The sequence below is a fragment of the Methylobacterium sp. E-045 genome, assembly GCF_022829685.1.
Classification (GTDB): Bacteria; Pseudomonadota; Alphaproteobacteria; order Rhizobiales; family Beijerinckiaceae; genus Methylobacterium.
Genome location: NZ_JAKSYE010000125.1, coordinates 392,873 through 450,543 on the forward strand (window position 1 = coordinate 392,873; position 57,671 = coordinate 450,543).

General features: G+C 66.8%; 46 protein-coding genes and 1 pseudogene (2 of these 47 running past the window's edge). 20 read left to right on the plus strand and 27 right to left on the minus strand.

Annotation, left to right across the window (positions count from 1 at the left end; all coding sequences use genetic code 11):
* The 5 genes from MKK51_RS25175 to tesB all read right to left on the minus strand — a co-directional run.
* Positions 1-2,082, minus strand: the 5' portion of a protein-coding gene (locus tag MKK51_RS25175) for a DNA translocase FtsK (protein WP_243982147.1). Its footprint begins 681 nt before the window's first position; 2,082 of the gene's 2,763 nt are visible here — the first part of the coding sequence; it begins with the start codon at positions 2,080-2,082; its stop codon lies off the left edge, out of view.
* A gap of 214 nt (positions 2,083-2,296) precedes the next feature.
* Complete coding sequence (locus MKK51_RS25180; protein ID WP_243982149.1) at positions 2,297-3,253, minus strand: TorF family putative porin; 957 nt, start codon at positions 3,251-3,253, stop codon at positions 2,297-2,299.
* Positions 3,254-3,560: 307 nt separating this feature from the next.
* Positions 3,561-5,066: an ammonium transporter gene (locus tag MKK51_RS25185; RefSeq protein ID WP_243982151.1), complete on the minus strand. Its 1,506-nt coding sequence runs from the start codon at positions 5,064-5,066 to the stop codon at positions 3,561-3,563.
* Between the two features lie 88 nt (positions 5,067-5,154).
* On the minus strand, positions 5,155-5,493 hold the full coding sequence (locus tag MKK51_RS25190) for a P-II family nitrogen regulator (RefSeq protein WP_243982290.1): 339 nt from the start codon (positions 5,491-5,493) through the stop codon (positions 5,155-5,157).
* Positions 5,494-5,776: 283 nt separating this feature from the next.
* Positions 5,777-6,646, minus strand: a complete 870-nt coding sequence (gene tesB, locus MKK51_RS25195) for an acyl-CoA thioesterase II (RefSeq protein WP_243982153.1) — start codon at positions 6,644-6,646, stop codon at positions 5,777-5,779.
* A gap of 321 nt (positions 6,647-6,967) precedes the next feature.
* Here tesB and MKK51_RS25200 point away from each other — a divergent pair, with 321 nt between their 5' ends.
* Positions 6,968-8,254, plus strand: coding sequence for an FAD-dependent monooxygenase (locus MKK51_RS25200; RefSeq protein ID WP_243982155.1), 1,287 nt, complete (start codon positions 6,968-6,970; stop codon positions 8,252-8,254).
* Positions 8,255-8,267: 13 nt separating this feature from the next.
* On the opposite strand, the gene ppa is transcribed toward MKK51_RS25200, so the two are convergent.
* From ppa to MKK51_RS25215, 3 genes are all read right to left on the minus strand, one after another.
* Positions 8,268-8,804 carry an inorganic diphosphatase gene (gene ppa / locus MKK51_RS25205; protein ID WP_018044679.1) on the minus strand — a complete coding sequence of 179 codons (537 nt, stop codon included), beginning with the start codon at positions 8,802-8,804 and terminating at the stop codon, positions 8,268-8,270.
* A gap of 484 nt (positions 8,805-9,288) precedes the next feature.
* The gene (locus MKK51_RS25210; protein ID WP_243982292.1) at positions 9,289-9,630 is read right to left on the minus strand and encodes a hypothetical protein; all 342 of its coding nucleotides are present in this window, start codon (positions 9,628-9,630) and stop codon (positions 9,289-9,291) included.
* Between the two features lie 125 nt (positions 9,631-9,755).
* The gene (locus tag MKK51_RS25215) at positions 9,756-10,262 is read right to left on the minus strand and encodes a GNAT family N-acetyltransferase (protein ID WP_243982157.1); all 507 of its coding nucleotides are present in this window, start codon (positions 10,260-10,262) and stop codon (positions 9,756-9,758) included.
* Between the two features lie 206 nt (positions 10,263-10,468).
* Here MKK51_RS25215 and MKK51_RS25220 point away from each other — a divergent pair, with 206 nt between their 5' ends.
* Complete coding sequence (locus MKK51_RS25220) at positions 10,469-11,194, plus strand: fused DSP-PTPase phosphatase/NAD kinase-like protein (protein ID WP_243982159.1); 726 nt, start codon at positions 10,469-10,471, stop codon at positions 11,192-11,194.
* A gap of 46 nt (positions 11,195-11,240) precedes the next feature.
* Here the strand turns inward: MKK51_RS25220 and MKK51_RS25225 are convergent, their stop codons facing one another.
* Complete coding sequence (locus MKK51_RS25225) at positions 11,241-12,113, minus strand: prephenate dehydratase (RefSeq protein ID WP_243982168.1); 873 nt, start codon at positions 12,111-12,113, stop codon at positions 11,241-11,243.
* 19 nt (positions 12,114-12,132) lie between these two features.
* Entirely contained in the window at positions 12,133-12,876 is a 744-nt protein-coding gene (locus MKK51_RS25230; RefSeq protein WP_243982169.1) for a 3-deoxy-manno-octulosonate cytidylyltransferase, read from the minus strand.
* A gap of 245 nt (positions 12,877-13,121) precedes the next feature.
* On the opposite strand from MKK51_RS25230, the pseudogene MKK51_RS25235 reads away from it, so the two are divergent.
* The 7 genes and pseudogenes from MKK51_RS25235 to MKK51_RS25265 all read left to right on the plus strand — a co-directional run.
* Positions 13,122-13,727, plus strand: a pseudogene (locus MKK51_RS25235) (c-type cytochrome); the annotation flags it as partial.
* A gap of 423 nt (positions 13,728-14,150) precedes the next feature.
* Positions 14,151-15,416 carry an alpha-hydroxy acid oxidase gene (locus MKK51_RS25240; protein ID WP_243982171.1) on the plus strand — a complete coding sequence of 422 codons (1,266 nt, stop codon included), beginning with the start codon at positions 14,151-14,153 and terminating at the stop codon, positions 15,414-15,416.
* A 269-nt stretch (positions 15,417-15,685) separates the two neighbouring features.
* A complete protein-coding gene (locus tag MKK51_RS25245) occupies positions 15,686-17,554 on the plus strand; it encodes an extracellular solute-binding protein (RefSeq protein WP_243982294.1) in 1,869 nt (622 codons plus the stop codon).
* Positions 17,551-19,413, plus strand: a complete 1,863-nt coding sequence (locus MKK51_RS25250) for an extracellular solute-binding protein (RefSeq protein ID WP_243982172.1) — start codon at positions 17,551-17,553, stop codon at positions 19,411-19,413. Before MKK51_RS25245 ends, MKK51_RS25250 begins: the two co-directional genes overlap by 4 nt.
* Before the next feature lie 9 nt (positions 19,414-19,422).
* Positions 19,423-20,529, plus strand: coding sequence for a microcin C ABC transporter permease YejB (locus MKK51_RS25255; protein ID WP_243982182.1), 1,107 nt, complete (start codon positions 19,423-19,425; stop codon positions 20,527-20,529).
* The gene (locus MKK51_RS25260; RefSeq protein WP_243982184.1) at positions 20,526-21,029 is read left to right on the plus strand and encodes a GNAT family N-acetyltransferase; all 504 of its coding nucleotides are present in this window, start codon (positions 20,526-20,528) and stop codon (positions 21,027-21,029) included. Before MKK51_RS25255 ends, MKK51_RS25260 begins: the two co-directional genes overlap by 4 nt.
* Positions 21,030-21,065: 36 nt before the next feature.
* Positions 21,066-21,962, plus strand: a complete 897-nt coding sequence (locus MKK51_RS25265; RefSeq protein WP_243982185.1) for an alpha/beta fold hydrolase — start codon at positions 21,066-21,068, stop codon at positions 21,960-21,962.
* A gap of 170 nt (positions 21,963-22,132) precedes the next feature.
* On the opposite strand, the gene MKK51_RS25270 is transcribed toward MKK51_RS25265, so the two are convergent.
* From MKK51_RS25270 to MKK51_RS25325, 12 genes are all read right to left on the minus strand, one after another.
* A complete protein-coding gene (locus MKK51_RS25270) occupies positions 22,133-24,217 on the minus strand; it encodes a hypothetical protein (RefSeq protein ID WP_243982187.1) in 2,085 nt (694 codons plus the stop codon).
* Between the two features lie 454 nt (positions 24,218-24,671).
* Positions 24,672-27,497 (minus strand): DUF4159 domain-containing protein, encoded by a 2,826-nt coding sequence (locus tag MKK51_RS25275; protein WP_243982189.1) that lies wholly within the window; start codon positions 27,495-27,497, stop codon positions 24,672-24,674.
* 10 nt (positions 27,498-27,507) lie between these two features.
* A complete protein-coding gene (locus MKK51_RS25280; protein WP_243982191.1) occupies positions 27,508-28,422 on the minus strand; it encodes a DUF58 domain-containing protein in 915 nt (304 codons plus the stop codon).
* Positions 28,423-28,426: 4 nt separating this feature from the next.
* Positions 28,427-29,437 carry an AAA family ATPase gene (locus tag MKK51_RS25285; protein ID WP_243982193.1) on the minus strand — a complete coding sequence of 337 codons (1,011 nt, stop codon included), beginning with the start codon at positions 29,435-29,437 and terminating at the stop codon, positions 28,427-28,429.
* 241 nt (positions 29,438-29,678) lie between these two features.
* Positions 29,679-30,686 (minus strand): thiamine-phosphate kinase, encoded by a 1,008-nt coding sequence (thiL, locus tag MKK51_RS25290; RefSeq protein WP_243982195.1) that lies wholly within the window; start codon positions 30,684-30,686, stop codon positions 29,679-29,681.
* Positions 30,683-31,162, minus strand: a complete 480-nt coding sequence (gene nusB, locus MKK51_RS25295; RefSeq protein ID WP_243982196.1) for a transcription antitermination factor NusB — start codon at positions 31,160-31,162, stop codon at positions 30,683-30,685. The genes thiL and nusB overlap by 4 nt, the downstream gene beginning before the upstream one ends.
* A gap of 6 nt (positions 31,163-31,168) precedes the next feature.
* Positions 31,169-31,678: a 6,7-dimethyl-8-ribityllumazine synthase gene (gene ribH / locus MKK51_RS25300; RefSeq protein ID WP_243982199.1), complete on the minus strand. Its 510-nt coding sequence runs from the start codon at positions 31,676-31,678 to the stop codon at positions 31,169-31,171.
* A gap of 209 nt (positions 31,679-31,887) precedes the next feature.
* Positions 31,888-32,523 carry a riboflavin synthase gene (locus tag MKK51_RS25305; RefSeq protein ID WP_243982201.1) on the minus strand — a complete coding sequence of 212 codons (636 nt, stop codon included), beginning with the start codon at positions 32,521-32,523 and terminating at the stop codon, positions 31,888-31,890.
* Complete coding sequence (gene ribD, locus MKK51_RS25310; protein ID WP_243982202.1) at positions 32,524-33,612, minus strand: bifunctional diaminohydroxyphosphoribosylaminopyrimidine deaminase/5-amino-6-(5-phosphoribosylamino)uracil reductase RibD; 1,089 nt, start codon at positions 33,610-33,612, stop codon at positions 32,524-32,526.
* Between the two features lie 38 nt (positions 33,613-33,650).
* Positions 33,651-34,223 (minus strand): transcriptional regulator NrdR, encoded by a 573-nt coding sequence (gene nrdR, locus MKK51_RS25315; RefSeq protein ID WP_243982296.1) that lies wholly within the window; start codon positions 34,221-34,223, stop codon positions 33,651-33,653.
* 110 nt (positions 34,224-34,333) lie between these two features.
* Entirely contained in the window at positions 34,334-35,638 is a 1,305-nt protein-coding gene (glyA, locus tag MKK51_RS25320; RefSeq protein ID WP_243982203.1) for a serine hydroxymethyltransferase, read from the minus strand.
* An 831-nt stretch (positions 35,639-36,469) separates the two neighbouring features.
* On the minus strand, positions 36,470-37,768 hold the full coding sequence (locus MKK51_RS25325) for a murein L,D-transpeptidase (protein WP_243982204.1): 1,299 nt from the start codon (positions 37,766-37,768) through the stop codon (positions 36,470-36,472).
* A gap of 262 nt (positions 37,769-38,030) precedes the next feature.
* On the opposite strand from MKK51_RS25325, the gene MKK51_RS25330 reads away from it, so the two are divergent.
* The 3 genes from MKK51_RS25330 (at position 38,031) to MKK51_RS25340 (ending at position 41,678) form a co-directional block, all read left to right on the plus strand.
* Entirely contained in the window at positions 38,031-38,405 is a 375-nt protein-coding gene (locus MKK51_RS25330; protein WP_243982205.1) for a hypothetical protein, read from the plus strand.
* A 42-nt stretch (positions 38,406-38,447) separates the two neighbouring features.
* Positions 38,448-39,449, plus strand: a complete 1,002-nt coding sequence (locus MKK51_RS25335) for a DUF1775 domain-containing protein (RefSeq protein WP_243982206.1) — start codon at positions 38,448-38,450, stop codon at positions 39,447-39,449.
* Positions 39,450-39,590: 141 nt separating this feature from the next.
* A complete protein-coding gene (locus MKK51_RS25340; protein ID WP_243982207.1) occupies positions 39,591-41,678 on the plus strand; it encodes a TonB-dependent receptor family protein in 2,088 nt (695 codons plus the stop codon).
* A gap of 185 nt (positions 41,679-41,863) precedes the next feature.
* Here the strand turns inward: MKK51_RS25340 and MKK51_RS25345 are convergent, their stop codons facing one another.
* Both MKK51_RS25345 and MKK51_RS25350 read right to left on the minus strand, forming a co-directional pair.
* Entirely contained in the window at positions 41,864-44,284 is a 2,421-nt protein-coding gene (locus MKK51_RS25345) for a penicillin-binding protein 1A (protein ID WP_243982208.1), read from the minus strand.
* 173 nt (positions 44,285-44,457) lie between these two features.
* The gene (locus MKK51_RS25350) at positions 44,458-45,732 is read right to left on the minus strand and encodes an N-acetylmuramoyl-L-alanine amidase (RefSeq protein WP_243982209.1); all 1,275 of its coding nucleotides are present in this window, start codon (positions 45,730-45,732) and stop codon (positions 44,458-44,460) included.
* Positions 45,733-46,502: 770 nt separating this feature from the next.
* Here MKK51_RS25350 and MKK51_RS25355 point away from each other — a divergent pair.
* Positions 46,503-49,520 (plus strand): ribonuclease E/G, encoded by a 3,018-nt coding sequence (locus tag MKK51_RS25355; protein ID WP_243982210.1) that lies wholly within the window; start codon positions 46,503-46,505, stop codon positions 49,518-49,520.
* A gap of 581 nt (positions 49,521-50,101) precedes the next feature.
* On the opposite strand, the gene MKK51_RS25360 is transcribed toward MKK51_RS25355, so the two are convergent.
* Positions 50,102-51,292 (minus strand): pyridoxal phosphate-dependent aminotransferase, encoded by a 1,191-nt coding sequence (locus tag MKK51_RS25360; protein ID WP_243982211.1) that lies wholly within the window; start codon positions 51,290-51,292, stop codon positions 50,102-50,104.
* A 185-nt stretch (positions 51,293-51,477) separates the two neighbouring features.
* Here MKK51_RS25360 and MKK51_RS25365 point away from each other — a divergent pair, with 185 nt between their 5' ends.
* The 7 genes from MKK51_RS25365 to aat all read left to right on the plus strand — a co-directional run bounded on the left by MKK51_RS25365 (position 51,478) and on the right by aat (position 56,766).
* On the plus strand, positions 51,478-52,281 hold the full coding sequence (locus tag MKK51_RS25365) for a DsbA family protein (RefSeq protein WP_243982298.1): 804 nt from the start codon (positions 51,478-51,480) through the stop codon (positions 52,279-52,281).
* Between the two features lie 112 nt (positions 52,282-52,393).
* Positions 52,394-52,891, plus strand: a complete 498-nt coding sequence (aroQ, locus tag MKK51_RS25370; RefSeq protein ID WP_243982212.1) for a type II 3-dehydroquinate dehydratase — start codon at positions 52,394-52,396, stop codon at positions 52,889-52,891.
* A gap of 20 nt (positions 52,892-52,911) precedes the next feature.
* Positions 52,912-53,397: an acetyl-CoA carboxylase biotin carboxyl carrier protein gene (gene accB, locus MKK51_RS25375; RefSeq protein WP_243982213.1), complete on the plus strand. Its 486-nt coding sequence runs from the start codon at positions 52,912-52,914 to the stop codon at positions 53,395-53,397.
* Positions 53,398-53,407: 10 nt separating this feature from the next.
* Positions 53,408-54,769 (plus strand): acetyl-CoA carboxylase biotin carboxylase subunit, encoded by a 1,362-nt coding sequence (gene accC / locus MKK51_RS25380; RefSeq protein WP_243982214.1) that lies wholly within the window; start codon positions 53,408-53,410, stop codon positions 54,767-54,769.
* A gap of 133 nt (positions 54,770-54,902) precedes the next feature.
* The gene (locus tag MKK51_RS25385) at positions 54,903-55,217 is read left to right on the plus strand and encodes a hypothetical protein (RefSeq protein WP_243982215.1); all 315 of its coding nucleotides are present in this window, start codon (positions 54,903-54,905) and stop codon (positions 55,215-55,217) included.
* 412 nt (positions 55,218-55,629) lie between these two features.
* The gene (locus tag MKK51_RS25390; protein ID WP_243982216.1) at positions 55,630-55,962 is read left to right on the plus strand and encodes a hypothetical protein; all 333 of its coding nucleotides are present in this window, start codon (positions 55,630-55,632) and stop codon (positions 55,960-55,962) included.
* 123 nt (positions 55,963-56,085) lie between these two features.
* Complete coding sequence (gene aat, locus MKK51_RS25395) at positions 56,086-56,766, plus strand: leucyl/phenylalanyl-tRNA--protein transferase (protein WP_243982217.1); 681 nt, start codon at positions 56,086-56,088, stop codon at positions 56,764-56,766.
* Between the two features lie 13 nt (positions 56,767-56,779).
* On the opposite strand, the gene MKK51_RS25400 is transcribed toward aat, so the two are convergent.
* Together MKK51_RS25400 and MKK51_RS25405 are read right to left on the minus strand one after the other, a co-directional pair.
* Positions 56,780-57,412, minus strand: coding sequence for a LysE family translocator (locus MKK51_RS25400; protein ID WP_243982218.1), 633 nt, complete (start codon positions 57,410-57,412; stop codon positions 56,780-56,782).
* 27 nt (positions 57,413-57,439) lie between these two features.
* Positions 57,440-57,671: the final stretch of a DUF2155 domain-containing protein gene (locus tag MKK51_RS25405; RefSeq protein ID WP_243982300.1), read on the minus strand. It continues 362 nt past the right edge of the window; only the last 232 of its 594 coding nucleotides appear in the window; its start codon lies beyond the right edge, outside the window; the stop codon is at positions 57,440-57,442.

Sequence of the window (57,671 nt, forward strand, 5' to 3'; positions counted from 1 at the left end):
CATCAGGTCGGCCATCTCGTCGACCACGATCACGATGTAGGGGAGCGGATTGAGATCCATCTCCTCGGTCTCGTAGACCGCTTCGCCGGTCTCGCGGTCGAATCCGGTCTGGACCGTTCGGGTCAGGATCTCGCCGCGTCCACGAGCCTCGGCGAGGCGCGCGTTGAACCCGTCGATGTTGCGCACACCGACCTTCGACATCTTCTTGTAGCGCTCCTCCATCTCGCGCACCGCCCATTTGAGGGCGATGACCGCCTTCTTCGGGTCGGTGACGACGGGGGAGAGCAGGTGCGGGATGCCGTCATAGACGGAGAGTTCCAGCATCTTCGGGTCGACCATGATCAGGCGGCACTCTTCCGGCTTCATCCGGTAGAGCAGCGACAGGATCATCGTGTTGATGGCCACCGATTTGCCCGAGCCCGTGGTGCCCGCCACCAGCAGGTGGGGCATCTTGGCGAGATCGGCGATGATCGGCTCGCCGCCGATGTTCTTACCTAAGCACAAGGCGAGGCTCTGCTTCGTCTCGGCGAAATCCGCCGAGGCGAGGAGCTCGCGCAGATACACGGTCTCGCGCCTGGCATTCGGCAATTCGATGCCGATGGCGTTGCGGCCGGGGACCACCGCCACGCGGGCCGAGACCGCCGACATGGAGCGGGCGATGTCGTCCGACAGGGAGATCACCCGGCTCGACTTGGTGCCGGGGGCCGGCTCCAGCTCGTAAAGTGTCACCACCGGGCCGGGGCGGACGGCGAGGATGTCGCCGCGCACGCCGAAATCGCTGAGCGTCGCCTCGAGCAGGGTCGCATTCTGCTCCAGGGCTTCCGTCGAGACCTGGCTCGCAGGAGACAGGCCCGGCGCCTCGCCGAGGAGTTCGAGGGGGGGATGGGCATAGCTCTCCGCGCCATAGGCCGGCGCGGGCGATGCGCGCCGGAGCGGTGCCGGAGCCGGGGACGGTGCCACCGGGGCCACGCGGGAGCGCGGGGTCGGCTCCGCCGCCACCGGTTCGGCGGGCGCGTAGAACTCCTCGCCGCCGTCGTCCGGCTCGTCGTCGTGCAGGATCGGCTCAGGGAGGGGGCGGCGTGCGACCGGCCGCGGCTCTGCCACGAGTTGCGGCTCGAAGACCGGCTCGCGACGGGCCGAGGCGGGATCCGCCCCACCCTGCCGCGGTGCCGCCTGACCGGCACCGCCTCTCGGCGAGGTTCCGGTGTCCTGCGGCGCATGGGTCGACCATGGCGCGTCGTCTCCGTCGGAGAATGCGCGACGCGCGGCGAGCGCCGGCGAGGCACCGGCATAGGCGAGATCGGTGGCCGCCGCCGCCCGGTCGGCACGCCACTCGGCGATCCGTCTGGCGATGGCGGTCCGGCCGCCCATCAGAAGATGCGCCAGGGTGCCAAGGGAGACGATGCCGAGGCTCGGCTCGTCCTCCTCGTAACGGCCGTCGTGCCGGGCGGAGGGTTGCGGCCGCTGGTGCGACGCGGAGGACGCGGGCTGATCGTAGGAGTCCTCCTCCGGCTCGGCTCCGGCGCGGCAGGCACCGGTGAGGCAGAGGATCGCCACCGCAGCGAAGGCGAAACCGACGAGGGCCGTGGCCGGGGACGCGATGGCGCCGACGATGAGCCGCGCGGTATGGATGAGGGCATCGCCGGCGACCCCGCCGAGCCCGGTGGGCAAGGGCCAGCGGGCGGTGGGGGGAAGTGCGCTCGCCACCGCGCTCGCGGCGAAGAAGCCGATGATCCAGAGGGTGAGCCGCAGGCCGCCCCGGGGCAGCTCCCGCGACCGCATGAGCTGGACTCCCCAGAAGGCCGGCGGCAGGGCGAAGGCCAGGGAGCCGAGACCGAGGAGCTGCATCGCCAGATCGGACACCACCGCGCCGCCGGTGCCGAGCACGTTGTGTGCGGCACGATCGGTGGCGTGGTTGATGCTCGGATCGTCGATGGACCAGGTCGCCAGGGCGACCGTAAGCGCGGTCGCGCCCGCGAACAGGATGAGACCGCCCATCTCCGTCATTCGCTTCGCCAGGAACGGCCTGAAGCTGTCGACGAAGGTGTCGTAAGGCGATGCGGAACGGCGGAGCGAGCGCATACGGGACCAGACGCAGGGAGAAACGATCCGGTAACGCTATGTCGACCGAGTTAACGGCTGTTTAAGGCTTAGAGATCGTTAGCACGGCCCGCACAGATGTCCGTGAATCCGGCCGCGTGTACGGCCCGCCCGGCCGATTCTCATCCGCACCGCCGACGAAAAAAAGGCCCCGGATCACTCCGGGGCCTTCGTCGTCCATCGCTGAGCTTGGCGCTTAGCGGAAGAGGTTCAGGAGTCCGCCCGGCTCGGCATAGATGCCCGGAGCCGCCGTGGAGGTCTGGAAGGTGATCGAGCCGATGACGGCATCGCCGCACCACTTGGAGGTCCCGCCGTTGTTGAAGCCGCGGTAGTCGCCGGTGAAGTTGAAGCAGTCGGTCTTGCTCAGGTCGGTGTTGTGGTAGCGGACATCGAGGACGATGTTCTTGTAGGTGTAGGACAGGCCGACGTTTCCGTAGAGGTAGCTCGGGAGGTTGAAGGCGATCTGCCCGGTGGCCGAGGTCTTCGCGGCGGTCAGGAAGTAGTAGCCGAGCTCGGACGAGATCGAGAAGCCGCCGGCATAGGCCTCCGGCAGGAACGAGAACCAGTTCGCCGGCAGGGTGTAGGCGGCGGTGCCCGAGGTGTAGGTGCCGTTGGCGTGCTGGCCGAGGAAGTTCGGCGAGTAGAACACGTTGAGGCCGAGGGTCAGCGAATCCGTCGCGGTCCAGGTGCCCTTGGCGGCATATTCCATGAAGTCGGTGTTGGCGGTGGTCAGGAACGCGCCGCCCGGTCCCAGCAGGCGCTTCTCATTGGGGTAGAAGTAGTAGAGCACGCCGAGATCGAGGGCGAACTTGTCGAAGGTCGGACGGATACCGGCGGCGAGATCGAACTCCATATCCGGCTGCGTGGGCAGGCGGGTCTGGTAGGTGGCGAGGCCGGTATAGGCGAAGCCGCCGAAATACTGGGCCTCGAAGAAGGACTGGTAGCTGCCCTGGCGGTTCGACTGCGACACACCGCGGAAGTTGTAGTCCGTCTGGTAGCGCGAGCCGAACGAGAAGCCGATCAGCGGATCGGCGACCTTCGCCTCCGCCGGCATGACCTTCGGGGCGGCGAGGTCGGCGGCGTTGACGCTGCCAACGCTCAGGAAAGCGGCGAGGGAAGCGGCAGTCCCCAGTGCGGTCAGCTTCAGTGTCATTTGAGTTCAGCCCCAGTTATTCTGTGATGTGGAAGTTGCCCAATCCCGCCGGTCATCGCAAAACTAACTTTGATGCAACTGCCTAGTAAATAGGCAAATTTGACCTGTTCCACGACTTGCCGTGGGGATGTTGTTTTTGCATCACATTCTTGCCGCACTCCGGCGGGCCGGGGCCGTCCGAGAGGCGGATGCCTAAAGTCCAGCGCTGCCGGAGATGGTCGGCGACCCCTGTGGCGGCCATGAAAAAGGCCCCGGTCGCCTGGCGACCGGGGCCTCGTGGTGATGCGGATCTCGCGATCCGGCGAGCTCAGTAGTTGTAAGCGCGCTCGCCGTGGTCGGCGATGTCGAGGCCTTCGCGCTCTTCGTCCTGGGTCACGCGCAGACCGATGGTGAGGTCGACGAGCTTGTACAGGATGGCGGAGCCGATGCCGGACCACAGGAGGGTGAAGCCTACGGCCTTGCCCTGAGCGAGGAGCTGCGCCGCCATGTCGTAGGCGCCGACGGCGAGTTCACCGGGCTTGCTGGTGTAGTCGGGGATGCCGACGCCGCCGAGGTCCGGGCTCACCAGGATGCCGGTGGCCAGGGCACCGAGGATGCCGCCGATGCAGTGGACGCCGAAGACGTCGAGGGAATCGTCGTAGCCGAGGGCGTTCTTCACCGTGGAGCACATGATGAAGCAGGCGGCACCGGCGACGAGGCCGAGGACGATCGAGCCCATCGGACCGGCAAAGCCGGCGGCGGGCGTGACGGCGACGAGGCCGGCGATGGCGCCCGACAGCATGCCCAGGAGCGAGGGCTTGCCCTTGAGCATCCACTCCACGAACAGCCAGGAGACGGCGGCGGCGGCGGTGGCGACGAAGGTGTTGATCATGGCCAGAGCCGCGGAGCCGTTGGCTTCGAGGTTCGACCCGGCGTTGAAGCCGAACCAGCCGACCCAGAGGAGCGAGGCGCCGATGGTGGTCATGGTCAGCGAGTGCGGGGCGAGCAGGTCACGGCCGTAGCCGATCCGCTTGCCGAGCATCAGGCAGCCGACGAAGCCCGCGATGCCCGCATTGATGTGCACGACGGTGCCGCCGGCGAAGTCGAGGGCGCCCCACTTGAAGATCATGCCGGCATCGGCGTTGACCGCGTCGAGAGCGGCCTGCGCCGTCGCCTTGGAGGCGTCGTCCGTGGCTGCGGCCAGGGCCTTGGCGGCGTTGCCGACGAGGTCGGGACCACCCCAGTACCAGACCATGTGCGCCATCGGGAAGTAGATCAGCGTGACCCACAGCACCGAGAACACGAGCAGGGCGGAGAACTTCATCCGCTCGGCGAAGGCGCCGACGATGAGGCCGGGCGTGATCATCGCGAACGTCATCTGGAAGCAGATGTAGACGTATTCGGGAATGACGACGCCGTTGGAGAAGGTCGCCACGGTGGTGGACGGATCGACGCCCTTCAGGAAGATCTTGGAGAAGCCGCCGACGAAGTCGTTGAGACCGCCGCCGTTGGTGAAGGCCATGCTGTAGCCGTAGGCGACCCACAGAAGGCAGACGATGGACGCGATGGCGAAGACCTGCGTCAGCACCGAGAGCATGTTCTTAGTGCGCACGAGGCCACCGTAGAACAGCGCCAGGCCGGGCACGGTCATCAGCAGCACGAGGACGGCCGAGACCATCATCCAGGCGGTATCGCCCTTGTTGGGGACGGGCGCGGCAGCGGCCGGCGCCGCAACGACTTCTGGGGTCGGCGACTGTGCGAGGGATGGCTCGACGAACAGGAGGGCCAGCGCGGCGCCTCCCATCCCGAGCGCAAGGGCATTGCGAAGTTTCATGGAAACGGAACTCCCGGTCGCGGTGCGGTGGTGACGTGAAGGAAGGAAGAGGCAGCGGGCCGAAGCGTCGTCCGGCCGTGGCGATGGCTCAGAGCGCGTCGACGTCGGTCTCGCCGGTGCGGATGCGGACGGCCTTCTCGAGGGGCACGACGAAGATCTTCCCGTCGCCGATCTGGCCGGTGCGGGCGGCGGCGGCGATGGCGTCGATCACGCTGCTGGTGAGTTCGGACGCGACGGCGACCTCGATCTTCAGCTTCGGAAGGAAGCTCACGGCGTATTCGGCGCCGCGGTAGATTTCGGTATGGCCCTTCTGGCGGCCATAACCCTTGACCTCGGTCACCGTGAGGCCGTGGACGCCGATTCCGGTCAGCGCATCCCTGACCTCCTCGAGCTTGAACGGCTTGATGATAGCCATCACGATCTTCATGGGCGGCGCCCCCTTTTGTTCTGGATGCCCCCGGTCACCGGCGCGATCTGCGTCGCGGCCCGGCAATCCGGCCTTTCGCACCAGCCGGAATGGCCAAGCGATCGGCGCCCATCATTCAAGGACTATGCCAAAGGGAACTTTTCGTCATTCCGCCTTCTGCACACAAAGTGATCGATCGCTGACGCGTGATCGTGCGATATTTTCGCGGAGATCGCCTAAAGAATAATCATTCAGACGATATCGTGAGCAGAATGGCAGCCCGTAAAGCAAAGCTTGCCGTGTTTCAGGAGCTGTCCCCGGTCGGACGGATCAGACCCTCCTGGGCGACGGAGGCCACGAGCTCCCCCTCCCTGGTGAAGATCGATCCCCTGGCGAATCCGCGTGCGCCGGAGGCAATGGGGCTCTCCTGCGCATAGAGCAGCCATTCGTCGGCGCGGAAGGGACGGTGAAACCAGAGGGCGTGATCGAGGCTCGCGGATTGGATCGCGGGATCGAACACCGTCCGGCCGTGGGGGATCAGCGTCGCGTCGAGGAGCATCAGGTCGGAGGCATAGGCAAGGACCGCGCGGTGGACGGCCGGGTCGTCGGGCAGGCGTGCCCCGGCCCGGAGCCAGACGTGGAAGCGGGGCTCTCGCGGATCGCGGGACATGTAGCGCTGAACCTCCACCGGCCTCAGCGCGATCGGTGTGGCGCGACCGAGATAGGCACGCATCGTCGCCGGAATCGACGGCCCCGCCTGCGCGGCCAGGGCGGGGGCGTCGAGCAGCGCCTCGGGCCCCGGCACGTCCGGCATGGCGGCCTGATGGACGAGCCCGTCCTCGTCGGTGTGGAAGGAGGCCGACAGGGTGAAGATCGCGCGGTTGTGCTGATGGGCGACGACCCGCCGCGTGGCGAAGCTGCGCCCGTCGCGGATGCGTTCCACCGCGTAGTCGATCGGCGCGGCCGGGTCTCCGGCGAGGATGAAATAGGCATGGAGGGAATGCGGCGGCCGGCTCGCCCCCACCGTGCGCGATGCGGCGACGAGGGCCTGTCCCAGCACCTGGCCGCCGAAGACCCGGAACCAGCCGGTCTCGATGCTCTGCCCCCGGAACAGATCCTCGTCGAGGCGCGCGAGGTCGAGGCAGGCGAGAAGTTCGTCGACGGATCCGGTCATGCGAGCCTTTCACCGGGCTGAGGACATCGATGCGACCGCGCATCGCGGCTTTACCGCAGCGGGAATCGCCACAGCGCGCACGGAATGCAAGACTCACACTGAAGGAAACAACTCACACTGAAGGCAAGACTCGCACTGAAGGAAAGACTCACCCTCGACGGAAGGCCCGCCCCGCATGAAGGGCGCAGTCGTCCAAAACGACGGTGCGGACCTCGCGGCGACGCATCATGCTTCGCTCTCGCGCGTTGCCTCCGGCGCGGCGGGGTGCCACTCCACATCCGACGTTACGCAGGCTGCGGGAATGGCGACGAGGTGCAGGGCATGAGCGGCAAAGGCCTGGATGGATCCATGCAAGGTGGCGCGCCCCGCACGGTGGCCATTGCCGGCGGCGGTATTCCCGGCCTCAGCCTGGCGCTGGCCCTGCGCCAGGCCCACGGCGATGCCCTGGACGTCACCGTCTTCGATCCGGGGCTCGACCGTGCGGCGCTCCGGCATCGCGGGCGCGCCTTCGCCGTGGCGGCGGGCGGACGGCGCATGCTGACGCGGTTGGGAATCTGGGCCGACGTCGCCCACGCGGCGGAACCGATCCTCGACATGGCGATCAGCGACAGCCGGCTGGCGGATCCGGTCCGGCCGGTCTTCCTGACCTTCGGCCAGGACGGCACGGGCGAAACGCCTCCGGTCGGTGAGCCCTTCGCCCATATGGTCGAGGCCGAGTTCCTCGTCGACGGCCTGCTGGCGGCATCGCGAGCCGTCGGGGTCGCCTTCGAGCCGGTCGGCATCCGCCAAGCGCAGGCGAACGGCCGGATCATCGCCCTCGGGTTGGCCGACGGGCGCGAGACGGAGGCGACCCTGCTGGTCGCCGCGGACGGAGCGCGGTCGAGGCTGCGCGAGGCGGCCGGGATCGGTTGGGTCGGCCGATCCTATCCGCAGATGGGCATCGTCGCCACGATCGGGCATGAGCGCCCCCATGGCGGCCGGGCCTTCGAGCATTTCCTGCCCAGCGGCCCCTTCGCGATCCTGCCGCTGGTCGATGGCGGCGTGCTCGGCCACCGTTCCTCCATCGTGTGGACGGAGCGGGACGCGGATGTGGAGGCGCTGATCGGCGGAAGCCGGGAGGAGACCCTCCACGAGATCGAACGGCGTTTCGGCCTCAATCTCGGCCGCCTCGTGATCGAGGACGGGCCGAGCGCCCATCCGCTCTCCCTCGGCATGGCACGCAGCTTCCGGGGCGAGCGACTCGCGCTCCTCGGCGATGCCGCACACGTCATTCACCCGATCGCCGGCCAGGGGCTGAATCTCGGCCTCGCCGATGCCGCCTCCCTGGCGGAGGAGATCACGGAGGCCCTGCGCCTCGGCCTCGATCCGGGGGCGAAGGATGTGCTGCAGCGCTACGAGCGCAGCCGCCGCTTCGATACCTTCGCCATGGCGGCGGCCACGGACGGGCTGAACCGCCTGTTCTCCAACGACATCCTGCCGGTCCGCCTCATGCGCGACCTGGGGCTCGGCCTCGTCGACCGGATGCCCGGCCTGAAGTCGCTGTTCATCGGCGAGGCCTCGGCCTCGCGGGGGGCCTCGCCCCGGCTGATGCGGGGCGAGGCGTTGTGACGAGGTCCGGGGCTCAGGCCTTCTCGGCCTTGGCGCGTTCGATCCCCTCGTTGATGAGGCGCTGGGCTTCCGCCTTGTCGCCCCAGCGCTTGATCTTCACCCACTTGCCGGGCTCCAGATCCTTGTAATGCTCGAAGAAGTGCTGGATCTGCTGGATCGTGATGTCCGGCAGGTCGGTGTAGTTCTCTATCCGGTCGTAGCGCATCGTCAGGTGGCGCGAGGGCACGGCGATGATCTTCTCGTCCTCGCCAGCATTGTCCTCCATCACGAGGACGCCCACCGGGCGGACGCTGATGACCGCGCCGGGCGCGATGGCGCGCGTATTCGCTACGAGAACGTCGCAGGGATCGCCGTCACCCGAGAGCGTGTGGGGGATGAAACCGTAGTTCCCCGGGTAATGCATCGCGGTATAGAGAAACCGATCGACCACGAGGGCACCGGATTCCTTGTCCATCTCGTACTTGATCGGATCGCCGCCGATTGGCACCTCGATGATGACGTTGACGTCGTCCGGCGGGTTCTTCCCGATCGAGATGGAATCGATGATCATGTGGTCCTCACTCGAGCCTGCAGCAATCCAAGGCGCTGTTTCGGCGTCTCTTAAATCCCTTCCGCGGTAAAGGAAATCGACCCTCGCCCGATGCAGGGGGCTTTTGCGGCTTATCGTAACCGTCGCAGGCTTTTTCGGCCGGGAAAGCCCCGCCCGTTTCAACCGGGGTCGGCGGCATTCACATCGTTCGCGGGCTGTGCGGTCCTGCCTTCCTCCCCCTTGCGGGGAGGATTTGGAGGTGGGCGGGTGACCCTGATGCTCCGGAGGCTGGGGGAGCCCCCCGCACTCCTGAACTCTCCCCAAAAGTTCGAGAGGGACGCACTCTGCGCGAAAGAGGAGGGGTACGAATCCCGTCGCCCAACGATGGGGAGTCCCCGTGAACCTCACGCCCGCCCGTAGATGAACGCGATCACCACGTCCGACCCGTTGGGCCCCCCGTCGAAGCTGTGGCCGTACAGGAGCGGTCAGGGGCCGGCGCGGCGGATCAGGACTTTGTCTCGCCCGAGCCGAACCAGCGCCGCCAGACCCCCTCGATCCAGCGGGCCGAGCGTTCGAGGGGGACCTTGAGGGCCGGGATGTCCTGGCTGAGGAGCGCGAGCCCCACGGGCAGCATCCAGAGCCCGAGCACCGGCAGGATCGAGAAGATGCCGCCGAGGATGAACAGGATCGCCGCAGCGATCCTCACCCAGCGGCGGGAGGGTTCGCGCAGCCACTCGATGGCGCGCCGCAACCGGTCGGGCAGTTTTTCGGTGAGGTGGGTGACGCGGTCGTCCCAATCCTGCGCCGTGCATTCCCGGCGTAACGGATCCTGTTGGTGGGCAATCATCATGATCCTTGATCCGGCGCGGGGGCCTCGCGACGCGTTCCCGACATCGGGGAACGGCGGTGTCCGGGCGCGGGATCAACGTACCGCCCCGCCTCCGGGGTTCCCCGAAGGCGGGATCGCGGGGGCTACTCGAAGCGGTAGGCCACCTTGGAGAGGACGGCGCCGGCCATGCGGTCGACGGCCTCGGCCACCTGCACGCCGCCGAGACCGGCGTAGAAGCCGCAGGCGCGCTCGTTACCTGCCAGGGTCCAGACCCCAACCCGCGTCAGTCCATGGTCGGCGAGGTCGTTGCGGATCGCGCGGAACAGGCGTCGGCCGAGACCCAGGCCCTGATAGGCCGGCAGGATGTAGAGTTCGTCCACCTCCCCCGAGGCCTTGAAGGCGCTGCCCCTCGCCTGCCCGTAGATGGCGTATCCGACGACCTCGTCGCCGATCTCGACCACCACCAGGGGGCGATTGCGCTGGGCCGCGCCGAGCCACCATTGCGAGGGGCGCTGGGAGATCATCCGTTCCAGCGAGACGCCGGGAATGATGCCGCGATAGGCCTCCCGCCAGGTTTCGTCGAAGACGTCGCTCAACCGATCGGCGTCTCGCGGACGGGCGCGGCGGATGCTGGTGGTGCTCGTCTTCATGACTGTCCCTACGCTTGGTGGAAACGGGAACGATCGCGCATCGAAATCCACGATACGGGCATGATGAAGGCAAGCCGGATGCCGAGTTCCGGAAAACGCGATTCGTCGGGCGCGGGTGGCGCGATTCGGAGACATCCGTTTGCCCGACGCTGCCACGACTGTTAGAGCCGCCGCACGCTCCTCTCGACAGGTTGCTTCCGGCCCCCGTGTTCAACAGATTCATCAAGCCCGAGATCCGGTATGCCCGGCGCATGGCGCGGATCGCCCGCTTCGAGCAGCCGATCGCCGGCCGGGGCGCGCGCATGCGGGCCTGGGCGAACATGCTGCTCGTGGATCACGGCGTGTTCCGGCTGGCCTATCTCAACCGGCACAAGATCGGCACCGGCAAGGTCTGGCGCTCGGCCCAACCGACGCCGCACCAGCTCGCCTGGTTCCGGCGGCAGGGCGTGCGGACGGTGATCTCCCTGCGCGGCGGCCGCGAGCACGGCTCCTGGCCGCTCCAGCGCGAGGCCTGCGCGCAGCAGGGGCTCGATCTCGTGGAGTTCGTGCTGCGCTCGCGCGAGGCGCCGTCGAAGGAGACGATCCTCGGCGCGAAGGCGTTCTTCGAACGCGTCCAGTATCCCGCCGTGATGCATTGTAAGTCAGGCGCCGACCGGGCCGGTCTCGGTGCCGCCCTGTTCCTCATCCTGCACGAAGGCGTGCCGGTCTCGGAGGCGATGGGTCAGCTCTCGGCGCGGTACGGCCATTTCCGCTTCGCCAAGACCGGAATCCTCGACGCGTTCTTCGATCTCTACCTGCGCGAGGGCGAAGCGAAGGGACTGGGTTTCCTGACCTGGGTCGAGACGGTCTACGACCCCGAGGCCCTGAAGCGCGAGTTCAGGCCGGGCTTCTGGTCCGATCTCGTGGTCGACCGGGTCATCAAGCGGGAATAGGCGATGCTCGGCGCGTCCCTCCCGTGTGGGGAGGAGGGATGTCTTGCTACTCCGCCGCCATCCGCGTGGTCTCGCGGAACGGATGGGCCGGGTAGATGCCGATGATGCGCAGTTCGCGCGAGAAATAGGCGAGTTCGTCCAGGGCACGGGCGAGGCCCGGATCCTCCGGATGGCCGTCCACCTCGGCATAGAACTGCGTCGCCGAGAACTGGCCCTCGACCATGTAGCTCTCGAGCTTCGACATGTTGACGCCGTTGGTGGCGAACCCCCCCAGCGCCTTGTAGAGCGCCGCCGGGATGTTGCGCACGCGGAAGATGAAGCTCGTCACCGTCGGTCCGGCATTGGGCGGCACCTCCACCGCCTCCGGCGAGAACACTACGAAGCGCGTGGTGTTGTGGCTCTCGTCCTCCACGTCGCGGGCGAGGATGTCGAGCCCGTAGACGCCCGCCGCCATGGCCGGGGCCAGGGCGCCGCGGCTCGGATCGCCGGCTTCGGCGATTTCGCGCGCCGCGCCCGCGGTGTCGCCGGCCACGATGGCCTTCAGCCCGAGCCGCCGGATGATCTTGCGGCACTGGCCGAGCGCGTGGACGTGGCTGTGCACGGTCCGGATCGCCTCGATCGGCGTACCGGGAAGCGCCATCAGCTGAAAATGGATCGGCAGGAAGTGCTCGGCCACGATGTGGAGGTTGGAACTCGGAATCAGATGGTGGATGTCGGCCACACGCCCGGCGATGGAATTCTCGATGGGGATCATCGCCAGGGCGGCGCGGCCGTCGTTCACCGCCGCGAAGGCCTCCTCGAACGAGGCGCAGGGCAGCGGCGTCCAGTCGGGATAGGCCTGGGCGCAGATGATGTGCGAATTCGCGCCCGGCTCGCCCTGGTAGGAGATCGTGGTGCGGGATTCGGTCGTATCGGACATGGGGGGATGACTCGGTTCGTCAGTTGAGGCGCCGGGCCAGGAGCACGGCCCGCGCCCGTTCGAGATCGGCGGGGGTGTCGACGCCGAGCGGCAGGTCGTCGACGATGATGGCGTCGATGCGCATGCCCGCCTCCAGCGCCCGCAGCTGCTCCAGCTTCTCGCGGGTTTCGAGTTCGCCGGGGGGCATGGCCATGAACCGGGTGAGCGCCCGGCGGCGATAGGCGTAGAGGCCGATATGGTGGAACAGCGGCCCCTCCCCCCAGGGCGCCTGCGCCCGCGTGAAGTAGAGGGCGCGCAGGCGGTTCGGCCCCACATGGTGGCCGACGAGCTTCACCACGTTGGGATCGTGCCGCTCCTCGTCGCGGGTGATGAGGGCGCAGAGGGTGGCGATGTCCACGGCCCTGTCCGCCAGCGGCGTGATCGAAGCGCCGATGATCGCCGGGTTGATCGTCGGCAGGTCGCCCTGCACGTTGACCACCACGTCGTGGTTGCCCTGCGGATCGATGATGTCCAGGGCCTCGGCCAGCCGGTCCGAGCCGGAGGGATGATCGGCCCGGGTGAGGGTCGCGAGGCCGCCGACCCGCTCGATCGCCTCGACGATCTCGACGGCATCCGTGGCCACCACCACCGGCCCGATCCCGGCCTCCACGGCGCGGCGCCAGACATGGACGATCATCGGCTCGCCGGCGATGTCGGCCATCGGCTTGTTCGGCAGCCGGGTGGCGGCCATGCGGGCGGGGATGAGAACGAGGGGATCCGACATCGACCGGCGTATCTCTGCAGCGAGCCGGGGGAGTAGCAGGGGCCGTCCGCCTTGTCATCGGCACGCGGTCGCAGGTGCCAAGGAATGACATCCGGCGCTCTGCGACTACACGGCCGCCCTCTCCGCCATTGTCAAGGTCGGCCCTTAGCCGCTATTCACCCTCGAACATTTCCAGTGTCCGGGGCATCCGCTCACCGGGCCTCGCATGCCGCCGCAACCGGCGGGCGCCCCCGGAGTTGTCGAGAATGGACTCTTTCGAGCTGAACAAGGTCGCGGGCGCCGTACTCGGCACTCTCCTTCTCGCCATCGGGTCCGGCTTCGTCGCCGAATTGATCTACAGCCCCAAACCGGCGGGAAATGCGGGCTACGCCCTGCCCGAGCCTCAGCCCGAGGCGGCCGGGGGCGGTGCCGCCGCCGCCGCGGTGAAGGCCGAGCCCCTCCCGGTCCGCCTCGCCAGCGCCAGCGTCGAGAAGGGCACCGGCGCAGCCAAGAAATGCGCCGCCTGCCACAGTTTCGAGAAGGGCGGCCCGAACAAGGTCGGCCCGCATCTCTGGGGCGTGGTCGACCGTCAGCGCGCCCATGAGAGCGGGTTCGAGTATTCCGCCGCCCTGAAGGAGAAGGGCGGTACCTGGACCTACGACGAGCTCGACCACTTCCTCACCAATCCGAAGACCTACGTGCCGGGCACCAAGATGGCCTTCGCCGGCATCCAGGCGCCGCAGGAGCGCGCCGACGTGATCGCCTATCTGCGCTCGCTGGCCGATACCCCGGCGCCCCTCCCCGCCGTGGAGAAGGCCGCCTCGGCCGATGACAAGCCGGCGGTCGAGAAGGCGCCGGAGGAGAAGCCGGCCCAATAAGCGTCGTCCTGAGGCGACATCCTCGTCATCGGCTCGACGGAAAGGCGCGGCGTGTCCGCGCCTTTCCCGTTTCCAGACGACCCGCCGATCGGCCCACGCGCATATTGCAGTGCGGTAACATTCCGCGAATCACGTGACCGGCCGAGTTCGAGCCTCGCGCGGGTCGCGCCATCGTGAACGCGCGAGACCGCACACGAATCGACCAAGATCGCCGCCCACCAACGGTTTCGGGTCAGGATTCCTTCATCATACTGCACTGCCCGCCTTCGTCGTGAACGGCGAGCGGAGCCCTGCGCGCTACAATCTAGAATTATATCAGTTATTGCATCGCACAATAGAATTGGTGCAGGAAGGTGCCGCAAATCGAAGCAAGCGAGAGCGAGACGGATGTCGAACGGTGTCGAGGAACAGTCTGCCATGGGTGAACGCGCATTGATCCATCGCCGGAAACTGTTGGCCTACTTCTCCTCCAGCCCCCTGTTCGCGCCGAGCGCCGCACGCGCCCTGGCGGGACTCGCCGCCCTCGGAACCACGGAAGCGGTGGCCCAGAGCTACGACGTGCTGCGCGCCGCCCCCGTGATGAACGGCGACCTCATCGCCTCTCCGGCTCAGGCCCTCAACGTGTTCGATTTCGAGCCCGTGGCGAAGAAGGAATTGCCGCCGGCGCATTACGGCTACCTCGCCAGCGGCGTCGATGCCGACAAGACGCTGAAGGCCAACCGAGACGATTTCGACAGGATCCACGTCCGCGCCCGCCGCCTGATCGATGTCCGCAAGATCGACACCACCGTGACGATCTTCGGAGAGACCTGGGCGAGCCCGATCGCGCTCGCCCCCGTCAGCAGCGTCGGCGCCTTCCATCCCGAAGCCGAGGCCGCCGCGGCCCGCGCCTGCAAGGTGAAGGGTCACCAGATGATCCTGTCCACGGTGGGCAGCACCTCCATCGAGGACGTCATCAAGGAGCGCGGCGCCCCCGTCTGGTACATGCTCTACCCCACCGACGACTGGTCCGTGACCGAGAAGCTGGTGAAGCGCGCGGAAGCCGCCGGTGCTCCGGCCATCGTGCTCACCGTCGACCGCCAGGGCGGCCGCAACACCGAGACGCTGTTCCGCGAGCGCCGGGCCGACACCCGCACCTGTACCGATTGCCACACGCCGGGCTTCAAGAACGAAGTCAGCCGCAAGCCGATGTTCGACGACATCGACGTGTCGAAGGTGACCAACCTCTACGGCACCGGCATGACCTGGGATTACGTGAAGCGCCTGCGCGGCATCGTGAAGGGCAAACTCGTCCTCAAGGGCATCATGACCCAGGAAGACGCCAAGATCGCCCTGACCCACGGCGTCGATGCGCTCATCGTCTCGAACCATGGCGGCCGCGCCGAAGAGAGCCTGCAATCGACCATCGGTGCCCTTCCCGAGGTGGTCGCCGCCGTGAACGGCAAGGTGCCGGTCCTCATCGACGGCGGCTTCCGCCGCGGCACCGACGTGCTGAAGGCCCTGGCGCTCGGCGCCACCGCCGTCTGCGTCGGCCGCCCCTATGTCTGGGGCCTCGCCGCCTTCGGCCAGCCCGGCGTCGAGATGGTGCTCACCCTGATGCAGCGCGAGTTCGAGACGATCATGCGCCAGGTCGGAGCCACCAAGCTCTCCGAGATCACGTCCAAGAGCGTCCAGATCGTCTGATACCGGACCTCGTTGAGTCTGACTCATCGAGGTCTGCCCGCGCGACTGCGCGGCGGCGGTCGTCCGCCGGACCTCACTGACTCTGACCTATGGGTCAAAGTCAGTGAGACTTGGTATGACGCCCTTCAAACGACCGTTCCTCCGGCGCGTTGGAGCGACGCGCCGGAGACGTGCCCGCTTGGCGTGGCCTGTCCCGACGTCCTAGAAGGACATCCCGCCCGCGCCCTCGACCGCACGGGCAACGGAATTCGGGAGACAGCCGCCTCGTGATGCGAACAGCCCTGATCGGACGCCTTCTCGCCGCCTCCCTCGCGGTCGCCGCCTTCGCCGGCGGTGCCAGGGCCGCCCCCGACGGCGCCCCATGGGTCCACGCCCTCACGCTGATGGGCGAGCCGAAATACCCCGCCGGGTTCAGGCAGTTCGATTACGCGGACCCGAAGGCCCCCAAGGGCGGCCTCGTCCGCCTCGGCGCCCAGGGCGGCTTCGACAATTTCAACCTCGTCGTGGCGGGCCTGAAGGGCGATCTCGAAGGCGGGGTCGCGCAGATCTACGATACGCTGATGACGGAGTCGCTGGACGAGCCGTTCACCTCCTACGGGCTCCTCGCCGAAGGCGTGCGCCTCGCCGACGACCTCTCCTCCGTGAGCTACCGCCTGCGCGAGAATGCCCGCTGGCACGACGGAAAACCGATCACGCCCGAGGACGTGGTCTGGTCCTACGAGACGTTGAAGGCCAACAGCCCGTTCTACGCGGCCTATTACCAGACGGTGGCCAAGGGCGAGGTCACGGGCCCGCGCGAGGTGACCTTCACCTTCACCGAGAAGGGCAACCGCGAACTGCCGCAGGTGCTCGGCCAGCTCCGCGTTCTGCCCAAGCACTGGTGGACGGCCAAGGACGCGGAAGGGCGCCAGCGCGACGTCACCCAGACCACCCTCGAGATCCCCCTCGGCTCCGGCCCCTATCGCCTCTCCAAATTCGAGCCCGGCCGCAGCGCCACCTATGAGCGCGTCGCCGATTACTGGGGCGCCGACCTGCCGGTGAATGCCGGACGCAACAATTTCGGCACGATGCGCAACGAGTATTTTCGTGACGCCACCGTGCTGATCGAGGCGCTGAAGGGCGACCTCTTCGACTTCCGCGCCGAGAACGTCGCCCGCAACTGGGCCACCGCCTATGACGACTTCCCCGCCGTGAAGGAGGGGCGCCTGATCAAGGAGGAATTCCCCGATCGCGGCAACGGCATCATGCAGGCCTTCGTCTTCAACACGCGCAAGGCGAAATTCGCCGACGAGCGGGTGCGCCGCGCCTTCAACCTCGCCATGAACTTCGAGGAGATGAACAGGGCGCTGTTCTTCGGCCTCTACAAGCGCATCGATTCCTATTATTTCGGCTCGGAACTCGCCTCCTCCGGCCTGCCGCAGGGCGAGGAATTGGCGATCCTCGACGGCGTGAAGGACAAGGTGCCGTCCGCCGTCCTCACGACGCCCTACACCAACCCTGTGAACGGCACGCCCGATGCCGTGCGCGCCAACCTGCGCGAGGCGGTGCGTCTCCTCAAGGAGGCCGGCTACGAACTCCGCGACGGGCGCATGACCAACGTGAAGACCGGCGAGCCGCTCACCGTCGAGTTCCTGGAGTTCCAGAGCGTGTTCGAGCGGGTGGTCCTGCCGTTCTCGGCCCAGCTGAAGCTCATCGGCATCCAGACCTCGCTCCGCGTCATCGATCAGGCGCAGTACCAGAACCGGCTGCGCGCCTTCGATTTCGACGTGACCACGAGTTCCTGGGGCCAGTCGCTCTCGCCCGGCAACGAGCAGCGCGAATATTGGGGCTCGGCCGCCGCCGACAAGCAGGGGTCGCGCAACCTGATCGGCATCAAGGACCCGGCCATCGACACGCTGATCGAGCGGGTGATCTTCGCCAAGGACCGGCCGGGCGTGCTCGCCGCAACCCATGCCCTCGACCGGGTGCTGCTGTCGCACAACTACGTCGTGCCGCAATGGGCCTCGAACGTGTCCCGGACCCTGCGCTGGAACCGGTTCGCGCACCCGGCGACCCTGCCGCTCTACGGCTCCTCCGGCTTCCCGACCACGTGGTGGTACGACGAGGCCCTGGCCGCCAAGACCGGGGCACCCCGGTGAGGGGGGCGCCGAGCCGCCGGGACTTCGTCGTCGGGGCCGGCGCCCTCGGCATCGCCACGGCCCTGCCGAGGCCGGCTCGCGCCGCCCCCACCGGGCCGAGCCACGGCATGTCGAGTTTCGGCGAGCTGAAATACCCGGCCGATTTTCCGCGTTTCGCCTATGCGAACCCGGCGGCGCCGCGCGGCGGCCGGTTCTCGGCTCAGCTGTCCTCGACCTTCGGCAATCAGGCCGGCGACACGTTCGACACGCTGAACGCCTACGTCCTGCGCGGCAATGGTGCGGCCGGCATGAACCTCACCTTCGATGCGCTGATGGTGCGGGCGCTGGACGAGCCGGACGCGCTCTACGGCCTCGTCGCCCGTGAAGTCGAGGCGAGCGAGGACGGCCTCACCTACCGTTTCGGCCTGCGCCCGCAGGCGCGGTTCCACGATGGCTCGCGCCTCACCGCCGGCGATGTCGCCTTCACCCTGAACCTGCTGAAGCAGAAGGGGCACCCCGAGATCTCCCAGGTGATCCGGGACATGGCGGACGCCGTGGCCGAGGGCGACGAGACCGTGGTCGTCCGGTTCGAGAAGGGCCGCAGCCGCGACCTGCCGCTCTTCGTCGCCACCCTGCCGATCTTTTCGAAGGCCTATTACGCCGGACGGGACTTCGAGGCCTCCACCCTGGAGCCGCCGAGGGGGTCCGGCCCCTACAAGGTCGGGCGCCTGGAAGCCGGCCGCTTCATCGAGTTCGAGCGGGTGCCCGATTACTGGGCCGCCGACCTGCCGGTGATGGTCGGGCACAACAATTTCGACCAGATCCGCTACGAGTATTTTCGCGATCGCCAGGTGGCGTTCGAGGCGTTCAAGGGCGGCATCTTCACCTTCCGCGAGGAGTTCACCGCCCGCGTCTGGGCGACGGGCTACGACTTCCCCGCCCTCCGCGAGGGCCGCGTGCGCAAGGAAGTGGTGCCCGATGCCCGCCCCTCCGGCACGCAGGGCTGGTGGCTCAACACCCGCCGCGAGGCCTTCGCCGATCCCCGCGTGCGCGAGGCCATCGGCCTGTGCTTCGACTTCACCTGGTCGAACGCCAACCTGATGTACGGCGCCTACGAACGCACCGCCTCGTATTTCGAGAATTCCGACCTCAAGGCGACCGGACGCCCGCCCCCTGAGGAGCTGGCTCTCCTCGCCCCCCTGCGCGCCGACCTGCCGGCGGACGTGTTCGGCGAGGCCTGGAGCCCACCGGCGACGGACGGGTCGGGCCAGGATCGCGCCCTGCTCAGCCGTGCCGCGGCGCTCCTGCGCGAGGCCGGGTGCACGCGCGAGGGCGGCGTGGTCCGCCTGTCGTCCGGCAGGCCCCTCGAGATCGAGTTCCTTAACGACGATCCCGTCTTCGAGCCGGTGACCCACCCCTTCATTCGCAACCTCGGGCTTATCGGGATCAAGGCGCGCATCCGTCTCGCCGACGCGGCGCAGTACCAGGCCCGACTGAAGGATTTCGACTTCGACGTCGTGAGCCGCCGCTACGGCAGCAGCCTGACGCCGGGCCCTGAACTGCGCGAGGCCTACGGGTCGCGGGCCGCCGCGACGCCGGGATCGAACAACCTGTCCGGCATCGCCAGCCCCGCCATCGATGCGCTGATCGACAAGGTGACCGAGGCGACCTCGCGCTCCGATCTCATCACCGCCGCCCGCGCCCTCGACCGGGTACTGCGCGCGGGCCGCTACTGGGTTCCGATGTGGTACAAGCCGGATCACCGGCTGGCCCTGTGGGACGTCTACGGCCACCCGTCGCCGGGACCGGCCTACGATCTCGGCGCGCCGTCGATCTGGTGGCACGATGCCGACAAGGCCCGGCGCATCGGCCGGAACTGAGGACCTGACGTGCTCGCCTACATCCTGCGCCGCATCGCCCTCATGGTCCCGACGATCTTCGGGATCATGCTCATCACCTTCGTCATCGTGCAATTCGCCCCCGGCGGGCCGGTGGAGCGCGTGCTGGCGCAGCTGCAGGGCCAGAACGAGGGCAGCCTGTCCCGCGTCACCGGCGGCGCCGGCGATCTCGGCGGCGGCGGGCGCTCGGCCGGCGGCGGCTCGGAGGCGAGTTCGCGCTATCGCGGCGCGCAGGGCCTCGACCCGGCCTTCATCAAGAAGCTCGAACAGCAATTCGGCTTCGACAAGCCGGCCCCCGAGCGCTTCGCCAAGATGCTGTGGGATTACGCCACCTTCGATTTCGGCAAGAGCTACTTTCGCGATGTCTCGGTGCTGCAGCTGATCCGCGAGCGGCTGCCGGTCTCGATCTCGCTCGGCCTGTGGATGACGCTCCTGTCCTACGCGATCTCGATTCCCCTGGGCATCCGCAAGGCGGTGAAGGACGGGTCGCGGTTCGACCTGTGGACCTCCAGCATCGTCATCGTCGGCTACGCCATCCCGAGCTTCCTGTTCGGCATCGCCCTCATCATCCTGTTCGCCGGAGGCTCGTTCCTGCAGGTCTTCCCGATCCGCGGCCTCACCAGCGAGGGCTGGGAGAACTTCACCCTGTGGGGCAAGATCGTCGATTACGCCTGGCACATGACGCTGCCGCTCACCGCCCTGGTGCTCGGCGCCTTCGCCACCTCGACCCTGCTCACGAAGAACTCGTTCCTCGACGAGATCCGCAAGCAATACGTGATGACGGCGCGGATGAAGGGTCTCACGGAGCGGCGGGTGCTCTACGGCCACGTCTTCCGCAACGCGATGCTGATCGTGGTGGCGGGCTTTCCCGGCGCCTTCATCTCGGCCTTCTTCGCGGGCTCCCTGCTGATCGAGACGATCTTCTCCCTCGACGGGCTCGGGCTCCTGTCCTTCACCTCCATCGTCGGGCGCGACTATCCGATCGTCTTCGCCACGCTCTACATCTTCTCCCTGATGGGGCTGGCGGTGAACCTGCTCTCCGACCTGATCTACACCTGGATCGACCCGCGCATCGATTTCTCCGCGCGGGCCACGTGACCAGCCTGCCCCTGGTCATCCGGCCCGAGCGGCCGGGCGATACGGAGGCCATCGACCGCCTCCATGCCCGCGCCTTCGGGCCGGGACGCTTCGCCCGCACGGCCTATCGCCTGCGCGAGGGCACCCTGCCCCTGGCCGACCTCTGCTTCACGGCGCTCGTCGGCACCTATCTCGTCGGCTCCGTCCGCGTCGGCCCGGCGGAAGCCGGCGGGCCGCTCCTCGTGCTCGGACCGCTCACCGTCGATCCGAGCTTCGGAAAGCGCGGCATCGGCGGATCGCTGATGCGGGCGAGCCTCGATGCCGCGCGGGAAGGCGGCCACGGACTCGTGGTCCTCGTGGGCGACGCCCCCTATTATTGGCGCTTCGGCTTCGTGCCCGTGCCGCCGGGCCGCCTCCTGCCGCCGGGACCGGTCGACCCCACGCGCTTCCTCTGGCTCGAACTCCGTCCGGGCGCCCTCGACACCGTGTCGGGGAACGTGAAGGCCGTTCGTCCGCGTTGACCGGTGAGGCGCCGGGCGGTGCTGCGGGAGCGACGAATGACGGAACCGAACCACTCCATCACACACCGGACGATCGGCGTGAACGGCGTCAGCCTCCATGTGGCGTCCGCCGGCCATGGACCGCCCCTCGTCCTGCTCCATGGCTGGCCGGAATTCTGGCTCACCTGGGAGCCGGTGATGCAGCGCCTCGCCGATCGGTTCGAGCTGATCGTTCCCGATCTCAGGGGCTTCGGCGAGAGCGGGAAGCCGGAGGCGGGGCCGTCGGACAAGGCCGGGGCGGAGGTCCACGCGGCGGACGTGGTCGGGCTGCTCGATGCCCTGGGGATCGCGCGCGCCGGGTTCGTCGGCCACGATGTGGGCGCCTATGTCGGGCAGGCGCTCGGGCGTCGCGGACCGGAGCGCCTGACCGGCCTGTTCTTCTTCGATTGCCCCTATCCCGGCATCGGCCCGCGCCTCGCGGCCCCGGAAATGCTCGCCGAGATCTGGTACCAGTCGTTCCACGTCAAGCCGTTCGCCGCCGCCACGGTGGGCGCGTCGCGCGAGTCCTGCCGGCTCTATATCGGCCATTTCCTGCGCCACTGGGCCGGCGGAAACCCGGCGGCCTTCGACGACGTGCTGGAGGCGTTCGTCGATAATTTCATGGCCCCCGGCAACCTTCAGGGCGGCTTCAACTGGTACGTCAGCGCGCAGGACGGGCGCCTCGCCATGATCCGCGGCGAAGCGCCCCCGCTGCCGCCGATCCCCGTGCCGACCTGCATCCGCTGGGGCACGCGCGACCCGCTCTTCCCCTATGCCTGGACCGATCGTCTCGGCGAGACCTTCCCGGATCTCGACCTCGCCCCGTTCGAGGGCGTCGGCCATTTCCCCCACCGCGAGGCGCCGGTCGCGGCGGCGGCGGAGATCGCACGGTTCTTCGGACGGTCGATGGGATGACCCTGAAGATCGACATTCCCGTCGAGACGCCCGTCCCTCCCCCCTCTGCGGGGGAGGGTGGCCCGCGAATGCGGGTAGGGAGAGGGGAGCGCCGGTTCCGGAGAGGTCGCCCCCTCTCCCGCCTGCTCCGTAGGCACCCTCCCCCCTCTGCGGGGGAGGGTTGAAAACCTTTACGCCGCCCGCCCGCGACGCCCTTCCACCAGCCACATCGCCAGCACCGCGCCGGCGAGCGCCACGAGGGCCCAGAGACCCAGCGCCAGGGGATAGACCTCGACGCCGCGGATGACGGCGCTGTCGCTGGGGCGGAAACCGATCCAGTCGGCGCCGGCGAGCCGGCCGCTGCGCACCGATTGCAGGCGCGGCACCACCGTGCCGCCGCCGGCATCGGCGATCCGCCGGATCGACCCCCCGGTTCCCTCGGCCATGGCCTTCAGACGCTCGGTGTCGCTGAACACGTCGGTGAGTTCGCGCGGGTTCGGCGGCCCGACGCTGACGAAGGCGATGAGCGAGCCGGAGCGCAGGGTGTGCAGCCCGAGCTCCGTGGCCTCGAACGTCGTGCTGAACAGGCCGGGCTCCCCGGCCGTGAGGGTCAGCGTCCGCTCCGGTCCGGTCGGCCCCTTCACGGTGACGGGGTCGGTGGTCTCGGCCATGGTCTGGCGCTCGACGCGGACCTCGCGTCCGTGCCCCGTGGTCTGCGCCCGCAGGGCCTCCTCTTCGAGGGCCGGCTCCTTCATCAGCCAATGGCCGAGGCGGCGCAGGAGATCGAGATAGGGCCCGCCCTCCTGGTAGCCCCGCGCCCAGAGCCAGGCATGGTCGGACAGGAGCAGGGCGACACGGCCCTTGTCCTCCCGCGACAGGGCCAGGAGCGGCAGGGCGTTCGGCCCCTGCAGGATCGGCTGTACCCCCGCCTTGGTCTGGGCCGAGACGATGCGGAGCCAGTCGCCCCAGGCGGGGGGCGACGCCTCCGATCCCGGCAGGGCGCGGGTGACGGGGTGGCGGGTGCCGGTGCCCGTCAGCGTCGCCTTGTAGGGCTGTTCCACCACACGGCCATTGGGTTCGCCGGGCAGGATCTGGGAGAGCCGGGTGCGGGCCAGACTCGCCGAGGAGGCGAATTCCGGCCCCGCCGCGATGAGGAGCGCGCCGCCGTCGCGGACGTAGCGGACGATGTTGTCGAAATAGGCCGAGGGCAGCACGCTCTGGTTGGCGTAGCGGTCGAAAATGATGAGGTCGAAATCCTTGATCTTCTGGACGAACAGCTCGCGCGTTGGGAAGGCGATGAGCGAGAGTTCGGAGATCGGCGTCCCGTCCTGCTTCTCCGGAGGCCGCAGGATGGTGAAATGAACGAGGTCGACGTTGGCGTCGGATTTCAGCAGGTTGCGCCAGGTGCGCTCGCCCTGGTGCGGCTCGCCCGAGACGAGGAGCACGCGCAGCTTCTCGCGGATGCCCTCGATGGGCAGCACGGCGCGGTTGTTGATCGTGGTCAGCTCGCCGGGCAGCGGCTCGACTTCGATCTCCACGACGTTGGGGCCGCCATGCTCGATCTTGGTGGTGAGGGAGAACGGCTGGCCGGTGGGGAAGGTGCGGCGGCCGATCTCCTCGCCGTCGCGGCGCACGGTGACGGTGGCGCTGCCGGTGCCGCCCCGCTCCATCACCTCGGCGCGGATGGTGAGATCGCGCCCGACGATGCCGAAGCGCGGGGCCTCGATCAGCTTTATCTGCCGGTCGCGCTCGTCGGGATGTCCGGTGACGAGGACATGGAGCGGCGCCTTGATGCCCAGCGCCGCGACGGTGGCCGGGATGTCGTGGACGACGCCGTCCGTGAGCATCACCACGCCGGCCAGCCGATCCGGCGGGACGTCGGCGAGGCCCTGGGACAGGGCGGTGAACAGCTTGGTGCCGTCATCGCCGTCCTTGGCGTCGGGCACGTCGATGAAGCGCGGCTCGATGGTGGAGAGGGCTCCGAAGCGCCGCTGCAACTCGGTCCGCACCGTGTCGGTCATGGCCGGGCGGTCGCCGAGGCTTTGCGACCCCGACCGGTCCACGACGATGGCCGCGATGTCCTTCACCGGCTCGCGGTCCTCGCGCACCAGGGCCGGGTTGGCGATGGCCGCGAGCACGAGCCCGAGGGCCAGCGCCCGCAGGATCGCCGTGCGCCCCCGCGCCACGAAGGCAAGAGCGACGAAGATCGCCACCAGAACGCCCAAGCCCGCGATGACAGGCCACGGGATGAGCGGCGTGAAGCTGAGGCTCAGCATGGGCTAGCGGCCTCATATCCCATCTCGACGACCGTTCTCTTCATCCACCACGCGTCGATACAACGCGCGACAGGCTCCCTCTCCTGGAAGGAGAGGGTTGGGGTGAGGTGTGGTCCATCTCCGGACAAGTCACGCACCTCACCCTGTCCCTCTCCTTCTAGGAGAGAAGACCCGCGCTTCCTGCGACCTGTCTGAGAACCGCAGCCCGCGGGGGGAGAAGAGACAAGCCTGCCGAGCAGGTTCACCGAGGCGGCAATGCGAGGCGCGACAGGCTCCCTCTCCTGGAAGGAGAGGGTTGGGGTGAGGTGTGGTCCATCTCCGAAAAGGTCACACACCTCACCCTGTCCCTCTCCTTCCAGGAGAGGGGACCCGCGCTTCCTGCTGCCAATGGGGACCCCCTCCCCCGCAGAAGGGGGAGGGATCAGTCCACGCCGATACGCCGTCTCGAAAGCCATCACTGTCCCAACCGCTCCAGCAGGGCCGGGACGTGGACCTGATCCGCCTTATAGTTGCCCGTGAGCGTGTAGATCACGAGGTTGATGCCGCCGCGAAAGGACATCTCGCGCTGGCGCTGGTCGCCGCCGACGATGGGGTAGAGCGCTTCGCCGCGCTTGCCCACCGCCCAGGCGGCGGCGAGGTCGTTGCCGGTGATGACGATGGGGGAGACGCCGTCGCCGGCCCGGGCGGGGCGGCGCTCGGCCACGTCGCCGGCCGGCGGCAGGGTTTCGACCCAGGTCTGGCCGGTGGCGTAGCGGCCGGGAAAATTGTCCACGAGGTAGAAGGCCTTGGTGAGCACGTGGTCGGCCGGAACGGGTTCCAGCTCGGGCACTTCCAGGGTGGAGAGCATCTTGCGCAGATAGGCTCCCTCCGGGGTGGGCGGGCCGCCCGGCCGGGCGGTAAGCGCGTCGCGGGTATCGAACAGCACCGTCCCGCCGTTGCGCATGAAGGCGTCGATCCGGCGGATCGCGGCCTCGCTCGGCTGCGGGCGGCCGGCGACGATGGGCCAGTAGATGATCGGGTAGAAGGCGAGCTCGTCCTTGCCCGGATCGATGCCGATCGGGTCACCCGGCTCCAGGGCCGTCCGGCTGGCGAGCATCTGGGTCAGGCCGTTGAGCCCGGCGCGGCTCGCCGTATCCGTCGCCTCGTCGCCGGTGACGACATAGGCGAGGCGCGTGGCGAGGGCCGAGTCGAACGCGTTCGGCCGCGCGGTCTCCTCAGCGCGGGCGGCATCCGAAAGCCCGGCGACGCCGATCCCGGCAACCAGAAGCGCCGCCGCTGCCCGTCCGGCGAAACGTCCGAACAGCCCCCCGCGCGACCGGTTGAAGAGGCCGCCGAGCCAGAGGCCGGCGAGGGTGTCGAGGATCAGGAGCATCAGCGCCACGGTAAACAGCGTGGCGCGCAAGTCGAGGGTGTCGCCACCGGTGAGCGAACCGGTGCGGGCGTCTGCGAAGGCCGACAGGTCGAGGGGTTTGAGGCGGTCGTCGGGCCTCAGTGCGTTCACCGCGACGCCGCCGTCGGCGGGGCCATAGAACCCGGCCGGGTGTTCGAGGCTGGCGCGCTCGCCATAATCGTCCGGCACCGCCGTGGCGCCGGCGGGCGGGCTGCCCAGCGCCCCGAACCCGTCGAGGGTGAGGCGCGGCGCGAGGACGGCGGCGGCGGGCCGGGTCGACCCCTCCCCTCCGGTCGGAGACGCGCTGCCCGACAGGGCGACGACCCGGCGCAGCATGTCGATGAACAGGCCCGACAGCGGCAGGTTCGACCAGGTCGTGTCGGCGGTGACGTGGAACAGGACCACCTGCCCCTTGCCGCGCTTTTCGGCGGTGACGATGGGCGTCCCGTCCTGCAGCGAGGCCCAGGTCCGGCCCGGCAGGTCGCCGTCCGGCTCCGCGAGGATCTGGCGGCGCACGCCGATATCCGCCGGCGGGACCAGCCCCGCAAACGGGCTCTCCGGCGCGAAGGCGGCCAAGGTCTTGGGGCTGTCCCAGGACAGGGTGCCGCCCAGGGTCCGTCCGCCCCGGCGCAGGCGCACGGGGACCAGGGTATCGTTGCCCGCGGCCAGGCGTGGCCCGGCGAAGCGCAGCAGCAGCCCGCCCTCGTCCACGAAACTCGCCACCCGGCGCATGGTCGGCTCGTCGAGGGCGCCCACATCGGCGAGCACCAGCACCGAGACCTGATTGTCGAGGAGCTGACCCACGGATTCGGCCACCCCCTTGGCCCCCCGTGCCTCCTGCACGTCGGCGAAGGGGGTCAGCGCGCGGGAAAGATAGTAGGTCGGTGCGAGGAGCGGCTGGGCCTGGTCGTTGGTGCCGCCGAAGACCAGCCCGACCCGGCGGCGCTTGCCGCGCTCGTCCATCAGCGTCACCGCGCCGGCCGAACGCTCCGCGGCGATCTCCAGCCGGCTGATGCCGTTGCGGAGCTCCACCGGAAGCTCGAACGTGACCTCGGTTTCGACGGCCCCGTCGGCGAAGCGGAAATCGTGCTCGGCGAGCGGCAGGCCCTTCTGGTCGAGGGCGCGGACGAGGCCGGTATCGCGGCCATTGGCCGAGGCGCGCAGGACATGGGCGGTGAGCTTGCCGCCGCTCTCGGCCGCAGCCAGCGCCAGAGCCGGGGGCCGATCGGCGCGCAGGATGGTCGGGCGGGTGCCGGTCTTGTTCAGTACTTCGGACAGCCCCATGCCGAACGAATCGGCGCCGGCTCCCGCCACGCCATCGGTGATCCAAACCAGAGCGGCCGTCGGATGGCGCTCGAAGAAGGCTCCGATGGCGGTCAAATGACCGTCGCGTTGCGGTAGATGGGACCGTGGCGTGACGGCCCGGAGACGGTCCAGGGCGGCGGCGGGCGTCTTCGCCTCCACGGCGGCGGGGACGTCGGCGAGCGCGACCACCGCCACCGGGCGACCGTCCCGCGAGGCGGCTTCGACCTCGTCGGTGGCGGCCCTCATCCGTTCGCGCCAGTCATGCGCGGCGGAAAAGCCGTTGTCGATCAGGACGAGGAGCGGTGTCCTCCCGGAGGTCGCGCCGGTGCCCGACGGGTTCCAGACCGGCCCCGAAACGGCAAGGATCAGGCAGGCCGCCGCGATCATCCGGAGGATCAGCAGCCAGGGCGGGGTCCGCGCCGGCGTCTCGCGCTTGGCCACGAGGTCGGCCATGATCCGCAGGGGCGGGAACTCGATCCGCTGCGGCCGCGGCGGCGTCACCCGCAGCAAATACCACAAGGCCGGCAAGGCGATGAGCGCGGCGAGCGCCAGCGGCGCGGCGAAGGTCAGGGGCAATCCGAACATGTGTTGCTCCTCACCCCGTCCCGCGCGCGGCGGCGACCAGCGTGAGGAGCCGCAGGGCCGCCTCGCTCGCCGGCCGGTCGGTGCGGTGGGTCGTCAGGGTCCAGCCCTGGGCGCGGGCGATCTCGGAAAGCCCGTCCCGATGCACGGCGATGCGCGTGCGATAGGCCGCCCCCCACGCCGCCGCGTCGCCGATATCGAGGCTCACCTTGGTCTCCGGATCGTGCAGCACGGCCTGACCGGCGAAGGGAAAGCTCTCCTCCACGGGATCGACCACCATGACGAGATGACCCCTCGTGCCGGAGCCCGCTAGCGAGCCCACCGCCTCCCTAAGCTGTTCCAGCGGCGAGAGAAAATCGCTGACGAGGATCGCCTCGTCGAAGCGGCCCGGCGTAGCCCGGGGCGGCATGTCCTGCTCGAGTCCGGCTTTGTCGGCCACGAGGGCGTGCGCCATGGTCTCGACGATCCGGCGGGAGGCGGTGGCGCGGGTGAGGCCGAGGAGCCCCGCCCGCTCGCCTCCCTCGACCAGGGCATCGGCCACGGCGAGGCCGAGCACCAGGGCGCGTTCGACCTTCGGCCCCTGCCCGAGGCTCGACGAAAACCCCATGGAGGCGGAACGGTCGATCCAGAACCAGATGTTGTGGGTCGCCTCCCATTCGCGTTCACGCACGTAGAGCCGGTCGTCGCGGGCCGAGCGGCGCCAATCCACCCGCGCCGCCGCTTCGCCCGCCACGAAGGGCCGGAACTGCCAGAAGCTCTCCCCCTGCCCCGCCCGGCGTCGGCCGTGCAGGCCGTGCGCGAGCGTCGAGGAGACGCGACGCGATTCGAGGATCAGACGCGGCATCCGCTCGGCAAGGGACAGCGCGCCTTCGGTCTCGTGTCGCCCAGGAGCGCGCTGGGCCGCGTCGAGAATCCGGGTCGCGATCATCCGGCTAGAGCTTCGCGGCCAACTGGGCGATGAGCCCCGGCACGGTCTCGCCATCGGCACGCGCGGCAAAGCTCAAGGCCATGCGGTGCTTGAGCACGGGCTCCGCCAGCGCCTTCACGTCGGCCACCGAGGGCGCGACACGGCCTTCGATCAGGGCGCGGGCGCGCACGGCCAGGGTCAAGGCCTGACTGGCGCGGGGACCAGGCCCCCACAGCAGCTTGCCCTTCAGGGCGGGATCGCCCCCTTCCGGACGGGCCGAGCGAACGAGATCGAGGATCGCATCTACCACCGCATCGCCCACGGGCAGACGGCGCACGAGGCGCTGCGCCGTGAGAAGCGCCTCCGTGGACATCACCGCCTGCGGGCTATGGTCGCCGACGCCCGTGGTCTCGATGAGGATCCGGCGCTCGGCGGCGCGGTCGGGATAGCCGACGTCGATCTCGAGAAGGAACCGGTCGAGCTGCGCCTCGGGGAGCGGGTAGGTGCCCTCCTGCTCGATGGGGTTCTGCGTCGCCAGGACGTGGAACGGGCGCGGCAGGTCGTGACGCTCGCCCGCCACTGAGACGAAATTCTCCTGCATCGCCTGCAGCAGGGCGGATTGGGTGCGCGGGCTGGCCCGGTTGATCTCATCGGCCATCAGCAGCTGCGTGAAGACCGGGCCGCGCACGAAGCGGAACGAGCGGCGGCGATCCTGGTCCTCGTCGAGGATCTCGGTGCCGAGGATGTCGGAGGGCATCAGGTCGGGGGTGAACTGCACGCGGCGGGCATCGAGCCCGAGCACGGTCCCGAGCGTCTCCACCAGCTTGGTCTTGGCGAGGCCCGGCAGGCCGACGAGGAGGCCGTGGCCACCGGCCAGGATAGTGATGAGGGCCAGATCGACCACCCTCTCCTGGCCAAAGATGACCTTGTGGATCGCGTCGCGGGCCTGTCCCACCTGACCGAGACACGCCTCCGCGGTGGCGACGATGCCGTCGTCGAGGGACGTGGCCGGGGCCGGTATGGAGCCTGAAGTCATGCGTTCGATCCCGGTTTGCCGCCCGCCCGCTAGACCGGTTCGAGGCGGCATCTTTCTGTAGCCTGACGACCACGTTGGGACAGAGTGTGGCGTTCTTTTCCAGACGCTGGCAAGGTCGACGCGACGACGCAGGTGTTTTGCCGGTTTGCGGTCGCGGGAGCCCGTTCCTCATCCCTCCCGGAACGCCGGGGGGCCTGTCGCGCCGGATGCCGGATCGCTTCCGTCACCAACCCTCGGGCGGTCAGAAGTGGCTGAACGACCGTGTCGTGAAGGGGTATTCGCTGCCGTCCGGCCGACGGAAGACCGGCGCCCGATCGCCGGCCACGACGGTCCCTATCCGTGCGAGCGGGATGCCGACGGCAAGGCTCTCGGCGATGAAGGCATCGACATGGCTCGGCGCCACGGCGCAGAGGATCTCATAATCGTCACCGCCAGTAACGACGGTGCGGATCAGAGCCGGATCGAACGTGAGCGCGGCTCGTGCGGCATCGGAGAGCGGCACGTCGGAGAGGATGATTTCGGCGCTGCGCCCACCGCCAGCGAGCATCTTCGTCAGGTCGCCGACCAAGCCATCGGACACGTCCATCGCAGCCCGTGCATGGCGGCGGAGGATCGGCGCGAGGGAAACGCGCGGCCTTGGATGGCGGTAGCGGTCGATGAGAACGCCGCGCGGCGCCGATCCCAGGTGCTCGCCCCATCCCAGCATGGGCTCGTTGAGGAGCGGCAAGCCGAGGGCCGCGTCGCCGATCGTACCGCTGACGCAGAGGATATCACCGATCTCGGCCGTCATCCGCCGGACCATGCCGCCGTGCGGCACCTCGCCGAAGGCCGTCACACCGATGAGGGCGGGTCCAGCAGAACGGACGGTATCGCCTCCGAGGAGGGGACAGCCGAACGCCGTCGCCGCCTCACTGAGGCCCTTGGTGAATCCGGCGAGCCAGGCCTCCGTCCAATCGTCGGGCAAGGCGAGGGTCAGGAGAAACCCGCGTGGTGTCGCCCCCTTCGCCGCGATGTCGGACAGGTTCACTCCGAGCGCCTTGCGGGCAACGGAGCCAGGGGGATCATCGGGCAGATAGTGGACACCCTCGACGATCGCGTCGGCGGTGAGGACGAGATCGCAGCCGGGGCTCGGCGTCAGGGTGGCGGCGTCGTCCCGCAACCCGTCGGCGCCGTACCCCGCCAGCGGCGCGAAGTAGCGCGCGATCAGCCCGTCCTCCGAAGGTCGGGCGGAAGGGGGATCGGTCTTCAAGCGCGCCCGGAGCCGGGGAGTCCGGCGAACTCCGATCCACGAACCTCGCGGGCGACCTTGTCGAGGACAGCGTTGACCATGCCCGGCTCATCGCCAGCATAGAAGCCATGGGCGACGTCCACATATTCAGAGATCGCGGCACGCGCCGGCACGTCCTTACGGAACATGAGTTCATAGGCCCCGGCACGCAGGATTGCGCGCAAGACCGCCTCGATGCGCTTCAGCGGCCAGCCGCTGGACAGGGCCTTGTCCAGCTGCGGATCGATCGCGCGCTGTTCCTCGACCACGCCGCGCAGCAGATCGCGGAAGAAGGCGATCTCGGCGGGTGGCTGTTCAACGCCGTCGATGTCACGGCCGATCCAGTAGGCCTCGAACTCGGCGAGTGCTTCGATGACGCCCTTGTCGGAAATTTCCATCTCGTAGAGCGCCTGCACCACGGTGAGGCGTGCGCCACTGCGCTCGATCGTCTTGGCCATGGGTTCTCAATCCTCTCCCACTGGAGCGGCGGCCGCGGCGCGTTTCAGCGATAGAACGGCCAGGGCCGCCTCTGCGGCGCCCGCTCCCTTGTTCAGGTCGGAGACGCGGGCGCGAGCAAGGGCCTGCTCCATGGTCTCCACCGTCAGGATGCCGTTGCCGAGGGGCAGACGCCCGGTCACGGACAGGTCCATGAGGGCCCGCGCACTCTCGGTGGCCACGATGTCGTAATGGCCGGTCTCACCGCGAATGACGCAGCCGAGGGCGACAGCGGCGTCGTAGGGCTGCCCGGCGCGAGCCGCCTCCTCCACCAGGATCGCTATGGCAGCGGGTATTTCTAGCGCGCCCGGCACCGTCACGACGACGCCCTCGGCCTCCGCCGCTTCGAGGGCACCCTGCGTGCCGGCGAGAAGTTCATCGGAGATGTCGTCGTAATAGCGCGCTTCCACCACGAGGACGCGTGCGCCCTTCACGTTCGTAGGGACGGCCGAGCGGGCGGCGGGTGAGGGCGAAACCATCGTGGGCCTTGTCTGCAGAGGCGGAGGGCGACATCGGCACGGACGTGACGAGGGAACCTTGATCGCGGATCGTTGGCGTCGCCACCCGGTACGACCGGGTTGGCCCGGTTCGAAATCTTGCGACCGATCGCGTTAGGGAAGCGGGTCGGAGACCTGTCGTTCGGTGGGCGAGCGATAGACCGAAGGGTGCCGTATCACAAGATAGCGCGTCAGGAGGCGCGATTCTCGAACAGTCGGGCTGCGTACCGGGCGATCAGGTCGACCTCGATATTGAGCCGGTCACCGATTTGGCGCTCGCCCCAGGTCGTCACCGCCAGGGTGTGCGGGATCAGAAGGACCGAGAAGAGGTCGCCATCGACGGAATTGACCGTGAGCGACGTGCCGTCGAGGCAGACCGACCCCTTCTCCGCGATGAAACGCGACACGGATGACGGCGCACGTAAAAGAAATCGGTCGCTCAGCGCCCATTGCGGATCGCCGGTCCCACCCGTCACGCTCTCGCGGGCGACGATCTCGGCGACGCCGTCCACATGCCCGGTGACGAGATGGCCGCCGAGTTCATCGCCGATCTTGAGCGACCGTTCGAGGTTCAGCCGCGCGCCATCGCCCCAGTCGCCGACGGTGGTCCGTGCGAGAGTTTCGGCCGCGGCATCGATGGAAAAGATGCATCCCCCGGTCACGCGCTCGATCGCCACAACGGTGAGGCAGGGACCGGAACAGGCAATGGACGCGCCGAGCGCGATGGTCGCGGGATCGTAGGAGGACCGAATGCGGATGCGGCGCAGACGTTCATCACCCTCGACGCTCAGGACCGATCCCACATCGCTGACGAGGCCAGTGAACATTTAGAGGCTCCGTTCGTACGTAACAGACTGATCCGCTCCGAAAGCGCGGGCTTCGGTGATGCCGAAGCCTGGCCCGTGCAGGCGGGTCGTTAACGCCTCGCCGACCGCCGGGAGGCCTCCACCGCCGATGGCACGCGGACCGGTGACGAGCGTGCAGACGTCCACCAGATCGGCAGCCGCCAGGGAATCGGCAAGGTGGGGACCGCCTTCGCAGCAGATCCGTGTCAGTCCATGCTCGGCAAGACGCGAGAGGGCGGCGGACAGGTCGATCCGGCCATGTGAGCAGGCCGAGACCTGAACCGTCTCGACGCCGAAAGAGGCCAGCATCCGCTTGGCATGGATCGGTGCCGATCGTGTCGTCACCACCAGAGTCGGGATGTCGCGGGCGCTACGAACGAGGTGGGAGGTGGGCGAGAGCCGCAGGGTCGAATCGAGCACGATGCGCAGCGGCGATCGTTGTGACAGGCCGGGCAGTCTCACCGTCAGCGACGGGTCGTCCGCCCGTGCCGTGCCGATCCCGACGAGAATCGCGTCGGCATGGGCGCGCCAGAGATGGACAGCGCCATCCGCAATGGGACCGGTGATGCGAAGCCGCTCATCCGGGGCGCCGGCCGCGAATCCGTCCAGGGTGCGGGCGAGCTTGAGATGCAGGCTAGGGCGCCCCATCGTGACGCGAGTGATGTGACCGCGATGGTCTCGTGCGGCCTCGTCCCGGAGCACGTCCTGCGTCACGGCGATACCGGCCTCGACAAGCCGCGCATGGCCCCTGCCCGCCACTCTGGAATCCGGGTCCTGGATCGCCGTGACGACGCGGGTGATCCCCGACGCGATGATGGCGTCGACGCAAGGGGGGGTGGCTCCGTGATGTGAGCACGGCTCGAGCGTGACGTAGAGCGTCGCCCCGCGCGCGCCCTCGCCGGCCATGGCGAGAGCGAGAGGCTCGGCGTGCGGGCGCCCCCCGGGAGCCGTCACGCCCTGCCCGATGATGCGCTCCCTGCCCGTTTCGCCCGCGACCACCACCGCGCCAACGGAGGGATTTGGCCAAGTCCGTCCGAGATTGCGCCTGCCGATCGCCAATGCGAGGCGCATGAAGCGACGGTCTTGGGTGTTTGTCGTCTCACGTCCATTCATGGCCGGACCCGCGTTGCCCGCTTCAACGGAGGTTTGACCGGTGGTCCGGCACTGGGCAAAATTTCGCCGAGGGAGATCTCATCGCCCGTCTCATCGTCCTGCGGCGGTGCGATGCCGGCGGGCTCGCCAAGGGTACCGAGCAGCGCCTTGAAGTCGCTGGCCTCGCGAAAATTCTTGTAGACCGATGCGAAGCGAACATACGCGACGTCGTCGAGGCCCTTGAGGCCCTCCATCACCAGTTCGCCGATCGCCTCGCTGCCGATTTCGGCCTCGCCGCCGCTTTCCAACTGCCGGGTGATGCCGCTGACCAGACGCTCGATCCTCTCAGGGTCGACCGGCCGTTTGCGCAAGGCGACGCCGATCGAACGCTGGAGCTTGTCGCGATCGAACGGCACGCGCTTTCCCGAGCGCTTGAGCACCGTGAGCTCGCGCAACTGAACCCGCTCGAAGGTGGTGAAACGGCCACCGCAATCCGGGCAGACCCGACGGCGCCGGATCGCGGCAGAATCGTCGCTGGGGCGCGAATCCTTCACCTGGGTGTCGGGACCGCCGCAATAGGGACACCGCATCGGGCGGATACCTGCTTGATTGGTGAGAAAACGAGAACGGCCGCGGATATGGGGATCCGCGGCCGTCTCTATCATGTCGGTGACGGCGGGTGCACCCGCCGTCGGACGCTTCAGCCGTAGATCGGGAAACGGTGGGTCAGGGCGTGGACCTTGTCCTTGACCGCCGCCTCGATGGCCGGATCGCCGGCATCGCCCTTCGCCGCCAGACCGTCGAGCACTTCGACGATGAAGCCGCCGATCTGCTTGAATTCCGCGACACCGAAGCCGCGAGAGGTCCCGGCCGGTGTGCCGAGGCGGATGCCCGAGGTGATGGTGGGCTTCTGCGGATCGAAGGGGACGCCGTTCTTGTTGCAGGTGATGTCAGCGCGGCTCAGTGCCGCCTCCGCAGCCTTGCCGGTGAGACCCTTCTTCTGCAGGTCGACGAGCATCAGGTGGTTGTCGGTCCCGCCCGAAGTGATGTCGTAACCGCCGGTGATCAGGGTGTCGGCGAGCGCCTTCGCGTTCTCGATGACCTGCTTGGCGTAGATCTTGAACTCGGGCTTGAGCGCCTCGCCGAAGGCCACGGCCTTGCCGGCGATGACGTGCATGAGCGGGCCGCCCTGGAGGCCGGGGAAGATCGCCGAATTGAACTTCTTGGCGAGTGCCTCGTCGTTCGTCAGGATCATGCCGCCGCGCGGGCCGCGCAGGGTCTTGTGGGTCGTGGTGGTCGCAACATGCGCGTGCGGGAACGGCGACGGGTGAACGCCGGCCGCAACGAGGCCGGCAAAATGGGCCATGTCGACGAAGAAATAAGCGCCGACCGCGTCGGCGATCTCGCGGAACTTCGCGAAGTCCCAGTGACGCGGATAGCCCGAGCCGCCGGCGATGATCACCTTGGGCTTGTGTTCGTGAGCCAACGCCTCGACCTGCTCCATGTCGATGCGCTGGTCGTCGCGGCGCACGGTATAAGAGACCGGCTTGAACCACTTGCCCGAAACGTTCGGGGGGGCGCCGTGGGTGAGATGGCCGCCGGCAGCGAGATCGAGGCCGAGGAAGGTATCGCCCGGCTGCATCAGGGCCATGAACACGCCCTGGTTCGCCTGGCTGCCCGAGTTCGGCTGCACATTGGCGAAGCCGCAATCGAACAGGCGCTTTGCGCGCTCGATGGCGAGGTTCTCGGCGATGTCGACGAACTGACAACCACCGTAGTAGCGACGGCCGGGGTAGCCTTCAGCGTACTTGTTCGTGAGGACGGACCCCTGCGCTTCCAGCACGGCCCTTGAGACGATGTTCTCGGAAGCGATCAGCTCGATCTCGTGCTGCTGCCGTCCGAGCTCCTGGCTGACGGCCTTGGCCACTTCCGGATCGGCGTCGGCCAGGGAGGCGTTGAAGAACGAATTCGAGAAGTGCTTGTCGGCAACGGTACCGGCGCTCATGGAAGGCCTCGATTGTTGAACGGGCGAAGGCGTCCGTTATCCGCCAGCGTGAAGCGGGCGAACGCTCGATGTGCAATTTACTACACGGGCGGCGGGACGAGGCCAAGCACAGCTAATTTGTAGCCCGCGCCAAAAAAATTTCGGTGCATCCCGTATTCAACATGGCGAATGCCATGGCGACGAAAGCCTTTTCAGGTCTCTCGCGGCAAGATCTCGGAGGCTGTCGACGGCATGGCGTGTCCGCCTCTATGGGCGCTTTTTCCCTACGCCGGAGGAGACACCCGTCGCAAGGATGGATGATTTTTGGGACGCGGGGACAATGCTCGTACGCTTCGGCCTTTATAGTCTTCTCGTGCATCTCGAAGCGCAACGGCGGACAAAACGTCCTGACAGGATGCGGGGTCACGTCACGATGTGCAGCTTTCCGTCGCGGACCAGGGGGCCGGAGCCGAAGCGACAGCGCCGGACCGTCGCGAGGAGGACTTGGCGCCTATCGTTCAGCCAAGAAAGCGGTCCGCGTCGGCGGGTTCCGGCCCGTGGCAGACCTCCTCCCGCCCAAAGCGCGCGAAGCAGCTTCCGGCGATGAACATCATCGAATGCCGTCTGCCAGCACGGCACGGTCAGGGTGTCTCGGTAGCTGAAGAGATCTCGTTGGGACTGGATCCGCGCGACATGTCGACCGCTCGAACTGCATTGCCCATCGTAAGAGCCGAAGGACGTCTCGAACGCATCAAGGCGTTCAAAAAAATCGCTTGCCTCATCCGAAATGAAATGGGCGGGACCCGATGCCGGATCCCGCCCCTTCTTCTGCGGGCATGAGGCGTCGGGAACTCAGTTCTCCTCGTCGCCCGGCTCGAAGCTCGGCACCTGTTCGGCGCTGGCCACGGGGGTCGGGGCCGACAAGGTCGAGGGCACGTTCACGCCGTCGCGCTTGTAGATGTCGTCGCGGAACTGCACCGAGCCGTCCGGGGTCGCCCAGGCGGTGATATAGGTCCAGTAGACCGGCACGGGGGTGCTGAGGGTCGCGTCGACACGCTTGCCGCTCTCGATGGCCTGCTCGACCTGGTCGCGGCCCCAGCCGGGCGTGTCCTTGAGCAACCAGGTGATGTACTCGCGCACGTTCTGCACGCGGACGCAGCCCGAGGAGATGAAGCGGAAGTCGTCGCCGTAGACGCCCTTGGAGTTCGTGTCGTGCATGAACACGCCGTGCGGATTCGGGATGTTGATGCGCACGATGCCCATCGAGTTGAAGTCGGCGCCCGAATCCTGACGGTAGCGGTAGCGCGTGCCCTCGTCCGAATTCCAATTCACCGAGGCCGGAGAGATCTCGGTCTCACCGGTGAAGATTCGGATCTTGTTCTCGGTGAGGTAGTTCGGGTCCTTCTGCATCTTGGGGATGAGGTCCTTCTTCACGATGGAAGCCGGGACCGTCCAGAAGGGGTTGAAATTGATCTGCGTCGCCTTGGTGTTCATGATCGGCGACTGGCGATCGATCTTGCCGACGCCGGCGGCGTGCAGGGTGACGACCTGACCGTTCTCCACCGTCTGGACCAGGGCGGCGGGAATGTTGGTGATGACGAAGCGGTTGCCGAGATTGCCCGAATACGAGCGCAGGCGCACCGCGTTCACCTCGAGCTGCTTCAGGCGGATGTCGGCCGACACGTTCATGGCCTGCTGGGTGGCCGGGCTCATGGAGCCGGTCTGGCTCAGGCCATGGCGGGCCTGGAAGCGCTTCACGCCGGCGGCCACGTAGGAATCGTAGACACTCGATCCGCCGGAGGCGGAGTCGAGATCGCCGGTCACCGCGAGACGCTGGCGCAGGGCCGCCACGGCCGGTCCCTTGCTGCCGATGCGCAGGCGGTCGGCGCCGGAGACCGGTCTCCAGCCGCCACGCGCCACGATGTCCTTGTAGCGCTCGACCATCTGCTCGGTGGCCGCGATCGTCTGCGGCGACAGGATCGGCGTCGAGGAGCGCTGCACCTGCATGGCCGAGGGGGCCGCGTAATCCTGCGCCCATTCCGCCTGTGCGAAACCGGCCTGCTCCCGCGCCGACGCGGTTTGCGCGAAAGCGGCGACACCGGCGAGGAGTGCGAGACCCAGTGAGCGGATGGGGTAAGCCTGTTTCAGCATCGGACGGAAACTCTGATCTGACCTGTGAAGCGGCACGAGGCCGTCGGGGCATGGCCGTGACGTGGAGAACGACCACCGAAAGTCCTGTGCCGCGAACGTGTCGGGGCACGGTTAAGAAGTCATGCGGTCCGGGCTAGAATGTGGCGCTGCGAGATTAAATCTGGGCTTGTCCTGTACTGCAGCACACATGCAACATCCCTGCGCCGCACCTCGTCGACGGTATGGCGGGATTATGTCCGTTGGGGTAAGCGCTGAAGGTATGATGTCGGAAGACACAGCGGCGGGTGGCGGGCGCGTGATCACGGCGGTGATCGCGCTCTACGCGTTGGTGCTGCAGGTCTTCCTTGCGACCCTGATGCCGCTGCCTGCAGCCGGTCATGCCGATCCGATCTGCTCGGGCCTGATGGACGGCGGATCCTCCGCACAGGGGCCGGAGGAACCGTCGCATGGCCACCACAAGCTCTGCTGTACCTCGGTGGCTGCGATCGCCGGAGCGGATCAGCCGGGTCTCGCGTCGAGCACGGTCGTCTGGCCGGTCGCATCCGTCACCCGCCTGACCTGGCGCGACGAGGCCCGACAGGGTGCTCGAGGACCGCCGGGTTCGATCCGCCACCCGCGAGGCCCGCCCGCCGTCTGAAGCGATTCGATACCTCGATTCCTTCAGACACGGACAGCCACCATGAAACCGATATTACGGGCCGAGCTTGCCGCAGCCCTCGTCGTCATCGTCTCGACCTCGGCCGCCTTCTCCCACGCGACCCTCCAGCACCGGGAGGCGAGCCCGAATGCGAGCTATCGCGGCGTGGTCCAGATCACCCATGGCTGCAACGGCGAGCCGACCAACCGGGTGAGCGTCACGATTCCCGAGGGCGTCATCGGCGCCAAGCCGATGCCGAAGCCCGGCTGGACGCTGACCACCGAGAAGGGTCCCTACGCCAAAGCCTACCCTTACTATCACGGCGACATTTCCGAAGGCGTGAAGACCATCACCTGGAGCGGCGGCCCATTGCCGGACGACCAGGTCGATGAGTTCACCTTCCTTGCCCGCATCTCCGATGCTTTCGAGCCCGGAGTGACCGTGTACTTTCCGGTCGAACAGGATTGCACGCGTGGCACTTACCACTGGAGCGAGATCCCCAGCCCGGGCCAGGATGCGCATGCACTTAAATCCCCCGCCCCGGCCGTCGCGATCGTTGCGGCGCAGACAAGGGGCCCGTCGCGGGCGGCATCCGCTCCCACCGGGACGATCAAGGCCGGTGACCTCGCCATCGACACGCCGTGGATGCGCGCAACGCCGGGCGGCGCCACCGTTGCCGGCGGCTACGTCCGCATCAGCAATACCGGGCAGCAGGCGGACAAGCTGATCTCCGCCTCCATCCCTCTTGCGGCTTCGGGCTCGATCCATTCCATGACCATGGATGGTGGGGTGATGAAGATGGCCACGGTGGAAGGCGGGCTCCTGCTCAAGCCCGGCGAGACCGTGGAACTGAAGCCCGGTGGCTATCACCTGATGTTCGAGGGGCTGAAGGCTTCGCCGAAGGTAGGCGAATCGATCTCGGGGAATTTGGTGTTCGAGCGCGCGGGCATTGTACCTGTCACCTTCGCCGTCGCGCCGATTGGTGCCAGGGCACCGAACGCGCCCGCAGCGGCCGAACCGTCGGCGGGACAACACCAGCACTGAGCGTCCGATTCCGGACCGCTTTCGCGCATGGCGGTTTCGCCAAGCGCGCTTTCCCCCTTTCCCTGTCCCTTTCAGGACCCGCTGCTCCTCTGCCTCGATTGGGCGGAGTGTTTCGGGGCGCGCGATCCGGAGTTTCCTGCCATGCCGTCGTTACGTCTTCCGGGGGCGTTCGCGCTTACCCTCTTGTCCTCCACATCCGCCTTCGCTCAGGGCGTGGCTAATGCCGAACTGCCCGAACTCAGCGTCCAAGGATCCACGGCTGGTTCACTTACCGTTCCGAGCGTCGCTGCGCAGCGTGCTGCGGTGAACGCCACCGTCGGTTCGGTGGCCTTCTTCGATGCCAAGGACTTCCAGAACCGCTACGCCAACACCTTGCGCGACGTCCTGAAGGATACCCCCGGCGTGTTCGTGCAGCAGCGCTACGGTCAGGAAATGCGCCTGTCGGTGCGCGGCTCCGGCATTTCACGCGGCTTCCACCTGCGTGGGCTCGAACTCCTGCAGGACGGCATCCCGGTGAACGCGGCGGACGGCAGCGGTGACTTCTACCAGATCGATCCGCTCGCCCTGCGTTCGGCCGAGGTCTACAAAGGCGGAAATGCGTTGACATTCGGCGCAACGACGCTCGGCGGCGCGATCAACTTCGTGACGCCCACGGCGCAGACGGCCTTCGCGCCAAACATCCTGCGCGTCGACGGCGGCAGCTTCGGCACCATCCGCGAGAACTTTCAGTTCTCTCGCATCTCCGGCCCGGCCGATTTCCTCATCAGCGGTACGCTGACGAATTCCGATGGGTTCCGGGATCACGAGACCCAGCGGACCCAGAACTTCAACGCCAATGTCGGCTACCAGCTCGCACCCGGCATCGAGACGCGGTTCTACGTCGGCATCTACCTCACCGATCAAAAGCTGCCCGGCACGCTGAGCTTGCTGAACGCGCTCAACGATCCGACCATGGCCAATCCGAGCGCCATTTCGGGCAATCAATCCCGCAAGGTCGAAACGGAGCGGGTGGCCAACCGCACCTCGTTCGCCCTCGACGTGGGCAAGCTCGACATCGACACCTGGGCGATCCACAAATCGCTTTATCACCCGATCTTCCAAGTCATCGACCAAGACGGATGGACTTACGGGATCTCCCCCCATTGGGCCGGTTCCGTCGACATCGCTGGCTATCGCAATGACATGATCCTCGGCTTGCGTGCTTTCGCCGGCCAGAACTCGGCATTGCAATTCCAAAATCTCGCCGGACAGCGCGGCGCGCAGACGCTGAACGCCCTGCAGAGTTCCTCGAACTACGAAGCCTATGGCGAGAACCGCTTCTGGTTCCTGCCTGATCTCGCTCTCATGGCCGGCGCCAAGGCGTTTTCCTCGAACCGAACCTATAGCGACAAGGGCGGCTTCGGTCCCAACCCGGCGGTGAAATTCGACAACCGGACTTATCAGGGAATCAACCCGAAGCTCGGCCTGATCTGGCAGCCGATGTCGGACATCCAGGTTTTCGCCGATATTACCCGCTCGCGCGACGTGCCCGACTTCACCGACTTGACGCAGACGATCGGCATGACGACGCAGTTCGTACCGCTTCAGGCCCAGCGGGCATGGACCTACGAAGCGGGCACGCGAGGCCGCCTCGACCGGCTCGCCTGGGACATCACGCTCTATCGCTCGGAGATCCGCGACGAGCTCATCAACTTCTCCATCAATCCGGGTCTCAACATCCCCGCGGCGACCTTCAATTCGCCGCGCACGGTCCATCAGGGGGTCGAGGCGGCCGTTTCCCTCGACATCATCCGTGACCTCACCGGGGTCGGCGACAGAATCTCGGCGTCGCAGATCTGGACGCACAACGATTTCCGCTTCGTCCGCGATCCGGTCTTTGGCGACAATCGCATCGCCGGCATCCCGCGCGACGTACTGCGCAGCGTCGTCACCTATACCCACCCGAGCGGCTTCCACCTCAGCCCTTCGCTGGATTGGGTGCCGCAAGGCGCCTTCGCGGATCACGCCAACACCCTGCAGGTACCCGGCTACACCCTGGTCAACTTAGAGACGGGCTTCGATTTCTCGAATGGCGTATCGCTGTTCCTCGACGCCCGCAATCTGGCCGATACGCGCTACGTCTCGGATGTGGCGGTGGTGACCAATGCGGCGACCATGGGCGGCGATCCAACCGCGTTCTACCCCGGCGTCGGCCGCAGCTTCTTTGGCGGCGTACGGGCGTCGTTCTGAGGAGGGGCGCTCCGTCGCTTCGGCTAGACCGGCGGAGCGGGTCGGGTGTGCGACTGGATCGCGACCAATTCATGCCTTCCTGTCACCGACCGCATCGATGCTTCGGCTTCCCTGGGCGTCCAGGTCACCGAGCGCGAAAGTACCCGAGGACCTGGGATAGATGAGTTCCCCCACGGGGCTCCCCGTCAGTACAATCCACCAGCCTGGGCTGCACGGTCGGCGTCCGCCGGCACTGCGGCGGGAGCGGCCGGTGCCGCGACGTAGGCGTCAGGCGGGGCGGTACCCGGCTTGAACGCCTCGAGGATCGTACCGGAGCCTTCGCCAGAGCCGGCGCGCATGCCGGACGCGACGTTGACGCGGATCAGCTTGATGCCGGGCGGCACACGGAACGGCGTCGGCGGCTTGTCCTTGAGGGCCTGTTTCAGGAAGTCGAGGGCGACAGGCGCCGCGAGACCGCCACCGGTGGCGCGGTCGCCGAGCGAGCGTGGCTTGTCGAAGCCGATATAGACTCCGACCGCGAGGTCCGGCGAGAAGCCGACGAACCATGCGTCCTTGGCATCGTTCGTCGTGCCGGTCTTGCCGGCGAGCGGCTTGCCGATCTGCTTCAGCAACGTCGCGGTGCCGCGCTGGACCACGCCTTCCATGATCGAGACCATCTGATAGGCGGTGAGCGGATCGAGGACCTGCTCCGAATCGTCCACCAGCTTCGGCTCGTCCTGGCCGGACCATTTCTCCGCGTCGCAGCCGAGACACTTGCGGTTGTCGTGCTTGTAGATGGTTTCACCGACACGATCCTGGATGCGGTCGATGAGGGTCGGGCGAATACGGCGGCCGCCATTGGCCAGCATGGAATAGGCGGTGACCATGCGCATGACCGTCGTCTCGCCCGCCCCGAGCGACATCGGCAGGACGGGGAGCATATCGTCGTAGACGCCGAAGCGGCGAGCGTATTCGGCGATGAGCGGCATGCCGACATCCTTGGCGAGCCGCACGGTCATCAGGTTCTTCGAATGCTCGATCCCGTAGCGGAGCGTATGCGGGCCACCAGCCTTGCCATCGTAGTTGGAGGGCGACCACGCTTCCTGACCGGGTCCGGCCTCAATGGTGATCGGCGAATCCTGAACGATCGAGGACGGCGTGTAGCCGTTGTCGAGGGCGGCCGAGTAGACGATCGGCTTGAACGACGAGCCCGGCTGGCGCTGGGCCTGCGTCGCGCGGTTGAACTGGCTTTCGTCATAGGAGAAGCCGCCCACCATGGCGTGGACGCGTCCGGTATAGGGATCCATGGCGACGATGGCACCGGAGACCTCGGGGCGCTGGCGCAGCCGGTATTGTCCGCGACCGCCATCGACGGCCTCGACATAGATGACATCGCCGGCATTGAGGGCGGCCGAAGGCGAGCGCCCGGTCCAGCGGGTGCCGTCGGCAGCGATCGTCCCGGTCTCACGGTCCTTCGAGACTTGGCCGGATGCCTCGCGGCGGGGCTGAAGGCCGATCTGCGCCGTGCCTCCCGTCGTGCTCAGGACGACGGCGAGGCGCCAGGGCTGGACGTCGCCGAGGCCCGGCACTTCAGCGACCGCGAGCCCCCAATCGCGGCCGACGAGGTCGACCTTGGCTTGAGCTCCCCGCCAGCCATGGGATTGATCGTAGCGGATCAGGCCGTCCACGAGCGCCTTGCGCGCCCAGGACTGCATCTTCGGGTCGAGGGTGGCGCGTACGGACAGGCCGCCCTCGTAGAGCTTCTTTTCGCCGTAGCGTTCCGTGATCTCGCGACGGACCTCTTCCGTGAAGTAGTTGGCGTTGGCGGCGTTGGCGAAGGCGACACGCGGGTTGACGCCGAGCGGCATCTTACGCGCGGCTTCACCTTCTTCCTTGGTGATGTAGCCGTTCACGGCCATCAGGCCGATGATCTCGTTGCGGCGATCGAGAGCCTTCTGGGTCTGACGATACGGATGATAATTGTTGGGGCCCTTCGGCAGCGCAGCCAGATAGGCCGCCTCGTTGATCGTCAGCTCGTGGACGGACTTGCCGAAATAATCGAGCGCGGCGGCGGCGACCCCGTGCAGGTTGCGGCCGGGCACGATTGTGCCGAGGAAGATCTCGTTGAGGTAGAGCTCGAGGATCTTGTCCTTGGAGTAGGCCGATTCGATCCGAAGGGCGATCAATGCCTCCTTGATCTTGCGGTCGAAGGTCTGCTCGTTGGTGAGTAGGAAGTTCTTGGCCACCTGCTGTGTGATGGTCGAGGCGCCCTGCTTCTTGCCGCTCTTGGCATTGGTCAGGATCGCGCGCACGACCCCCTCGGGGTCGATGCCGCCATGCTTGTAGAAATTCTTGTCCTCGGCCGAGAGGAAGGCCGCCACGACGATCTTCGGCATCGCCTGGATCGGCAGGTAGAGCCGGCGCTCGTTGGCATATTCGGCGAGCAGGCTGCCATCCGCTGCGTGGACGCGGCTCATCACCGGCGGCTCGTAATTGGCGAGGGCAGCGTGGTCGGGGAGATCCTGGCTGTAGGTGTAATAGAAATACGCGCCGGCTGCCGACAGCAGCACGAACAACATCGCCCCGATGCTGAACAGGAAGCCGAAGAAACGAAGGATGAAGCGCATCCGGGTCCCGTCCGTCGATGATCTGCCGCTGCCGGTCCGGCCGAGAGGCGAGGATGACCGAGACCTCGATCGTCCCGGAAAGGCAAGAGTGACGCGACGACCCGCGATCGTTCGGAAGGCGTGGGACGCCTGTTCCGGGCCGGGGCGCCGTGAGCCCCGGTTTCACACCGTATCTATGGTGAAACTGGGGCGATTGCCGCGGAACGGCGCGGCGGCACCGGCCGTGTCAGGGAAGTACGGTTCGCAAAGAACGCGTCGATGGCCTTCGCCATGCCGCCGGTCACGTCGGCTCGCCAGGCTTCCGATTGGAGCAGGTCGAGGTCGTGCTTGCTCGACAGGTAACCGAGCTCAACCAGAACAGAGGGCACGTCGGGAGAGCGCAACACGACGAAGCCGGCCTCGCGATGCGGCTTGGGGCTCATCTCCATCACCGGGCCGAGATAGGACATCAGCCCTTTGGCGAACCCCGAGGAGAAAGTGCGAGTCTCGCGCAGCGTCAATTCCTGAAGGATGTCGGCGATATGACCGGGACCCTCGCCGGAATCCGTGCCGGCGGTGGCGTCCGCCTTGTTCTCGCGTTCCGCGAGCTTGGCCGATTCGGCGTCCGTGGCCTTTTCCGAGCCGGTGTAGATCGTGGCTCCGCGCACCTGCGGGGCCGAGGAAATGGAATCGGCATGGATCGACACGAAGAGGTCGGCGCCCGCCTCGCGGGCGATCCGCACGCGCTCGGCCAGCGGAACGAACACGTCGCGATCGCGGGTCATCCGCACCCGGTAGCGTCCCGAGGCTTCGAGCTTGCCGACAAGAGCCTGGGCAAAACCGAAAACGATGTCTTTCTCGAAGATGCCGGTGGCGGCGATGGCGCCCGGATCGATACCGCCATGCCCGGCATCGATCATGATCAACGGCCGGGCATCGGTCGGTTCCGCCTTGGCTTCCTTGCGGGCTGGAGGAGACGGATCGTTCGCCACGGCGGCGCGGCGGAAGGCATCGCGTTCCGCTTTCTGGAACTCCACCGAAAGGAGGGTGGCGCCGTCCCGCATCCGCGTCGTCGTTTCGATGCGCCCCACGGTGGCCGGCTGAGCAAGGTCGACGACGATGCGCGAGCGCCCGGGAGCGAACAGACCGTAGCGGAACGACGAGACCAACCCTTCGCGGCGTCGCCCCGTGTCCGGTCCGAGCTGGAAGTTCACTTCCGCAAGATCGATGACCGCCCGGTCAGGCCGCTCCATGACGAAGGTACGCGCCTCGATCGGCTTCGACAACGTGAGTGTCAGCTTGGTCGATCCGCCCACACCGGTGGAGAGGTCCGCCGCGATGGCGACGGCCGATTGCTGGCCGGATACGGCAGGATTTGTCCGAATGTCGTCCTGAGCCGCAACCGGGACGGCCATCGTCAAGGCGGATAGGATGATCGCGTGGCGCAGCGTGCGAGCGAGAGGCGGCATCGATCCGGCAGTCGTTGTCCTGAAACCAGGAGGCCCTCGGAACCGGCAGACCTCTGGAACCAAGCGGTCTTCGGAAGCGCGAGCGTTCCATAAGGGATACGACCAGGATGGTTAACCGTTCCTCTCCGGCTCCTTAGCGAAGCAGCCGGGATGTTGCTGTGGGGCGACACGGCCGGACCGGATGCCCGCATGGCGCAACGGCGTCAAAGTTGTGACGGCGATGGTCTTGCTGCTTGCCAAGAGCCCGCGACGATCTGTAATGGTAATGTCCCTATCCGGGTGCCGTGCGGTCTCAGTCGCGGCCCGCAAGAGCGTCCTGGCCAGTCGCCGTGTCGCCTCGCAGTCGGCTCTTCGCGTCAGGTCCGTTGGCGTCCTTAAGTCCGGGTAGGTACCGGTGCATGCGGTGATCGTTTCGCCGTGGCGCCGTTCTGGAAATCAGCGGCCGGCAATTGCTCGGCCTCAAAGTCTTCGTGAGGTCAGGGAGCGGATGGACGAACGCACAGCATCGGTTGCCGTTGCTCGTGTTCAAAGCGTACGCGTTTCGCGTGGCGCCGGTTCGCCGTCGGCTCTGGCCAGGTTCAACCCCACCCGCGCCGATTACCGGCGCTTAGCGGCGGTTGACGGCAATCCCTTCCCCAAAGCCCCCCTGGCCCGCCTCTTCGGGCCTGGGCGTGCGCTCCCCCCGGCGGCCGATGGGCCGAGACCGGGCAGCGCTTCGCCGGGACAGTTCGGCTGCAGAAGGACGACGTCGATCGCCATGAAAGTTCGTCATGGCCAACAACAACAAGATGCTCATCGATGCGATGCACCCGGAAGAGACCCGGGTCGTCACGGTCCACGGATCTAGGGTCGAAGAGTTCGACTTCGAAGCTGCAAACCGGCGGCAGCTCCGCGGCAACATCTATCTCGCGAAGGTGACGCGGGTGGAGCCTTCGCTCCAGGCCGCGTTCATCGAATATGGCGGCAACCGCCACGGCTTCCTCGCCTTCAGCGAGATCCATCCCGATTATTACCAGATCCCCCTCGCCGACCGTCAGGCGTTGCTGGAAGACGAGGCACGGGACGCCGAGGAGCACCGCGAGCGCGAGGAGCGCAAGCCGCGCCGCCGTTCGCGCGGGCGCCGCGCCGAGGCCGCGTCCGCCAAGACCGGCGAAACGGTGAGCGCCGAGGATGCGTCCGAGGCCGTCGAGGCACACCCCTACAGCGACCAGACGCCAAAGGATGATGCGCCACAGAACAACGATTCGGGCGAACATCCCTTTGTGCCCGAGGCTGCCAGCCAGGCTGATCCCGTCGCGCCCTCGGAGAACGCCGTTGACGAAACGGTGAAGGACGAAGCCGCTGTGTCCGGCGTCGCCTTCATCGAGCCCGGTTCGGATGCGTCGTCGGACCTGCCGCCCGCTTCTCTCGAAGGAGAGGCCTCCGCCGCGATCGAGTCTCCCGCTATCGGTCTCGAAACGGCTGCTCCCGCGGAGGATGCCGTCGCTGAACCGGTGGCCGAAGGCCATCCGGATGCCTCCGTTCTCGAAAACGAGACCGATGAGAACGACGATTCGGACGAAGACGACTCGGATGAGGACGACGATTCGGACGATGAGGATGACGACGAATCCGACGACGAGGATTCGTACGACGAACATGACGGTGAGGACGGCGAGCACAAGATCGCCCAGGTCGGCGGCAACGGTGACGCTCTGGCTGAGATTCCCGAGCGTCCCCGCACCTATCGCCGTCACTACAAGATCCAGGAAGTGATCAAGCGCCGCCAGATCATCCTGGTCCAGGTGGTCAAGGAAGAGCGTGGCACCAAGGGCGCGGCGCTCACCACCTACCTCTCGCTGGCCGGACGCTATTCGGTCCTGATGCCCAATACCGGTCGTGGCGGTGGGATTTCCCGCAAGATCACCTCGGCCGCCGACCGCAAGCGCCTCAAGGAAGTCGCCCAGGATCTGGAGGTTCCGGAAGGCATGGGTGTGATCCTGCGCACCGCCGGTGCGTCCCGGACCAAGCCTGAGATTAAGCGCGACTTTGAATATCTGATGCGCCTTTGGGAGAGCGTGCGCGAGTTGACGCTGTCCTCCTCCGCGCCGGCCCTAGTCTACGAGGAAGGCTCGCTCATCAAGCGCGCCATTCGCGACCTCTACAACAAGGATATCGACGACATCCTGGTTGCGGGCGACGAGGCTTACCGCGAAGCCCGCGACTTCATGCGGATGCTGATGCCGGGCCAGTCCAAGGTGGTGCAGCCCTACCGCGACCCGACGCCGATTTTCGCGCGACATGGTGTCGAGCAGCAGCTCGACGCGATGTTCTCGACGCATGTGACGCTGAAATCCGGCGGCTACCTTGTCATCAACCCGACCGAAGCCCTTGTCTCCATCGACGTCAATTCGGGCCGCTCGACCCGTGAGCACGACATCGAGGACACGGCTCTCCGCACCAATCTGGAGGCAGCCGAAGAGGTTGCCCGCCAGCTGCGCCTGCGCGATCTCGCCGGTCTCGTCGTCATCGACTTCATCGACATGGAGGAGAAGCGCAACAATCGCGCGGTCGAAAAGAAGCTCAACGATTGCCTGAAGAACGACCGCGCCCGCATCCAGGTTGGTCGCATCTCGCCGTTCGGCCTCCTCGAAATGAGCCGCCAGCGTATCCGCACCGGTATGCTGGAGAGCTCATCGCTCCCTTGTGTCCATTGCGGCGGCTCGGGCTATGTCCGCGCCACGGCATCGGTGGCCTTGCAGATCCTGCGCGCCATTGAGGAGTCACTCCTCAAAAGCACGACCCACAACCTCATCCTGCGCACCCGCACCGAGACGGCGCTCTACATCCTCAACCAGAAGCGTGCGCATCTGCGCGAGTTGGAAATCCGCTTCGGCGTGACCGTCACGATCGCTGCGGACGAGCGACTGGCCGCGACATCGGCGTTCCAGCTCGACCGCGGTGAGTTGGCGATCCGAAGCGAGGGCCCCGTGACGGGAATTCGTGCCGTCGCGATCTCGCCGCAGCTTGAAGCCGACAATGATATCGATAGCGACGAAGAAGAAGAGGCGATCCTCGAGGCTGATGCTGAAGCGGTCGAACCGGAGGCATCACAAGAGAAGTCGAGCGAGGGCGGCGGTGAGGGCCGCTCGGGCGGTCGCCGTCGTCGGCGGCGGCGGCGCGGTGGTCGTCACGAGACTGGTGAGTCGTCAGGGGATCAGGCGACTGGCGAAGATGAGCAGTCCGGCGACGACGATGCGGATGGCGAGAGCCGGGACAACGGCGATCAGACGGGCGAAGGTCTAGACAACCGGGTCCGAGAGAATGAGGGCGAAGGGGCCGTCGTAGCGGATGCTCCGGACGGTGAGGCGACACCCCGCTCCGACTCGTCCGACGACGAAGGTGCCGGTCGCCGTCGTCGCCGTGGACGCCGGGGTGGACGCGGACGCGACCGCAATGACGGCCGTCCGCGTGAAGAAGCCGAGGCGGATCAGAACGAGCCAGTCTCGGCAGACGTGACGACGCCCGTTCCGACCACTGATCTGCCGCAGGAGCCCGTCGAGGTCGAACATGCGACCGTGGCGGTGGATCTGCCGGTGACCGATGCGTCATCGTCCCTGCCCGTCAACACGGCGGCGTCCGAGGCAGCGTCGAACGACACGGTCCCATCGGACATCACCGCCGATCCGGTGCCCACTCCGGTTCCGGCACCCGAACCTGTGGCCGTCGTGCTGACGCCGATTGATCCCGACCGCCCGAAGCGCGCCGGCTGGTGGTCGCGGACCAAAGCAGCATTGACCGGCGAGTGATCCAAAGATCCCGACCGCCGGACATATAATCTAACAGGGTCGCATCCGAATGGGATGCGGCCCTTTTTCTATGCGCTCGACCCGAGCTGCTGTTGCACGGCGTGTTGGACGAAATGCCGAGCGAACCCTCTGGCCCACAGCTTTCTGGCGACATCACCGGAAACACCCGTGTATCCTCAAGGATAAGCAGGATTTTGCACCAGGGATGCGGCTTCCGAATTGAACAGGCCGAAAGTCAGCATCAAAGGGTATTTATTGCGGGGCTTTCAAGTAAGACAATCGTAAATTGGGAATAAGTCGAAGTTTACACTTTTATTTAAACATGTAGTAAACAAATCACGAGAAATGTTTCAGAATGTGGCTTTTTAAGAAGACATCGAAACGAGATTTATTTTGAAAAATCTCACTCTTATACCGTCAACTAGATCGGTCCGTGCGGCGTTTACACTTCGATACTGATTCTCGGAAGACTATCGAACGAGGCGGCTTCCCCGACCTGTTCCGCTCAACGCGGCGCCGGGTCACGCGAACACAGGAGCCGGGAGCGATCTGGGGCCGTTTTTATGTCGATGCCGGAGATATCACCCAAGCCATGACTTCAGGCGTCGAACCGCTTCGACACAGTCGCGTTCAGATCCTGCAAAGGAGAACCGCACGTGGTGTCCACCTTCCGTTGCGTCGAAATCGAGGCCCGGGGTCGCGGCCACGCCAGCCTGTTCCAGCATCCGGCGACAGAAGGATGACGCTTCGTGGGTGAGATCGGCGACATCGGCATAGAGATAGAAGGCACCATCGGCCGGATGTGTTCGCCCGAGACCGAGGGAGGGAAACGCGTCGAGCAGCAGTGCCCGGTTCGCCGCATAGCCGAGACGGATCGTCTCCGCCTCCTCCATCGCGTCGAAAGCCGCCAGCGCCGCGATCTGTGACAGGTAGGGTGCTGAAATGTAGAGGTTCTGCGCCAACCGTTCGACGGGCCGAGCCAGCCAAGGGGGAACCACCATCCAGCCGATACGCCACCCGGTCATGCAATAGGTTTTGGAGAACGAGTTGATGACGATGGCGTCGTCATCGAATTTCAGCGCGGTCTCAGTAGGAAGGCCGTAGCAGAGCCCGTGATAGATCTCGTCCGAGATGAAGGGCAGCCCAAGGTCGCGGGCAGTGGCACAGAGTTCCGCGAGACGGGCAGGCTCGATGACCGTACCCGATGGGTTGGCCGGGCTCATGACCAGGATTCCGGAGAGAGCCTCATGGCGGTGGAGGGCGCGCAGAGCCTCGCTCGTGGGAGCGAAGCGGTCTTCGTCACGCAGAATCATAGGTGCAGGAACGAGGTCCAATGCGTGGAGGATGCTGCGGTAAGCCGGATAGCCTGGCTGTGGAACCGCAACGCGCGCGCCGGCATCGAACAGGCTGAGAAATGCCAGCACGAAGCCGGCTGAGGAGCCGGTGGTGACAACGATCCGATCGGGTGCCACAGTGACACCATAGGTGTCGCGATAATGCCGGGCGATGCGCTCACGCAGGGCCGGGATTCCGCAGGCATCGGTATACGGCAGCCTGCCGGTTTCCAAAGCGCCCTGCGCAGCCTCGATCACGCCACGCGGTGCACGAGCCGAGGGTTGGCCGATTTCCATATGGATCACGCCGTCGCCCTGCCTGTCACGGATCGCGGCGGCGGCCATGATGTCCATGGCAAGGAAGGGTGCCACGCGGCTCGCGCGCAGGGAGATTTTGGCAGAAATGCTGATGTCAGGGCGATCGGCAATGGGTGTCATGGCGCTGGCTTACTCCCCTGCGCCCTTCCCTTCCAGGCCGCCGATGTGTTCCACGACTCCCGTGCGGGATGTGGCGGGTCGCGCGAACAATTGACCCGCCGCCGCGAAAACGCCTAACCCGGTGGCTAACGACCGGTTGTCTCGAGCCTGATCACGGCCGACGGGACGCGACCCCGCGAGGATTAATGCGCCTGCTTCGCCACCTTCTTTCGTCCGTTGCCCTCGCTGGCGCGCTGGCTTCCGGCGTTTCGAGCGCCGTTGCGCAGGCGCCGGCTCCCGCGCAGACCGCCCCGGCCGCAGCCTTTACCGATGTGCAGCGTCAGGCGATCGAGGTGATCATCAAGGATTACCTCGTCAAGAATCCCGATGTGCTGCAGGAGGCTATTGCCGAGGGCGAGCGGCGCCAGCAGGAGACGCAGAAGCTGGCGCAATCCGCAGCCTTGAAAGAATCCCGCGAGGCTCTGGTCAATTCCCCTCACGGCGTCGTGGTCGGCAACCCGACCGGCGACGTCACCCTGGTGGAGTTCTTCGACTACAATTGCGGCTATTGCCGCAAGGCGCTTGCCGACATTCAAACCCTCGTGAAGGGCGATCCAAAGCTGCGGGTGGTTCTGAAGGACTTCCCCGTCCTCGGCGCGGAATCCCTCGAAGCCAGCAAGATCGCGCTGGCGGCCAAGCAGCAGCTCAAAGGCGACAAGCTGTTCGAGTTCCACGTCAAGCTCTTGGAGAGCAAGGGCCGCGTCAACGGCGAGCGTGCGACCGCCTTGGCCAAAGATATGGGCCTTGATATCGCCAAGCTGCAGAAGGATTCGCAGGGGGCGGAGGTGAAGGCAGCGCTCGCGGAGAATGTCGGCCTCGGCGACAAGCTCGGCCTTTCCGGCACGCCCGCTTTCATCATCGGCGACGAGATCATTCCGGGTGCTGTCGGCGTGGAGCCGATCCGCAAAACCATCGGTGATATCCGCCAGTGCGGCCACGCGAGTTGCTAAAGGCTCATGCTCCCCGGCGATTGTTCCAGCCTGCAGCTGTCGTTATCCGGAACGATCGTTTAGGACCACCGCCCCGGCAGCTTGGCGCTGCCGGCGCTTCGAACGCGATGTCATGATTCCCATCCACGTCCTTCATGGACCGAACCTCAACCTTCTGGGGCGCCGCGAGCCTGGGATCTACGGGACCGCGACGCTCGCCGACATCGAGCGCGATCTCCGCCTGCGCGCCGAAACCCTCGGCGTCGCGCTGACCGTACGCCAGACCAATCACGAGGGCGAACTGATCGGTTTCGTGCAGGAAGCGGGCCTTGCCGGCGCCGGCGTGCTCATCAACGCCGCCGCCTATACCCATACGTCCGTTGGTTTGCGTGACGCGATCGCCGGTAGCGGCGCCATCGCAGTCGAGGTGCATCTTTCCAACGTTCATGCGCGCGAAGCTTTCAGGCATGTTTCGCTCATTGCGCCGGTCTGCGCCGGGATCATCTGCGGTTTCGGTCCGCACAGTTACGGTCTCGGTCTGGAAGCCCTGACGCGGTTGCTCCAGGCTCGCCTGCCGTCTCTCCCTTCACTCCTGTCTGACGCTTCGTCGGGCGCCAACTCTCAAGACTGACCGGAATGGCCAAGGTGCCGATGCCTAAGAACGAACCTTTCGATCCCGAGCTCGTGCGCGAACTCGCCAAACTCGTGACCGAGACGGATCTGACCGAGATCGAAGTGGAAAAGGGTGACCTGCGCATCCGCGTCGTGCGCCGGATCGAGCCCGTGCACGTCCAAGTGGCGGCCCCTGCCCCCGCTCCGGCGGTGGCCGCTCCCGCTGCGGCGGCACTCCCCGTAGCCGGACCCGGCGCCGCGAGTGAGCGCGCCAAGGCCGGGGCCGGACATCCGGGCGCCGTGCCCTCCCCCATGGTCGGTACCGCCTATCGCCGTCCCTCGCCGGATGCGAAGGCTTTCGTCGATATCGGCTCTCAGGTGGCGGCAGGCGAGAAACTGCTTCTGATCGAGGCGATGAAGACGTTCAACGAGATCGTCGCGCCCCGCGCGGGCACCGTGACTGCGATCTTCTTCGAGGATGGTCAGCCGGTCGAGTTCGGCGAACCCCTCCTCGTCATCGAGTGATAGCGCCCCCATGTTCGAAAAGATCCTGATCGCCAATCGCGGCGAGATCGCCCTGCGCGTCCTGCGCGCGGCCAAGGAACTCGGGATCGCCACCGTGGCGGTGCATTCGACGGCGGATGCCGATGCGATGCATGTGCGGCTTGCCGATGAGAGCGTCTGCATCGGTCCGCCTTCGGCTCGGGACAGCTACCTCAACATTCCCTCGATCATTGCCGCTTGCGAGATCACCGGCGCGGATGCGGTGCATCCCGGCTATGGCTTCCTGTCGGAGAATGCGCGCTTTGCCGAAGTGCTAGCGCACCACAATATCGGCTTCATCGGCCCCAAGGCCGAGCATATCCGCATTATGGGTGACAAGATCGAGGCCAAGCGGACGGCCAAGCGCCTCGGCATTCCCTGCGTGCCTGGCTCGGAGGGCGGCGTCGAGGACCCCGTCGAGGCCAAGCGCATCGCGGCGGAGATCGGCTATCCAGTGCTTGTGAAGGCCGCATCAGGCGGCGGCGGCCGGGGCATGAAGGTGGCCCGTACGGAAGCCGACCTCGAACAGGCCCTCGACATGGCGCGCACCGAAGCCAAGGCGGCATTCGGTGACGATGCTGTCTATCTCGAAAAGTATCTCGAGAAGCCGCGCCATATCGAAGTCCAGGTTTTGGGCGATGGCCGCGGCCGGGCCATCCATCTCGCGGAACGCGATTGCTCGCTCCAGCGCCGGCACCAGAAGGTCTGGGAGGAAGGCGGCTCACCGGTCATCGATGAGGCGACCCGCGCCGAGATCGGCGGCATCTGCGCGAAGGCAATGCAGGAGCTCGAATATATCGGAGCCGGAACCGTGGAGTTCCTCTACGAGGACGGGCGGTTCTACTTCATCGAGATGAACACGCGCATCCAGGTGGAGCACCCGGTGACGGAGATGATCACCGGGGTCGATCTCGTTGCCGAACAGATCCGCGTCGCCGCCGGTCTGCCACTCTCCCTGACACAGGACGATATCAAGGTGACCGGGCATGCGATCGAATGCCGGATCAACGCCGAGCACCCGGCCACCTTCCGTCCGTCGCCCGGCCTGATCACGTACTTCCATCCGCCCGGCGGACTTGGCGTGCGCGTCGATTCCGCTGCCTATCAGGGATATCGCATCCCGCCGAACTACGATTCACTCATCGGTAAACTCATCGTCCACGGGCGCACCCGCCAAGAATGCCTCATGCGCCTGCGGCGCGCCCTCGATGAGTTCGTCGTCGCCGGCGTCGACACCACCCTTCCCCTCTTTCGCACTCTGGTGCGGAATCCGGAGGTTCTCGACGGAGCGTATGACATTCATTGGCTGGAGGGCTTTCTCGAAGCCGGCGGCCTCGCGGAAACCACGGCCTGAATGGTTTCGACATTCGGCTCAGAGGAACTGCTCCGCTTGAAACTCGTTCTCTGGATGAACAGTTTCTCATTGTGCGCAATCGAAGGTGATTGTCCCCGTGCGGTGAGAGCACGAACCAGTAAGGACAAATGCCATGCGTATCGCAAAGCTCTCCGTCGCCGCCCTACTCTTTGCGGCCTCCCCGGCTCTGGCGCAGTCACCCTCTGGCAACGTCTCGCAGCCTGAGCGGGCTGTGCCGCAGGCTGGCACGACCACGGGCGGCCCGCTCGACAATCCGTCCACGCGCAACGTGCCGCCGGCCACGGGTAGCACGAGCCGTCCGGTTGGCGAGAACGGCATGTCCCCCGGTGCTGGCGCGGTCGAATCCGCGAAAGGTGGGAATGCCGATGAGACGAACAAAGGCATGGGTGCCAATACCGGTTCCACCTCCGGCGGCCCCGCTCGCTAGTCGGTACGCTTCCCCACTGAATCATTCCGATCAGCCGGCCTCAACAGGCCGGCTGATTTGTTTTGATAAACCTCAAGACGGGTGTTTTACTTTCGATCCGTGCGAATTCGCACATGATGCTGGAATACTGTCACCGGCTTTATCGCATGTCTGCTGGTAAATTTCTCCAAGATTTGGTCTCGCGGCGCTCTGCAAAGAAAAAACGGCGCCCGTCCCTGTCGGCGTGACGAGCAACTGTAGCTCACGTCCGCCTTCATCTCCTTTGGAATGCGACACATTGCCGGCTCTCTATCTTTGGAACGTCTTGCTCTGCCGGAGCTTATTCGACCAGCCCGGCCCGGCCAGCGCCAATCTGACACCAGCAGGCAGCTACCGAGAGGCCGACCGTCTACCTTCTTACCGAGATATCAACATGCGCACCCTGACCCTCGCCCTCGTGGCCGCTACCTTGAGCGCCACTGCTGCCCTTGCCCAGTCGCCATCCGTCTACGGTGGTGCGTCGGACCGGATCGTACCGTTGGCTGGTACCAGTGACGGCGGCGTGATCGATCACCCGCCGGTCTACGGTGCCTATCGCGACGCCGAAGGCCGTGTCGACGTGGACGATACCGGCAGCGTCCGCGGCGGATCCTTCATCTCTAACCGCGCCGCGGTTTTCGAAGATTCCGCGAAGGGTGGCAATGCAGAACAGAATCAGCGCTCATACCCCAACCTCGGCACGACCTCGGGTGGTCCGGAATTCTGAAGTCGATTGATTTTCTAGGGTCAGAACGGCGGGGCGGGAGCTCCGCCGTTTTTCGTTGGGCGCTACGCTGGGTTATGGTTCGTTGCTCTGGCTTTCATGCGCCAGAGGCGTCACATTAGCGGCATGCAGCACGACCACGACGGCGACCGCGTGGACATCACTCCGCAGATCCTGCTGAAGGCCTATGCCGCCGGCATTTTTCCTATGGCGGAAGATGCCGATGACCCGACTATCTATTGGGTCGAGCCGAAGGCACGCGGCGTCCTGCCAATTGACCAATTCCATGTCTCCCGGCGGCTCGCCCGCACCATTCGATCCAACCGTTTCGAAGTGCGGACAGATTTTGATTTCTGTGGCGTTATCGCGGGCTGCGCTGCCCCTCGGGGGGATGGTGAGAAGACGTGGATCAACGCGCGCATCCGCGAACTCTACGGCGCCCTTTACGACGCCGGCCACGCGCATACGATCGAAGTCTATGCCGAGGGACGGCTTGTCGGTGGCCTTTATGGCGTCTCGCTCGGAGCCGCCTTCTTCGGCGAGAGCATGTTTCACACCTCTCGTGACGCCTCGAAGGTCGCCCTCGTGCACCTGATGGCAAGACTGCGGATGGGCGGATATCGCCTCGCTGACACACAATTTGTCACGGACCATCTGATCCAGTTCGGAGCCGAAGAGGTTCCGCGCCACGTCTACAAGCGTCGTCTCGCCGAAGCGATCGCTGCCGACGCAGTGTGGGGTGTCTGGCCGAAAGAGCGGGCCGTCAGTGGTGAAGAGGTACTCGCCTCGTTCGCTCAGGAAACGTAGGTCGCGAGCCGCGTCAGCGGCTTCTGTCGAGCGCCATGCGGAGGGCGAGGCTTCCGAGAACGCCGCCCATGATCCAACGCTGGGCCTTCAGCCATCCGTGATTGCGGGACAGGAAGAGAGCAATCGACCCCGCAGCCGTAGCGATCAGCGCATTCACCGCTACGCTGATTGCGATCTGGACGAAACCGAGCATCAGCGTCTGTCCCAGGACCGAACCGCCCGTGGACGTCACGAATTGCGGAAGGAGCGCGAGGTAGAGGATCGCGATCTTCGGGTTGAGGAGGTTGGTAAGGAAGCCCATGGCGAACAGCCGCGTCCGGCTGTCGGGGGCGAGCCGACTCACCTCGAACGGCGACCGGCCGGCGGGCTTCAGTGCCTGCCAGGCCAAATAGCCGAGATAGAGGGCACCGGTCAGTCGGAGCGCATCATACGCGTAGGGGATCGCCAGAATCAGGGCCGTGATGCCGAACGCGGCGCACAGCATGTAGACGACGAAACCCAGCGCGACGCCACCGAGGGAGATGAGGGCCGCCACGCGACCCTGGCAGATCGCGCGGGAGATCAGATAGGCCATGTTCGGCCCCGGCGTCAGCACCATCCCGAGAGAGATGCCCGCGAAGGCCAGGAGGGTGACGGCGTCGGGCATGCTGCGAAACTCTGGGCCCGGCCGACCTTAGCGGAAGATGGCGTCGAAGATCGATTGCGGTTGCTGCGGCGGCGCAGGTGCCGGGCCTTCATTGGTCGGGAAGAACTTTCGCGACGGCTTCTGCTTCGGCTGCACCGGCACGCCGCGGGGCGCCTCCACGTCGACCTGCCCGTTCGGGTTGACCTGCTGCGCCGTCCGGGTCGGGTCGGTATTCTTCGGCCGCCTGGTTTTCTCCGGTTTCGAGGCCATGGCGGGCACA

Coding starts and splice junctions, on each gene's coding strand:
- MKK51_RS25180 (WP_243982149.1), bottom strand. CDS start 3,253: ATGACACTGAAGCTGACCGCACTGGGGACTGCCGCTTCCCTCGCCGCT.
- MKK51_RS25185 (WP_243982151.1), bottom strand. CDS start 5,066: ATGAAACTTCGCAATGCCCTTGCGCTCGGGATGGGAGGCGCCGCGCTG.
- MKK51_RS25190 (WP_243982290.1), bottom strand. CDS start 5,493: ATGAAGATCGTGATGGCTATCATCAAGCCGTTCAAGCTCGAGGAGGTC.
- tesB (WP_243982153.1), bottom strand. CDS start 6,646: ATGACCGGATCCGTCGACGAACTTCTCGCCTGCCTCGACCTCGCGCGC.
- MKK51_RS25200 (WP_243982155.1), top strand. CDS start 6,968: ATGAGCGGCAAAGGCCTGGATGGATCCATGCAAGGTGGCGCGCCCCGC.
- ppa (WP_018044679.1), bottom strand. CDS start 8,804: ATGATCATCGATTCCATCTCGATCGGGAAGAACCCGCCGGACGACGTC.
- MKK51_RS25210 (WP_243982292.1), bottom strand. CDS start 9,630: ATGATTGCCCACCAACAGGATCCGTTACGCCGGGAATGCACGGCGCAG.
- MKK51_RS25215 (WP_243982157.1), bottom strand. CDS start 10,262: ATGAAGACGAGCACCACCAGCATCCGCCGCGCCCGTCCGCGAGACGCC.
- MKK51_RS25225 (WP_243982168.1), bottom strand. CDS start 12,113: ATGTCCGATACGACCGAATCCCGCACCACGATCTCCTACCAGGGCGAG.
- MKK51_RS25230 (WP_243982169.1), bottom strand. CDS start 12,876: ATGTCGGATCCCCTCGTTCTCATCCCCGCCCGCATGGCCGCCACCCGG.
- MKK51_RS25240 (WP_243982171.1), top strand. CDS start 14,151: ATGGGTGAACGCGCATTGATCCATCGCCGGAAACTGTTGGCCTACTTC.
- MKK51_RS25245 (WP_243982294.1), top strand. CDS start 15,686: ATGCGAACAGCCCTGATCGGACGCCTTCTCGCCGCCTCCCTCGCGGTC.
- MKK51_RS25265 (WP_243982185.1), top strand. CDS start 21,066: ATGACGGAACCGAACCACTCCATCACACACCGGACGATCGGCGTGAAC.
- MKK51_RS25270 (WP_243982187.1), bottom strand. CDS start 24,217: ATGCTGAGCCTCAGCTTCACGCCGCTCATCCCGTGGCCTGTCATCGCG.
- MKK51_RS25275 (WP_243982189.1), bottom strand. CDS start 27,497: ATGTTCGGATTGCCCCTGACCTTCGCCGCGCCGCTGGCGCTCGCCGCG.
- MKK51_RS25280 (WP_243982191.1), bottom strand. CDS start 28,422: ATGATCGCGACCCGGATTCTCGACGCGGCCCAGCGCGCTCCTGGGCGA.
- MKK51_RS25285 (WP_243982193.1), bottom strand. CDS start 29,437: ATGACTTCAGGCTCCATACCGGCCCCGGCCACGTCCCTCGACGACGGC.
- nusB (WP_243982196.1), bottom strand. CDS start 31,162: ATGGCCAAGACGATCGAGCGCAGTGGCGCACGCCTCACCGTGGTGCAG.
- ribH (WP_243982199.1), bottom strand. CDS start 31,678: ATGGTTTCGCCCTCACCCGCCGCCCGCTCGGCCGTCCCTACGAACGTG.
- MKK51_RS25305 (WP_243982201.1), bottom strand. CDS start 32,523: ATGTTCACTGGCCTCGTCAGCGATGTGGGATCGGTCCTGAGCGTCGAG.
- ribD (WP_243982202.1), bottom strand. CDS start 33,612: ATGCGCCTCGCATTGGCGATCGGCAGGCGCAATCTCGGACGGACTTGG.
- nrdR (WP_243982296.1), bottom strand. CDS start 34,223: ATGCGGTGTCCCTATTGCGGCGGTCCCGACACCCAGGTGAAGGATTCG.
- glyA (WP_243982203.1), bottom strand. CDS start 35,638: ATGAGCGCCGGTACCGTTGCCGACAAGCACTTCTCGAATTCGTTCTTC.
- MKK51_RS25325 (WP_243982204.1), bottom strand. CDS start 37,768: ATGCTGAAACAGGCTTACCCCATCCGCTCACTGGGTCTCGCACTCCTC.
- MKK51_RS25330 (WP_243982205.1), top strand. CDS start 38,031: ATGTCGGAAGACACAGCGGCGGGTGGCGGGCGCGTGATCACGGCGGTG.
- MKK51_RS25335 (WP_243982206.1), top strand. CDS start 38,448: ATGAAACCGATATTACGGGCCGAGCTTGCCGCAGCCCTCGTCGTCATC.
- MKK51_RS25340 (WP_243982207.1), top strand. CDS start 39,591: ATGCCGTCGTTACGTCTTCCGGGGGCGTTCGCGCTTACCCTCTTGTCC.
- MKK51_RS25345 (WP_243982208.1), bottom strand. CDS start 44,284: ATGCGCTTCATCCTTCGTTTCTTCGGCTTCCTGTTCAGCATCGGGGCG.
- MKK51_RS25350 (WP_243982209.1), bottom strand. CDS start 45,732: ATGCCGCCTCTCGCTCGCACGCTGCGCCACGCGATCATCCTATCCGCC.
- MKK51_RS25355 (WP_243982210.1), top strand. CDS start 46,503: ATGGCCAACAACAACAAGATGCTCATCGATGCGATGCACCCGGAAGAG.
- MKK51_RS25360 (WP_243982211.1), bottom strand. CDS start 51,292: ATGACACCCATTGCCGATCGCCCTGACATCAGCATTTCTGCCAAAATC.
- MKK51_RS25365 (WP_243982298.1), top strand. CDS start 51,478: ATGCGCCTGCTTCGCCACCTTCTTTCGTCCGTTGCCCTCGCTGGCGCG.
- aroQ (WP_243982212.1), top strand. CDS start 52,394: ATGATTCCCATCCACGTCCTTCATGGACCGAACCTCAACCTTCTGGGG.
- accB (WP_243982213.1), top strand. CDS start 52,912: ATGCCTAAGAACGAACCTTTCGATCCCGAGCTCGTGCGCGAACTCGCC.
- accC (WP_243982214.1), top strand. CDS start 53,408: ATGTTCGAAAAGATCCTGATCGCCAATCGCGGCGAGATCGCCCTGCGC.
- MKK51_RS25385 (WP_243982215.1), top strand. CDS start 54,903: ATGCGTATCGCAAAGCTCTCCGTCGCCGCCCTACTCTTTGCGGCCTCC.
- MKK51_RS25390 (WP_243982216.1), top strand. CDS start 55,630: ATGCGCACCCTGACCCTCGCCCTCGTGGCCGCTACCTTGAGCGCCACT.
- aat (WP_243982217.1), top strand. CDS start 56,086: ATGCAGCACGACCACGACGGCGACCGCGTGGACATCACTCCGCAGATC.
- MKK51_RS25400 (WP_243982218.1), bottom strand. CDS start 57,412: ATGCCCGACGCCGTCACCCTCCTGGCCTTCGCGGGCATCTCTCTCGGG.